General features: G+C 38.0%; 55 protein-coding genes (1 of these 55 running past the window's edge). 29 read left to right on the top strand and 26 right to left on the bottom strand.

The window, feature by feature from the left end:
- Nucleotides 1-186, bottom strand: partial view of an anhydro-N-acetylmuramic acid kinase gene (locus ACG916_RS16805; protein ID WP_035370790.1) — the start only. It extends 942 nt beyond the left edge of the window; only the first 186 of its 1,128 coding nucleotides appear in the window; the start codon lies at nucleotides 184-186; the stop codon falls past the left edge of the window.
- Nucleotides 187-268: 82 nt separating this feature from the next.
- Here ACG916_RS16805 and tyrS point away from each other — a divergent pair, with 82 nt between their 5' ends.
- A complete protein-coding gene (gene tyrS, locus ACG916_RS16800; protein WP_419330617.1) occupies nucleotides 269-1,483 on the top strand; it encodes a tyrosine--tRNA ligase in 1,215 nt (404 codons plus the stop codon).
- 64 nt (nucleotides 1,484-1,547) lie between these two features.
- Here tyrS and ACG916_RS16795 read toward each other — a convergent pair whose 3' ends face one another.
- Nucleotides 1,548-2,552: a putative solute-binding protein gene (locus tag ACG916_RS16795; RefSeq protein WP_419330652.1), complete on the bottom strand. Its 1,005-nt coding sequence runs from the start codon at nucleotides 2,550-2,552 to the stop codon at nucleotides 1,548-1,550.
- A gap of 451 nt (nucleotides 2,553-3,003) precedes the next feature.
- Between ACG916_RS16795 and ACG916_RS16790 the strand changes: the two genes are divergently transcribed.
- Both ACG916_RS16790 and ACG916_RS16785 read left to right on the top strand, forming a co-directional pair.
- Nucleotides 3,004-4,938 carry an ATP-binding cassette domain-containing protein gene (locus tag ACG916_RS16790; RefSeq protein WP_419330619.1) on the top strand — a complete coding sequence of 645 codons (1,935 nt, stop codon included), beginning with the start codon at nucleotides 3,004-3,006 and terminating at the stop codon, nucleotides 4,936-4,938.
- Nucleotides 4,939-5,958: 1,020 nt separating this feature from the next.
- Nucleotides 5,959-6,966 (top strand): putative solute-binding protein, encoded by a 1,008-nt coding sequence (locus tag ACG916_RS16785; protein WP_004718925.1) that lies wholly within the window; start codon nucleotides 5,959-5,961, stop codon nucleotides 6,964-6,966.
- Nucleotides 6,967-7,136: 170 nt separating this feature from the next.
- Here the strand turns inward: ACG916_RS16785 and gyrB are convergent, their stop codons facing one another.
- From gyrB to dnaA, 4 genes are all read right to left on the bottom strand, one after another.
- A complete protein-coding gene (gene gyrB, locus ACG916_RS16780) occupies nucleotides 7,137-9,605 on the bottom strand; it encodes a DNA topoisomerase (ATP-hydrolyzing) subunit B (RefSeq protein ID WP_034613335.1) in 2,469 nt (822 codons plus the stop codon).
- A 52-nt stretch (nucleotides 9,606-9,657) separates the two neighbouring features.
- Nucleotides 9,658-10,740, bottom strand: a complete 1,083-nt coding sequence (gene recF / locus ACG916_RS16775; protein WP_004718931.1) for a DNA replication/repair protein RecF — start codon at nucleotides 10,738-10,740, stop codon at nucleotides 9,658-9,660.
- 24 nt (nucleotides 10,741-10,764) lie between these two features.
- Complete coding sequence (gene dnaN / locus ACG916_RS16770) at nucleotides 10,765-11,913, bottom strand: DNA polymerase III subunit beta (RefSeq protein WP_004718933.1); 1,149 nt, start codon at nucleotides 11,911-11,913, stop codon at nucleotides 10,765-10,767.
- A gap of 110 nt (nucleotides 11,914-12,023) precedes the next feature.
- Entirely contained in the window at nucleotides 12,024-13,415 is a 1,392-nt protein-coding gene (gene dnaA / locus ACG916_RS16765) for a chromosomal replication initiator protein DnaA (protein WP_004818188.1), read from the bottom strand.
- A gap of 692 nt (nucleotides 13,416-14,107) precedes the next feature.
- Between dnaA and rpmH the strand changes: the two genes are divergently transcribed.
- The 6 genes from rpmH to ACG916_RS16735 all read left to right on the top strand — a co-directional run bounded on the left by rpmH (nucleotide 14,108) and on the right by ACG916_RS16735 (nucleotide 18,699).
- The gene (rpmH, locus tag ACG916_RS16760) at nucleotides 14,108-14,242 is read left to right on the top strand and encodes a 50S ribosomal protein L34 (protein WP_000831329.1); all 135 of its coding nucleotides are present in this window, start codon (nucleotides 14,108-14,110) and stop codon (nucleotides 14,240-14,242) included.
- Between the two features lie 33 nt (nucleotides 14,243-14,275).
- Nucleotides 14,276-14,668, top strand: coding sequence for a ribonuclease P protein component (rnpA, locus tag ACG916_RS16755; protein WP_004718937.1), 393 nt, complete (start codon nucleotides 14,276-14,278; stop codon nucleotides 14,666-14,668).
- A 9-nt stretch (nucleotides 14,669-14,677) separates the two neighbouring features.
- Nucleotides 14,678-14,998, top strand: a complete 321-nt coding sequence (gene yidD / locus ACG916_RS16750; RefSeq protein WP_004718939.1) for a membrane protein insertion efficiency factor YidD — start codon at nucleotides 14,678-14,680, stop codon at nucleotides 14,996-14,998.
- Between the two features lie 5 nt (nucleotides 14,999-15,003).
- Nucleotides 15,004-16,743, top strand: coding sequence for a membrane protein insertase YidC (yidC, locus tag ACG916_RS16745; RefSeq protein ID WP_004718941.1), 1,740 nt, complete (start codon nucleotides 15,004-15,006; stop codon nucleotides 16,741-16,743).
- 89 nt (nucleotides 16,744-16,832) lie between these two features.
- Nucleotides 16,833-18,197 (top strand): tRNA uridine-5-carboxymethylaminomethyl(34) synthesis GTPase MnmE, encoded by a 1,365-nt coding sequence (mnmE, locus tag ACG916_RS16740; protein WP_419330622.1) that lies wholly within the window; start codon nucleotides 16,833-16,835, stop codon nucleotides 18,195-18,197.
- Between the two features lie 139 nt (nucleotides 18,198-18,336).
- Nucleotides 18,337-18,699, top strand: coding sequence for a NirD/YgiW/YdeI family stress tolerance protein (locus ACG916_RS16735; RefSeq protein WP_419330624.1), 363 nt, complete (start codon nucleotides 18,337-18,339; stop codon nucleotides 18,697-18,699).
- A 32-nt stretch (nucleotides 18,700-18,731) separates the two neighbouring features.
- On the opposite strand, the gene ACG916_RS16730 is transcribed toward ACG916_RS16735, so the two are convergent.
- Nucleotides 18,732-19,913, bottom strand: a complete 1,182-nt coding sequence (locus ACG916_RS16730; RefSeq protein ID WP_056515528.1) for an MFS transporter — start codon at nucleotides 19,911-19,913, stop codon at nucleotides 18,732-18,734.
- Between the two features lie 161 nt (nucleotides 19,914-20,074).
- Nucleotides 20,075-20,341, bottom strand: a complete 267-nt coding sequence (locus ACG916_RS16725) for a metal/formaldehyde-sensitive transcriptional repressor (RefSeq protein WP_105714705.1) — start codon at nucleotides 20,339-20,341, stop codon at nucleotides 20,075-20,077.
- An 87-nt stretch (nucleotides 20,342-20,428) separates the two neighbouring features.
- Between ACG916_RS16725 and dmeF the strand changes: the two genes are divergently transcribed.
- Complete coding sequence (dmeF, locus tag ACG916_RS16720) at nucleotides 20,429-21,391, top strand: CDF family Co(II)/Ni(II) efflux transporter DmeF (RefSeq protein ID WP_419330626.1); 963 nt, start codon at nucleotides 20,429-20,431, stop codon at nucleotides 21,389-21,391.
- 156 nt (nucleotides 21,392-21,547) lie between these two features.
- Complete coding sequence (locus ACG916_RS16715) at nucleotides 21,548-22,249, top strand: DsbC family protein (protein WP_056515522.1); 702 nt, start codon at nucleotides 21,548-21,550, stop codon at nucleotides 22,247-22,249.
- 68 nt (nucleotides 22,250-22,317) lie between these two features.
- Here the strand turns inward: ACG916_RS16715 and ACG916_RS16710 are convergent, their stop codons facing one another.
- The 3 genes from ACG916_RS16710 to guaD form a co-directional block, all read right to left on the bottom strand.
- Complete coding sequence (locus ACG916_RS16710; RefSeq protein ID WP_004718955.1) at nucleotides 22,318-22,569, bottom strand: GlsB/YeaQ/YmgE family stress response membrane protein; 252 nt, start codon at nucleotides 22,567-22,569, stop codon at nucleotides 22,318-22,320.
- Nucleotides 22,570-22,767: 198 nt separating this feature from the next.
- Nucleotides 22,768-23,295 carry a hypoxanthine phosphoribosyltransferase gene (hpt, locus tag ACG916_RS16705; RefSeq protein WP_004718958.1) on the bottom strand — a complete coding sequence of 176 codons (528 nt, stop codon included), beginning with the start codon at nucleotides 23,293-23,295 and terminating at the stop codon, nucleotides 22,768-22,770.
- A 232-nt stretch (nucleotides 23,296-23,527) separates the two neighbouring features.
- Nucleotides 23,528-24,859 (bottom strand): guanine deaminase, encoded by a 1,332-nt coding sequence (gene guaD / locus ACG916_RS16700; RefSeq protein ID WP_419330628.1) that lies wholly within the window; start codon nucleotides 24,857-24,859, stop codon nucleotides 23,528-23,530.
- Between the two features lie 243 nt (nucleotides 24,860-25,102).
- Between guaD and ACG916_RS16695 the strand changes: the two genes are divergently transcribed.
- Nucleotides 25,103-25,669: a nucleotidyltransferase family protein gene (locus ACG916_RS16695; RefSeq protein WP_419330630.1), complete on the top strand. Its 567-nt coding sequence runs from the start codon at nucleotides 25,103-25,105 to the stop codon at nucleotides 25,667-25,669.
- A gap of 182 nt (nucleotides 25,670-25,851) precedes the next feature.
- Here ACG916_RS16695 and ACG916_RS16690 read toward each other — a convergent pair whose 3' ends face one another.
- The 4 genes from ACG916_RS16690 to ACG916_RS16675 all read right to left on the bottom strand — a co-directional run bounded on the left by ACG916_RS16690 (nucleotide 25,852) and on the right by ACG916_RS16675 (nucleotide 29,652).
- Nucleotides 25,852-26,817: a TerC family protein gene (locus ACG916_RS16690; RefSeq protein WP_004718969.1), complete on the bottom strand. Its 966-nt coding sequence runs from the start codon at nucleotides 26,815-26,817 to the stop codon at nucleotides 25,852-25,854.
- Between the two features lie 291 nt (nucleotides 26,818-27,108).
- Nucleotides 27,109-27,648, bottom strand: a complete 540-nt coding sequence (locus ACG916_RS16685) for a cysteine hydrolase family protein (protein ID WP_419330632.1) — start codon at nucleotides 27,646-27,648, stop codon at nucleotides 27,109-27,111.
- Between the two features lie 190 nt (nucleotides 27,649-27,838).
- Nucleotides 27,839-27,985 carry a hypothetical protein gene (locus ACG916_RS16680; protein ID WP_327857932.1) on the bottom strand — a complete coding sequence of 49 codons (147 nt, stop codon included), beginning with the start codon at nucleotides 27,983-27,985 and terminating at the stop codon, nucleotides 27,839-27,841.
- A gap of 449 nt (nucleotides 27,986-28,434) precedes the next feature.
- On the bottom strand, nucleotides 28,435-29,652 hold the full coding sequence (locus ACG916_RS16675) for a sugar transporter (protein WP_056515506.1): 1,218 nt from the start codon (nucleotides 29,650-29,652) through the stop codon (nucleotides 28,435-28,437).
- Nucleotides 29,653-29,824: 172 nt separating this feature from the next.
- Between ACG916_RS16675 and ACG916_RS16670 the strand changes: the two genes are divergently transcribed.
- The 3 genes from ACG916_RS16670 to ACG916_RS16660 are packed head-to-tail and all read left to right on the top strand — an operon-like array spanning nucleotide 29,825 to nucleotide 30,884.
- The gene (locus tag ACG916_RS16670; protein ID WP_004718974.1) at nucleotides 29,825-30,112 is read left to right on the top strand and encodes a GNAT family N-acetyltransferase; all 288 of its coding nucleotides are present in this window, start codon (nucleotides 29,825-29,827) and stop codon (nucleotides 30,110-30,112) included.
- Nucleotides 30,113-30,165: 53 nt separating this feature from the next.
- Nucleotides 30,166-30,450: a GNAT family N-acetyltransferase gene (locus tag ACG916_RS16665; protein WP_004718976.1), complete on the top strand. Its 285-nt coding sequence runs from the start codon at nucleotides 30,166-30,168 to the stop codon at nucleotides 30,448-30,450.
- Nucleotides 30,451-30,506: 56 nt separating this feature from the next.
- Nucleotides 30,507-30,884, top strand: coding sequence for a hypothetical protein (locus ACG916_RS16660; protein WP_056515505.1), 378 nt, complete (start codon nucleotides 30,507-30,509; stop codon nucleotides 30,882-30,884).
- Between the two features lie 43 nt (nucleotides 30,885-30,927).
- On the opposite strand, the gene mpl is transcribed toward ACG916_RS16660, so the two are convergent.
- On the bottom strand, nucleotides 30,928-32,295 hold the full coding sequence (gene mpl / locus ACG916_RS16655; protein WP_056515502.1) for a UDP-N-acetylmuramate:L-alanyl-gamma-D-glutamyl-meso-diaminopimelate ligase: 1,368 nt from the start codon (nucleotides 32,293-32,295) through the stop codon (nucleotides 30,928-30,930).
- 224 nt (nucleotides 32,296-32,519) lie between these two features.
- On the opposite strand from mpl, the gene ACG916_RS16650 reads away from it, so the two are divergent.
- From ACG916_RS16650 to ACG916_RS16625, 6 genes are all read left to right on the top strand, one after another.
- Nucleotides 32,520-32,906: a hypothetical protein gene (locus ACG916_RS16650; protein WP_419330634.1), complete on the top strand. Its 387-nt coding sequence runs from the start codon at nucleotides 32,520-32,522 to the stop codon at nucleotides 32,904-32,906.
- 54 nt (nucleotides 32,907-32,960) lie between these two features.
- Nucleotides 32,961-33,305: a DMT family protein gene (locus tag ACG916_RS16645; protein ID WP_034613299.1), complete on the top strand. Its 345-nt coding sequence runs from the start codon at nucleotides 32,961-32,963 to the stop codon at nucleotides 33,303-33,305.
- A gap of 282 nt (nucleotides 33,306-33,587) precedes the next feature.
- Nucleotides 33,588-34,100: a 5-(carboxyamino)imidazole ribonucleotide mutase gene (purE, locus tag ACG916_RS16640; protein ID WP_004718991.1), complete on the top strand. Its 513-nt coding sequence runs from the start codon at nucleotides 33,588-33,590 to the stop codon at nucleotides 34,098-34,100.
- Nucleotides 34,101-34,116: 16 nt separating this feature from the next.
- The gene (locus tag ACG916_RS16635) at nucleotides 34,117-35,238 is read left to right on the top strand and encodes a 5-(carboxyamino)imidazole ribonucleotide synthase (protein ID WP_105714714.1); all 1,122 of its coding nucleotides are present in this window, start codon (nucleotides 34,117-34,119) and stop codon (nucleotides 35,236-35,238) included.
- Nucleotides 35,239-35,933: 695 nt separating this feature from the next.
- Nucleotides 35,934-37,223, top strand: a complete 1,290-nt coding sequence (locus ACG916_RS16630; RefSeq protein ID WP_419330636.1) for a lytic murein transglycosylase — start codon at nucleotides 35,934-35,936, stop codon at nucleotides 37,221-37,223.
- A gap of 93 nt (nucleotides 37,224-37,316) precedes the next feature.
- Nucleotides 37,317-39,395 carry a TerD family protein gene (locus ACG916_RS16625; protein ID WP_419330638.1) on the top strand — a complete coding sequence of 693 codons (2,079 nt, stop codon included), beginning with the start codon at nucleotides 37,317-37,319 and terminating at the stop codon, nucleotides 39,393-39,395.
- A 108-nt stretch (nucleotides 39,396-39,503) separates the two neighbouring features.
- On the opposite strand, the gene ACG916_RS16620 is transcribed toward ACG916_RS16625, so the two are convergent.
- The 3 genes from ACG916_RS16620 to ACG916_RS16610 form a co-directional block, all read right to left on the bottom strand.
- On the bottom strand, nucleotides 39,504-39,887 hold the full coding sequence (locus ACG916_RS16620) for a hypothetical protein (RefSeq protein WP_419330640.1): 384 nt from the start codon (nucleotides 39,885-39,887) through the stop codon (nucleotides 39,504-39,506).
- Between the two features lie 111 nt (nucleotides 39,888-39,998).
- The gene (locus tag ACG916_RS16615) at nucleotides 39,999-40,256 is read right to left on the bottom strand and encodes a matrixin family metalloprotease (protein WP_419330641.1); all 258 of its coding nucleotides are present in this window, start codon (nucleotides 40,254-40,256) and stop codon (nucleotides 39,999-40,001) included.
- 80 nt (nucleotides 40,257-40,336) lie between these two features.
- The gene (locus ACG916_RS16610; protein ID WP_419330643.1) at nucleotides 40,337-40,918 is read right to left on the bottom strand and encodes a hypothetical protein; all 582 of its coding nucleotides are present in this window, start codon (nucleotides 40,916-40,918) and stop codon (nucleotides 40,337-40,339) included.
- A 137-nt stretch (nucleotides 40,919-41,055) separates the two neighbouring features.
- Between ACG916_RS16610 and ACG916_RS16605 the strand changes: the two genes are divergently transcribed.
- Entirely contained in the window at nucleotides 41,056-41,670 is a 615-nt protein-coding gene (locus ACG916_RS16605) for a hypothetical protein (protein ID WP_419330645.1), read from the top strand.
- Nucleotides 41,671-41,679: 9 nt separating this feature from the next.
- Here ACG916_RS16605 and ACG916_RS16600 read toward each other — a convergent pair whose 3' ends face one another.
- From ACG916_RS16600 to grpE, 6 genes are all read right to left on the bottom strand, one after another.
- A complete protein-coding gene (locus ACG916_RS16600; protein WP_419330646.1) occupies nucleotides 41,680-42,204 on the bottom strand; it encodes a hypothetical protein in 525 nt (174 codons plus the stop codon).
- 2 nt (nucleotides 42,205-42,206) lie between these two features.
- Nucleotides 42,207-42,623: a hypothetical protein gene (locus ACG916_RS16595; protein ID WP_004719005.1), complete on the bottom strand. Its 417-nt coding sequence runs from the start codon at nucleotides 42,621-42,623 to the stop codon at nucleotides 42,207-42,209.
- Between the two features lie 108 nt (nucleotides 42,624-42,731).
- Nucleotides 42,732-43,028: a putative quinol monooxygenase gene (locus ACG916_RS16590; protein WP_419330647.1), complete on the bottom strand. Its 297-nt coding sequence runs from the start codon at nucleotides 43,026-43,028 to the stop codon at nucleotides 42,732-42,734.
- A 49-nt stretch (nucleotides 43,029-43,077) separates the two neighbouring features.
- Complete coding sequence (locus tag ACG916_RS16585) at nucleotides 43,078-43,440, bottom strand: MerR family transcriptional regulator (protein WP_105714719.1); 363 nt, start codon at nucleotides 43,438-43,440, stop codon at nucleotides 43,078-43,080.
- Between the two features lie 89 nt (nucleotides 43,441-43,529).
- Entirely contained in the window at nucleotides 43,530-45,473 is a 1,944-nt protein-coding gene (gene dnaK / locus ACG916_RS16580) for a molecular chaperone DnaK (protein WP_004719012.1), read from the bottom strand.
- A 166-nt stretch (nucleotides 45,474-45,639) separates the two neighbouring features.
- Nucleotides 45,640-46,179 (bottom strand): nucleotide exchange factor GrpE, encoded by a 540-nt coding sequence (gene grpE, locus ACG916_RS16575; RefSeq protein ID WP_419330654.1) that lies wholly within the window; start codon nucleotides 46,177-46,179, stop codon nucleotides 45,640-45,642.
- A gap of 822 nt (nucleotides 46,180-47,001) precedes the next feature.
- Between grpE and ACG916_RS16570 the strand changes: the two genes are divergently transcribed.
- Nucleotides 47,002-47,271, top strand: a complete 270-nt coding sequence (locus tag ACG916_RS16570; protein ID WP_224964478.1) for a hypothetical protein — start codon at nucleotides 47,002-47,004, stop codon at nucleotides 47,269-47,271.
- Between the two features lie 76 nt (nucleotides 47,272-47,347).
- Here the strand turns inward: ACG916_RS16570 and ACG916_RS16565 are convergent, their stop codons facing one another.
- The gene (locus ACG916_RS16565) at nucleotides 47,348-48,355 is read right to left on the bottom strand and encodes a putative solute-binding protein (RefSeq protein WP_004719019.1); all 1,008 of its coding nucleotides are present in this window, start codon (nucleotides 48,353-48,355) and stop codon (nucleotides 47,348-47,350) included.
- A gap of 362 nt (nucleotides 48,356-48,717) precedes the next feature.
- Between ACG916_RS16565 and tauA the strand changes: the two genes are divergently transcribed.
- The 6 genes from tauA (at nucleotide 48,718) to ACG916_RS16535 (ending at nucleotide 57,216) form a co-directional block, all read left to right on the top strand.
- Nucleotides 48,718-49,707 carry a taurine ABC transporter substrate-binding protein gene (gene tauA, locus ACG916_RS16560; RefSeq protein ID WP_056515465.1) on the top strand — a complete coding sequence of 330 codons (990 nt, stop codon included), beginning with the start codon at nucleotides 48,718-48,720 and terminating at the stop codon, nucleotides 49,705-49,707.
- An 18-nt stretch (nucleotides 49,708-49,725) separates the two neighbouring features.
- Nucleotides 49,726-50,550: a taurine ABC transporter ATP-binding subunit gene (gene tauB, locus ACG916_RS16555; protein ID WP_056515461.1), complete on the top strand. Its 825-nt coding sequence runs from the start codon at nucleotides 49,726-49,728 to the stop codon at nucleotides 50,548-50,550.
- A complete protein-coding gene (gene tauC / locus ACG916_RS16550; RefSeq protein ID WP_056515459.1) occupies nucleotides 50,550-51,392 on the top strand; it encodes a taurine ABC transporter permease TauC in 843 nt (280 codons plus the stop codon). Before tauB ends, tauC begins: the two co-directional genes overlap by 1 nt.
- Before the next feature lie 101 nt (nucleotides 51,393-51,493).
- Nucleotides 51,494-52,357, top strand: coding sequence for a taurine dioxygenase (tauD, locus tag ACG916_RS16545; protein WP_056515455.1), 864 nt, complete (start codon nucleotides 51,494-51,496; stop codon nucleotides 52,355-52,357).
- 298 nt (nucleotides 52,358-52,655) lie between these two features.
- Complete coding sequence (locus tag ACG916_RS16540; protein ID WP_056515453.1) at nucleotides 52,656-54,557, top strand: 5'-nucleotidase C-terminal domain-containing protein; 1,902 nt, start codon at nucleotides 52,656-52,658, stop codon at nucleotides 54,555-54,557.
- Between the two features lie 535 nt (nucleotides 54,558-55,092).
- The gene (locus tag ACG916_RS16535) at nucleotides 55,093-57,216 is read left to right on the top strand and encodes an AAA family ATPase (RefSeq protein WP_419330650.1); all 2,124 of its coding nucleotides are present in this window, start codon (nucleotides 55,093-55,095) and stop codon (nucleotides 57,214-57,216) included.
- The last annotated feature ends 455 nt before the right edge of the window (nucleotides 57,217-57,671 follow it).

The following is a 57,671-nucleotide window of genomic DNA, read 5'->3' as shown; positions in this document are numbered from 1 at the left end:
CGCCTTACCCATTCGATCGATTTCATTATCATCAGGTAAGGTCAATGCCATCAATTCATCACGTAAATGAGGATCAAAAGCGACTGTAAGCGTGGCATGGATATGTAAAGGATCAAATGAAGCAGCAACAAAATCGACGCCATCCATGCTGGTTCCAGTCATTACGCCAATATAGATTGTTGTCATGAGATATTCTTCGCCTGCATTATGCTGAAAAAATGTTAGTATATCGCACAAATAGTCTAACTGAAGTATTTGGGTTTTTGTAATGTCAAATTTCCTGCCGGCTGAAGAACAACTTGCCCTCATTCGCCGAGGCACTCACGAAATTATTTCTGAAGAAGATCTTCTGAAGAAACTAAAAGAAAATCGTCCTTTAAAAATTAAAGCAGGATTTGATCCAACTGCCCCAGATTTACATTTGGGTCATACTGTTTTAATTAACAAATTAAAAGCGTTTCAAGATCTTGGTCATGATGTCACATTCTTGATTGGTGATTATACCGCCATGATTGGTGACCCAACAGGTAAGAGTGCGACTCGTCCACCGCTATCGCGTGAACAAGTTTTAGAAAATGCCAAAACATATCAAGAACAAGTGTTTAAAATTCTTGATCCAAATAAAACCAAAGTTCGTTTTAACTCTGAGTGGTTTGCAACAAAAACCGCTGCTGATTTGATTCAATTGGCTTCGCAGCAAACTGTTGCGCGTATGCTAGAACGTGATGACTTTACTAAACGCTATAATAGCCATCAACCGATTGCTATTCATGAGTTTTTATATCCTTTGGTTCAAGGTTACGACTCTATCGCGCTTGAAGCCGATGTTGAGCTTGGTGGTACAGACCAGACCTTTAACTTACTCATGGGGCGTACTCTTCAAGGTCGTTATGATCAAGAAGCTCAAGTATGTATTACCGTACCGATCCTAGAAGGATTGGATGGCGTTAATAAAATGTCGAAGTCTTTAGGCAACTATATTGGTGTATTTGATGTCCCTGGCGCAATGTACCAAAAAGTATTGTCTATGCCTGACAGCTTGATTGAACGCTATTTTGAATTACTCAGCTTTAAGTCTATGGACGAAATTGACGTTCTTCTCAAAGAAATGGCTGAAGGTCGTAATCCGCAAGACATTAAGAAAATTCTTGCACTTGAGTTGGTTGAACGCTTCCATGGCGCAGAAGCTGCTGAACATGCACATAAAGGTGCGGGTAACTTAATCATAGAAGGTGAGCTACCTGAAGGTACGCCTGAAGTGACTATTTCTCGTGGTGAATACAATGGAGAAATCTCGATTGTGTCTATTTTACGTGCCGCAGGCTTAACCAAGAATTCAGCACAATCTAAAGATGCTGTTTCACGTGGAGCCGTAAAAGTAGATTGGGAAGTTGTGGATGCAAACTTCACTGTGAAAGAAAATGTTACTTTGGTTATTCAGGCAAGTAAAAAAGCCATTGCAAAAGTGACCTTTACCGATTAATCCCGTCTAAGCCAATAAAACCAGAAAAGCCATCAACATTGATGGCTTTTTTTATTGAATAAATTTATTCACCTGCAAGTGAACATTCAAAGTTAGTGCGATCTACCGTACAGCGTGCTTTTTTCAGTACCGACATCATCACAGGATCGTACACCCCTCTTTTTGTTAACTCAATCCGCCCTTCTCGCAATAATTTCTGATAACGGAGTGCATCATCCTTAGATACATTTAATTTATATTTTGCTGGAATTTCAGCTTCCATTTTTTCTATTTTCTTAAATGAACTTGGTAACTGCTTCACAGCCCACTCACGTGACTTAATACCAAAACCTTCTGGAAACTGCTCAGGTTTAATAATTAAATCGGCAGTCACATTCACTACGGGATAAGTAAACATTGCACCATTGCTACCTAAACCTTTATAAATTTCCAATGGTTTATAGGCATAGGCTGGTGAAGCAATCGCATCCACCTCACCATCATTAAATTTTTTCACAAAATTAAAAATATCAGAAGGAACCCCGATTGCACCTACACGTTCAACAGCAACCTTTTGTGCAAGATCATAATGCAGATAGGCAAACTTTTTACCTTTGCCCTTTTCTAAAGTATTCATTGCGCGATCTTTAACAAAGATATAAGCAATACCAATCGGGGTAATCATTGCCAATTCATATTTGACCCCATTTTTTTCAGAAACCAATCTTTTTGCATTGCGTTTATCCAAGGCATAGTTGATCGCTCTTCTGGCAATTTCATTGTTGGGAATTCCTCCCAAAGCATCAATAGATCCACCAAATTTATTGTATTCACGTGAGCGCATCGTGGTCATTGCAGCGGCATCACATTTATTGGTTTTAAAATTTTTATCCACGGCTTCTTCTGACTGATACACGGTTAAATTAATATCAGCGCCCCATGCTTTGGCAGCTAAAGCCCATTCTTCCATGAGTTTATAAGATTCATCCGCTTTACCCAGTAAATCAAACACACACACATTTTGTTTTGCCTGTAGCAGAGGTGAAAAAAAAACTGAAAAAACAATCGGTAAATATCCTATTTTATTCATCATCTAACGTCCATATTTTTATAAATAGATTTATCCTTGTAGATGTAAAAGCAATCCGAGTCTTTTACTTTAACTACACATTTTTAGGTGATACTGTGATTAATTCTACATAAATTGGATATTTTGTGTTAGTTTTTTAACCAACTTTTAGATGAGATAAAAATTTAGGACAAAATTCTGATAAAAATAAGCGGAAGAGCTGATTTTATTGAGTGGTTTTAAAATTAAAATATTCTAATGATTGCTGCTGGTTTTGGAGATATACGCATTTTTTATTGAAGCACTCACAATAAAGCATTGTTTGTTTTTTTGAATTGATCCTATTTACCCAATTTATTGTGCTTTTCACTCAAGAAAAGACATTTTGTCACTTCTTTTATCAAATACATTTTTTGAACTCTACCATTTATCCTTTACTATACCGCATCCGATATTCAATAGTCAGTTTCCTATGATTCAGTTAGACCAACTTTCAATTCGCCGTGGTGGACGCATTTTATTCCAAAAAGCGTCTATGCAACTTCATCCTGGTTGGAAAATTGGTTTAACAGGTGTAAATGGTGCGGGTAAATCCACATTGTTCTCAGCACTTTTGGGTGGAATGGAGTCAGACAGCGGTAGCTTAACCCGTCCAAATATATGGACAGTTGCCCATATGGCTCAGGAAATCAAAGCTTTAGATATGAAAGCTATTGATTTTGTGTTATCTGGTGATGAAGAATATTGGCTCATCCAAGACAAACTAAATCATTCTGAAGATTTGAGTAATGATGAGTTAGCGCATTTATATAGCCGTTTTGAAGAAATTCATGGCTATACAGCTGCATCTAAAGCATCTCAACTGATGGCTGGTTTAGGTTTTTTTGAGCATCAATCAGAACTCTTGGTTTCAAGTTTCTCTGGTGGGTGGCGGATGCGTTTAAATCTTGCTCGCACCCTGATGAGTCGCTCAGACTTACTATTACTCGATGAACCGACCAACCATTTAGACTTAGATGCAATTTTATGGTTAGAAGATTGGCTCAAGGCATATGAAGGCACGCTCATTTTAATTTCACATGACCGCGATTTCTTAGATGCAATCACAGATCATATTTTACATATCGAAAATCAAGTACTGACTTTATATACCGGCAACTACTCTACTTTTGAAACCACACGTGCTGAGCGATTAGCACAACAACAACAAGCTTTTGAAAAGCAACAAGAAGCTAAAGCACACTTACAAAAATTTATTGACCGTTTTAAAGCCAAAGCGACTAAAGCACGACAAGCGCAAAGCCGTATTAAACAACTTGAACGTATGCAAGAACTTGCCCCTGCACATGTCGATAATCCATTTACCTTTAGTTTCCGTGAACCAAGCAAAATGAGTTCACCTCTGCTCACACTCGAACATGCAGATATTGGCTATGGCGATAAATTAATTGTCACCAATGTAAATTTACAGATTACACCAAGCAGTCGTATCGGTTTACTGGGAATGAATGGTGCAGGTAAATCGACCCTAATTAAATCTTTAGTCGGTGATTTACCGCTGATTCAAGGTTTACGTAAAGATTCTGAGTTACTCAATATTGGTTATTTTGCCCAGCACCAAATGGATGCTTTAGATGGCAATGCTAGCCCGATGTTACAACTTTCTCGCATTGCTGACCCAAAGATCAGTGAAGCAGCATTACGCTCCTTTTTAGGAAGTTTTGGCTTTAGTGGTGAACGTATGGACACCCCAAGCGAAAGCTTCTCTGGCGGTGAACGTGCGCGTTTGGCTTTGGCTTTAATCGTCTGGCTGCGTCCAAATGTTTTAATTCTCGACGAACCGACTAACCATTTAGATTTAGATATGCGCCATGCACTTACGATGGCTTTACAGGATTTTGAAGGTGCTGTGGTTTTAGTTTCCCATGAACGTCAGCTGATCGCTTCAGTCTGTGATGAACTTATTTTGGTTCATGCAGGTCAAAGCAAAGAATTTGACGGGGATTTACAAGATTATGCAACGTGGTTACGTCAAGCACGTATCGATATGATCAAGAATGGACAACAGCCTAGTGCACCTGTTCAATCTCAGGTGATTGAAAAGCCAACTATTTCAAAACTCGATAAAGAAGCACAACGTAAAGAAGCTGCTCGTCAACGTGAACTGAGCCGTCCTATTCGTAAAAATATCGAGAAAATTGAAAGTCAAATTGGAAAAATTCAACCTAGACTCGTAGATATTGAAGCATTACTTGCAGACACAGCCCTTTATGAAGCAAACCGTAAAGATGATTTACTCAAACTCATGAATGAACAGACAGAGTTAAAAGTAAAATTAGAACAAGCTGAAGAAAAAATGCTTGAACTGATGATGGAACTAGAAACATTAGAAAGCTCTTTCGATTAAAAAGTGCTTTTAATTAAAAAGTGCTTTTAAAGACAGTAAGCCCCTCAAATTAGCTAGAAATAGGCAAATGCCTTTTCTAGCTTTTTAATAAAATATAATTAAAAATCAATAAGTTAATCAATAAAAACTATTTATTTAAAGTTTTAACCGCAACTTCATCGCCTTAACAAAATTTAAAGCTCTATTCCTTTTCTCATAAATCATCAGTAATTCAATACATAGCCACGCTATGCAAACACGCTCAGGTGTTGTTTCTCATTACTCTAGATTCCCCCAGATCAAAAAGAAGGCTTTTTAGCACAATAATCCAATAAAAATCATAAGCTTATTTTATTCAACCTCCAAGCAGCATCCAACAGCCACGTCTCCCCCTAAAAGCGTCTTCAAATCGACAAAACACAATCATAACTTTTATTTATAATAGACAATTTCCACCGTGGAACATATTAGCACACCTAAATAATAGCGAAAAAGGCTTTAAAAAAGACAATTCATTTGAATTTAAAAAATTTTTTATCAATTGCTTGTGGATAAGTTAAAATTTTTAAACAGTTTTCTGACTCATTCTTTGAGAGCATTTTTTAACTATTTTGAAGTTTTTTATATTTGATTAAATCAGTCTGTATTGATCGAATTTAGGCTTAATTGCAAAGTTACCCACATACTTATCAACATTATTTTGGTTAATAATAGAACAAAATTCAAGTGCAAAATTTAACCGTTCATCGCTTTTTATAATGAACATTCATCTAATTTTTTTTGATTTCAGCAAAATTATTTAAAATTACATAGATCATGAATTTCGAACAATTTGTAATGAAAAAGCATAACTCGGACTTAAAAAACTGATTTACTTATAAAAAGATTGTCGATGAAATGAGAGTTAAGTCGCTAATTCACAATAATTGTCAAAAAAAAATAATAAATGGAGTAAATGCTCTATTTTTTTCAAACAAAGCTGATTAATATTGCGCTTATGGAAAAGTTCCTAAAGATGGATAAATAGATAAGGACGAAAATATGAAAAAAATTGCATTCGCTATTGCTGCAACTTCAATCGTTGGATTTAGTTCAGCATCTCAAGCTGCGACAGATGTCTGCGTATTTGACTTATTAGGTAAGTCAGGTGAATCATTTCAAATGGCACAAGAATGGGCATTATCAGCAAAAAGCTGGGGCGCTGATATCAATCTCATTCCAAAACAAGATGAGGCTGTTGCAGATAACGACTTTAAAGCAGGCAAATGCGATGGCGTATTTATGACTGCAATGCGTGCGCGTCAATACAATAAATTTGTGGGTTCAATCGACTCTATTGGTGGTGTGCCAAGTAATGCGATTGCACAAAAAGCCATTACTTTTGCCTTAGATGCGCGTAATGCTGCAAAAATGACCACAACATTGGGTGGTAAAAAATACGAAGTTGCTGGTATTGCACCACTTGGTTCAGCATTTATTTTTGTACGTGATAAAAATATCAACTCGATTGAAAAAGCCGCTGGTAAAAAGTTTGCTGTGTTAAGCTATGACAGCGCTCAAAAAATTCTGGTACAACGTGTTGGTGCACAAGCAGTTCCTTCAGATATCACCAACTTTGTTGCAAAATTCAACAATGGTCAAGTTGATATGGTCGGTGCACCAGCTTATGCTTACAAACCGCTTGAAATTCAAAAAGGTTTAGGTGCAAATGGGGCAATGTTTAACTTCCCTGTATTACAAGTAACTGCTGACTTTGTCATCCGTCCTGAAAAATTCCCTGCAGGTTTTGGTCAAAAATCTCGTGATTATTTTGTGAAAAACTTGCCAAAAAGCTTTGCTATGATTAATCGCTTAGAAGCGACTATTCCAGCAAAATACAAAATGAATTTAACCGCTGAAGATAAGCTGAAATATCAAAAATTAATGCGTGATGGTCGTTTAGAACTGACTAAACAAGGTATTTATGATGCAGGTATGATGTCTGTGTTGAAAAAAGCACGTTGTTCAGTAGATAAAGCCAACTTTGAATGTACGCTAGGTGGTGAATAATAATTTAGCTGAAATAAGCTAAAGTCTACAAAAAAACCAGCTTTGATAAGCTGGTTTTTTTGCTTTAAATTTTTAAATAGAAGCAGTAGTACCATCAAAATTAAAATAGTGGATATAAAAAAGGGAATAAACCGAGGTTTATTCCCTTTTATTGATTAAAATGAGTTTAATTAAGCATCAATATCTGCATTTAATGCATTTTCTTCAATGAACGCACGACGTGGTTCTACATCATCGCCCATTAAACATGCAAACATACGATCGGCTTCAATTGCATCATCAATGGTCACTTGCAGCATATTACGGTTTTCAGGATCCATTGTAGTTTCCCAAAGCTGTTCAGCATTCATCTCACCCAAACCTTTATAGCGTTGGATCATCATACCGCGACGTGAATCTGTCAAAATGTGTTGCCAGACCTGATGGAAAGTCGAAACGTTGATTTTACGTTCGCCTTTTTGCAGATAAGCGCCTTCTTCTAACAAGGTGAACCAGCTCTTCGAGTTTTGCAATAAACGCTTATATTCACCCGATGCCAATAAACCCGCATCTAATAAATAGCTATGCGGTAAATTGTGCACATAAATCGTTATACGCGGGAAATAGATCGTCGTTTTAAGCCCATCAGCAGTTTCTTTATCAAACGATTCCAAGCTCAACACTGGACGTAAACTTGGTTGCGTTGTTTCAATCGCAGCACGAAGTTTTTCACCCCATTGTTGTACATAATCTTGGTCATGATTTTGATCAAGTTTAAAATGCTCAAGACTCAATAAACCATCCAGCAAGGTCGCAGGATAACGTACAGTTAAACGCTGCAAACTCTTTTGGGAGGTTTGATAATCAGCAATCACTTTCTCTAATGCTACGCCACGAATTGCAGGCGCTTCAGCATTGACACGTAATTCAAGTTCATCAATCGCATTTGAAATCAAATAAGTTTCTAAAGCATCATTGTCTTTAATATACTGCTCTTGCTTACCTTTTTTCAGCTTATACAGTGGTGGTTGCGCAATATAAATATAACCACGTTCCACAAGTTCTGGCATTTGACGGAAGAAGAAAGTCAAAAGCAGGGTACGAATGTGTGAACCATCCACGTCAGCATCGGTCATGATAATGATTTTATGATAACGCAACTTGTCTGGGTTATATTCTTCACGGCCAATACCACATCCTAATGCAGTAATCAGCGTACCCACTTCCTGTGATGAAATCATCTTATCGAAACGTGCACGTTCCACGTTCAGGATTTTACCTTTGAGCGGAAGAATGGCTTGCATTTTACGGTTACGGCCTTGTTTTGCAGAACCGCCCGCAGAGTCACCCTCGACTAAGTATAATTCTGAAAGTGCTGGATCTTTTTCCTGACAGTCTGCCAACTTACCTGGAAGACCGGCAATATCAAGCGCACTCTTACGACGTGTCATTTCACGTGCTTTACGCGCAGCATCACGCGCACGTGCAGCATCAATGATCTTGCCTGCAATAGATTTTGCAGCCTGAGGATTTTCTAATAAATACTCAGAAAAGGCTTTGTTCATTGCCTGCTCGACAGCAGGTTTAACTTCACTCGACACCAATTTTTCTTTGGTTTGAGATGAGAATTTAGGATCAGGTACTTTAACTGAAACAATTGCTGTTAAGCCTTCACGCGCATCATCACCAGTAACTGCAACTTTCTCTTTTTTGAGTAAGTTTTCATTTTCCATGTAGCTGTTTAAGCCACGTGTCAACGCTGCACGGAAACCAGCTAAATGCGTTCCACCATCTTTTTGTGGAATATTGTTGGTAAAGCAACGAACATTCTCTTGATAGGTATCATTCCATTGCAAAGCAACTTCAACACCTATGCCATTTTCAGCTTGAGTGGTGAAATGGAAGATTTCATTGAGATGGGTTTTACCTTGGTTAATATATTTTACAAACTCAGATAAACCACCTTCGTAATCGAATACATGTTCTAAGGCAACACGTTCATCACGTAGGACAATACGAACACCCGCATTCAAGAATGAAAGTTCACGTAAGCGACGTGCCAAAATATCGACATTAAAAATCGTTTGGCTAAACGTTTCAGTACTTGGCCAGAAACGAACAATGGTCCCTGTGGTTTCGACATCACCCACAATTTTTAACGGATAAACCGGATCACCATGTTTATATTCTTGTTGATGAATATGACCAGCACGATGAATCGTAAGTTCAAGTTTGCTTGAAAGTGCATTAACTACAGATACACCTACGCCGTGCAAACCGCCTGAAACTTTATAGCTATTATCATCAAACTTACCACCTGCGTGCAGAATCGTAAGAATTACTTCTGCAGCAGAGACACCTTCTTCCGGGTGAATATCGGTTGGAATACCACGTCCATTATCTGCAACGCTGACTGACTCATCTTCATGAATAGTCACTAAAATTTCATCACAATGACCAGCTAAAGCTTCATCAATCGCGTTATCGACGACCTCAAATACCATATGGTGTAAGCCTGAACCATCATCAGTATCACCAATATACATACCTGGGCGTTTACGAACTGCATCTAGACCACGTAATACTTTGATACTAGAGGAATCATAAGCCTTTTCAATGGTTGGTTCTGTTTGAGAAGCTATTTGATCTTCTGAACTCATGGTTTCTCCCTAGTGAAAAATAGGTCTTTCCAAAATTGGCTAAAATCTAAAATCATGTTGCAACAACACTTACCTGACCTTGGTCAACATTGAATAACTGGTAGGAAATAGACAAATCATGTAAATGTTTTTTTACTGATTCATGGTCTAGTGTGGTAATAAAAACTTGACTACCAAGTTGGCTCAATCGCTCAATTAAACGTTGTTGTGCGCTTAAATCTAATTCTGCTGTCACATCATCTAATAATACCACAGTTTCTTTATTACAGGCATGTAACATGGCAATTTGTGATAGTTTTAAAGCCATTATTAATAACTTTTTCTGCCCTCTAGACAGTACCACATCCGCTTCACCTAATGGGGTTTTTAATCGGATATCTGCACGATGTGGTCCATACTCGGTATAACGTCGATCAACATCTTTTTGGTGATATTGAATCAAGTCATTGGCCAAACCATGTTCCACATGGAACCCTGCACTGTATTCCATTTCAATCTTTAAATCGGGTAACAACTGCGCCAAATCTTCTTGCAAATATAGCTTCCATTGCTCAACAATCTCGACCCGTTGAGAATGCAACATTTCACCATAATCACTGAGCATTTTGTTCCACGGCTCTAAATCGAGCAAAGTCAGATTACGTTTGGTTTTAAGTAAGCTATTTCTTTGCTTTAAAGCGCGTGAATAATATTGCCATGCATGATAGAAATCTGGTTCCACGTGAAACATGAGCCAATCCAACAATTGGCGACGTGGTTTTGCCCCATGATCAATAATATCGGTACTTAATGGGTCAATCAGTTGCAACGGTAAGATTTTGGCAAGCTGCCCTTGGGTTGCAACAGTATCACCATTGACTTTAATTAACTGCTCACCACTTTGCAGCTTTTGCATACCAATCTTTTCAGTTAAAGATTGGGCAAAAACAATGGCGTCTGATTGATTATTTTGAATGTAATTTTTAGGGATATGTGTTCGAAAAGATCGACCTGTTGCCAATAAATGAATGGCTTCTAAAATCGAGGTTTTGCCTGAACCATTTTGTCCATAAAAAACATTAAACGGTTGCAACTCATGCAGAGCAACCGTCTTGAGGTTTCGAACACGTTGTATATTTAAACGCGTAATATGCATGGCTATGATTTAAAAATAAATCAATTAAACACGCATCGGCATCACAACATAAGTTTGATTAGATTGGGTTGGATCTTGTACCAATACCGACTGATTCGCTTCAGACATGGTCATTGCGACATCATCACCATCTAAAACGCTTAATACATCTAAAATATATTGCGCATTAAACGACATTTCCATCGGCGCATTGGCATATTGAATAGCTAAATCTTCAATCGCTTCATCTTGCTCAGGGTTATTGGCACGTAATTGCAAAGAATCAGCATTAAAGTTTAAGAATACACCACGTAATTTTTCATTACTTAAAATCGCAACACGTTGTAAGGATTGCTTAAATACATCATGTGGAATATTTACAACTTTGTCACCGCCACGTGGAATCACACGACGATAATCAGGGAATTTCCCATCAATTAATTTTGTTGTGAAACGTACCGTAATATCGCCTTGTTCTTTGTCGCGGCTAGAGGTTTGAATGGTAACATTTAACAATTCACGACCAATTAACAAGGTCAATTGCTCATCTTCGATACTTAAAAGACGTTGTAACTCACCGACTGCTTTACGTGGAACAATGGCTTGAACCAATTGTGCAGCGGTTGAAGACGCTAATGTTTCACACAGCGCTAAACGGTGCCCATCGGTAGTGACTGCGCGCAATTGATTTTCATCAATTTCTAATAATGTACCTGTCAGGTAAAAACGTACATCTTGCACAGCCATGGCAAATGAAGTTTTTTCAAATAAACGTTTTAATTCACGCTCAGTGACTTGAACTTGAGTGCCTTGGCTATTTTCATTGGTTAACAATGGATAATCTTCAGCAGGCAAGGTTCCTAAAACAAAACGGCTGTTTCCAGATTTTAAAATACAGCGTTGATCTTCAGTGATCTGCAAATCAATCAAAGCTGCTGCTGGTAAAGATTTACAAATATCGACCAACTTACGTGCAGGAACTGTGGTTTCCCCTGCTTGTAAACATGCACCTTCAGCTAGAGTTGTACTTGCCACAAGCTCCACTTCCAAATCCGATCCTGTAATCGTAAGGGCTTGATTTGTAGCTTGAATTTTCACGTTTGAAAGAATGTTTAAAGTATGGCGACGTTCAACTGCTCCAACCACATGGGACAAAACATTAAGTAAGCTCTCTTTCGCGATTTTCAAACGCACGGTGGAATTCCTCTAACTAAATATGACAAAAATGTGGGTAATAAATTTTTTTTAATGACGTACTATGCGGCAGTTTATGCCGCATTGCAAGCGCATAATTTGTACAAATTTTAACTTTGTAACAGGCGCATGAGGTTTTTATAATCCTCATTAAAAATTGGATCTTCATCGCGTAAACTTTGCACTTTTTCACAGGCATGCATGACCGTACTGTGGTCACGACCACCGAATGCCATCCCAATTTCAGGGAAACTGTCTCCAGTAAGCTCACGCGCAAGCCCCATCGCCAACTGACGTGGTCGTGCGTAAATACGTGTGCGTTTTGGTCCCACCAATTCTTTCAATGGAATACGGAAGTATTCACTCACTACGCGTTGAATGTTTTCAGTACTGATGGTACGGGCACGAATTGCCAAGACATCTTTCAATGATTCACGCACCACTTCTAGATCAATTGCAGACCCCTTAAAACGTGAGATTGCCACAACTTTGTTTAAAGCGCCTTCAAGCTCTCGCACATTGGCAACAACCTGTTGTGCAATAAATAAAGCGCAATTTCGAGGCAGATCGATGCCACTGCTTTCGGCTTTTTTCAGCAAAATTTCGATACGTGTTTCAATATCTGGTGGTTCAACCCCAACCGATAGTCCCCATGAAAAACGCGAGACTAAACGCGGATCCAATTCAGTTAATTCTTTTGGATAACGGTCAGAGGTCAAAATAATTTGTTTAGATTCATCCAATAAAGCATTGAATGTATAGAAAAATTCAACAAGACTGGCTTCTTTACCTGCCAACAAATGAATATCATCAACCAACAATAAATCTAAAGAACGGCAATTCTTTTTAAATTCTTCAACCTTGCCTTTTTGCAAAGAGCTGACAAAGTCTTGGACAAAGCTTTCCGCAGTCATATACATCACACGCGCATTTGGCTTTGCCTGTAATAATGCATTCCCAACCGCTTGCATTAAATGCGTTTTACCTAAGCCTGTAGGGCCGTATAAAAAGAGTGGATTATGTTGAGATTCACCGAGTTGTGTTAAAACTTTGCGGCAAGTTTCAGCCGCCATTTGGTTTGAACGACCTTCAACAAATAAAGCAAAGTTAAATAATGGGTTAAGTTGTCGTTTCTTCACATTTTTTGCAGAAACAACTTCATATTCTTTGTCTTTTTTGGCTTTGACATGCTGTGTAGGCATCGGAGAACTTTCAAGCGCTGCCGTTGTGGTAGCAGGCTGTTCAGCAGCAGAAAGAATTGCACCAGGACGCGAGTCGACTAAAATTTCGACTTTGCGAATACGACCTTCAGATAATTGTTCTGCCAAAATAGAAATCAGTTCTAAATGATGTTCTTGAATGTAGCGAGTCCAATATGGATTGGGTGCATACAGTTTTAAAGTATCTTCGACTTCTTCTGCAACCAAAGGACGAATCCACATGGCAAAGACATTATCAGAGAGCTCTTGTCGCAAGCGAGTTAAGCAGTCCGTCCAAAGCATGTGAAACCCCTTCATTCAATTCTAAATTCAAAAAAGACTATTTACCCCTACCCTGTAGGTGAAGGGGTCGCCATTCTAACCAAGTTATCCACATCTGTCATGGTTAATTCAATCTAATTCGCTCAAAAAAGCAACCTTCTGTAAATAAATTCAAATTCAAAGCAGTTGTGGATAAGGTTTTCCACAAGCTGTGGATAAATTATCACAGAAAGTTATCCACAATCCATCAAATTAATAGAAACATGGATACTCACAGGGTAAGTTATTATTATTTATCTTAAAAAAGCGGTTTTCCACAGAAAAAATGCTCCCTAATAATAATAAATATAAATTTTAAATTTGAATTTATTTATAAGGATCAGGATTTCTGTGGATAAAGCTTCAGTTATGAATTTAAATTCAAAGCAATACGATTTTTAAATTTAAAATTAAGAAATTAAATTTAAATTGTGAATCGGCCTATGGATAACTTTGAGGATATATCTGTGTGTAACTCTTATTTGCATTATAAAAGAATAAGTTATGCTGTGAATATATATTTTTAATAATTTATTCAATTTAATCTATATAAAGTTGTTGTCTGGGTAAAAATAAAGCGTCTATATAAAAGAAATGTGTATATTTATTGACAGAATAAAGAATGCACAATACAATCGCGAACCTTTAGAAAAGATCAATTTTGGAGTTTCGATATGAAACGTACATTCCAACCATCTGAATTAAAGCGCAAGCGTGTTCATGGTTTCCGTGCTCGTATGGCTACTAAGGCTGGTCGTCAAGTATTAGCTCGCCGTCGTGCAAAAGGCCGTCATAGTTTAACTGTTTAATTTTTTAGACAGTTGATAGACGACTTGGGTGTTATGTCTCTTTATAGTTTCAGTCCAGAGGTGAGAATCCACTGCGCTGCTGATTACAAAGATGTATTTGATGGTGCGCTTTTTAAAGTGCATCAACCCCATTTTATATTCTTAGCAAAAGTCACCGAACAGCCTAAAAGCCGTTTGGGTATTGTTGTTGCAAAGAAGAAAGTGCGCCGTGCGCATGAAAGAAATCGAATAAAACGTTTAACGCGTGAAAGTTTTCGCTTAAACCAGCAAAATATAGATTTATTGGATATTGTGGTGATGCCTAAAGTTGGTATAGAAGCAGTTCCAAATGCTGAGCTTTTTCAGCAATTACAATTTGCTTGGTTGAAATTGCAGCGCATTGTTAAAAAGCACCATAAAATAGCTCAATCTTCCCCTCAAAAATAGAGGATACCAATGATTCGTTTATTGCATTGGTTGATTCGTTTCTATCAAATTGCGATTAGTCCTCTCATTGGACCTCGTTGTCGTTATATTCCGACTTGTTCTCAATATTCGTTAGAAGCGATCCATACGCACGGCGCATTAAAAGGTAGCTGGTTAGCGACCAAACGCGTGTGTCGTTGTCATCCTTGGGGTGGTTATGGTTATGATCCTGTGCCAAAAAAAACAATTCGTTTTATTTCATTTCAGCAAATAGATTCTCAAACGCTTCATGTTCCTGTACCCTTGCGTGAACGTTTATTGAACCAAAATCACTCTAACCACTTGGGGTAATAGATATGCAACAATGGGCCAGGTTTGCAATCCTTGGGGCCATGTTAGTCACCGCATATTTGCTCATTTTGGCTTGGCAAAAAGACTATGGTCATGACAATACATCGAAGGCTGCGACACCGCAGGCTGTTGTAGCGCATGATGTGTCTGCCGATCTGCCAAAAGGTCAAGCAACTGCGGCCACTAGCGATGTTCCACAAGCAAATATAGCTGCTGCACAACAGAATACAGCTGCACCAGCCACAGCAAATCAACAATTGATTTCAGTACAAACTGACCTTTATCATCTTTGGATTAGTCCTAAAGGTGGTGATATTGTTCGTATTGAATTACTGAATCATGACAAGAGCAAAGACAGTGATCAGCCTTTTGTTATGCTTGAAAGTGATGCAAAACGTACCTATGTTGCGCAATCTGGGTTAATTGGATTGAATGGTCCGGACAGTAAACCAGATCGTCCAAACTATGCGTTTGAAAAAACTGCTTATACTATTGCAGATGCCAAAGCAGCCAAAGACAAAGATGGCAAAACATCGCAAGTTTTAGCTGTGCCAATGGTATTTAAAACAGCAGATGGCGTTGAAATCATCAAAACATTTACCTTTAAACAAGGTCAATACCCAATCGATGTAAGCTATCAGGTTGTCAACCGTAGTGCGCAAAATTGGCAAGGACAAATGTTTGGTCAAATTAAGCGTGATAACTCCGATGATCCAGGAAAAACCTCTCAAGGGATTTTTACACTTGGAACATATTTGGGTGGCGCTTGGGGTACACCTGATGAGCATTATAACAAGCTAAAATTTGCAAATTTTACTGATGAAAAACTCAACACTGAAGCAAAAGGCGGATGGGTTGCGATTGTTCAGCATTATTTTGTAAGTGCTTGGATGCCTGGTCATTTTGGCGGTCAAGAATACACAGCAAAATTGGAATCTCGTAAATCTGCAGATGGTATGAATATCATCGGATTTACTTCTCCAACCATCAATGTTCCAGCTGGAAAAGCAATGAGCATTGATGCAACGTTCTACTCAGGTCCAAAAATTCAATCTGAATTAAAAGACTTGGCTGTTGGTTTAAACCAAACTGTAGACTATGGTTGGTTATGGCCAATTGCAAAATTATTATTTGCTGGCTTACAGTTCTTCCATAATCTTGTAGGTAACTGGGGCTGGTCAATTATCTTATTGACTGTATTGGTTAAGCTTATTCTTTGGCCATTGTCATCTAAGAGCTATCGTTCTATGGCGAAAATGCGTGTGATTGCACCTGAAATGCAACGCATGAAAGAAGAGTTTGGTGAAGACCGCATGCGTTTCTCACAAGAAATGATGGCGCTTTACAAACGTGAGCAAGTCAATCCACTTGCAGGTTGTTTACCATTGCTGTTGCAAATGCCAATCTTCTTAGCATTGTATTGGGTATTGATGGAATCTGTAGAGCTTCGTCATGCACCATGGATGCTTTGGATTCAAGATTTATCTGCGATGGATCCTTGGTTTATTTTGCCGTTGATCATGGGTGTAACGATGTTTGTTCAACAAATGTTGAACCCACAACCTACTGATCCAATGCAAGCTAAAGTCTTCAAAATCATGCCGATCATGTTTACAGTATTTATGCTGTTCTTCCCTTCTGGCTTGGTTTTATACTGGATTGTGAACAACTCGATCACGATTCTGCAACAATGGTTTATCAACAAAAATGTTGCTAAAGCCAAAGTCGCAAGCGAAGTGGTTTAATCTTCATAGATTAAGCAATAGCTGAAAAAATCCGCTTAAGATGGTAATCTTAGGCGGATTTTTTTATTGTCAAAGTTTGAGTAATTTAGATGAGCAACCCTTTAAGCCAAACCACAATTGCAGCAATTGCGACTCCTCCTGGACGTGGCGGTGTAGGTGTGATTCGTCTTTCTGGACCAAAAGCTTATAGCATTGCACAGGCGTTAACGCACAAAGAACTCCCTCAAGCTCGTTTTGCTGGTTTTCGTCAGTTTTTTGATGAAAAAGGTGAAGTGATGGATGAGGGGCTAGCAATTTGCTTTCCAAATCCAAACTCGTTTACTGGTGAAGATGTGGTGGAATTGCAGGGACATGGTGGTCCTGTAATTCAAAATGCACTTCTTGCACGATTGTTCGAGCTGGGTGCTATTGCCGCCAAAGCAGGCGAGTTTTCCATGCGAGCCTTTGAAAATGGCAAAATGGACTTGGTTCAAGCTGAAGCGATTGCAGATTTAATTGATGCTACCTCACAAGCCGCTGCGCGTTCAGCAGTACGTTCTTTGCAAGGTGCGTTTTCCAATAAAGTGAATACCGTGTTGGAAAAACTGATTCATTTACGTTTGCATGTTGAAGCGGCGATTGATTTCCCAGAAGAGGAAATCGACTTTTTGGCAGATGGAAAAATTCTTCATCTGCTTGAAGATGTGCAGGCTTCAGTCTCTGCTGTACAACACTCTGCGCGTCAGGGGCAATTATTACGTGAAGGTCTGCAAGTGGTGATCGCAGGTAAGCCAAATGCGGGTAAATCTTCGTTATTGAATGCCTTGGCGGGAAATGACCGTGCCATTGTTACGGATATTGCAGGAACGACGCGTGATGTACTGCATGAGAAAATTACTTTAAATGGCTTACCCATCACACTGACCGATACTGCGGGCTTACGTGAGACAGGTGATGTGGTCGAAAAAGAAGGCATCCGCCGAGCAATCAAAGAAATTGAGCAAGCGGATTTATTACTTTTGGTTTATGACCTGAGCCAAGGTGAAAATCCTTTAGCACTTGCTCAGCGCTATTTTGAAGATCATTTAGAAACTAAACGCTTGATGTTGATTGGTAACAAATGTGATTTAACTGCGCAATCACCTGAATTAAGTGATTTTCAAGGTTTTCGCCATATTAGCGTGTCGGCCAAACAGGAAATGGGAGTACAAGCGCTTATAGATGCGATTACAGCGCATGCTGGCTTCCATCCTGAAGAAGATACCTTTATTGCACGGACACGCCATTTAGACGCAATGAAGCGCACTCAGCACTATCTTGCAGAAGCACATGAGCAACTTGAGGTCTATCATGCGGGTGAACTGGTCGCTGAATCGTTACGTTTAGCACAGAATGCCTTAGCTGAGATCACAGGCGATTTTAGTGCAGATGATCTGTTAGGGGTAATTTTTGGCTCGTTCTGTATTGGAAAGTAATCCTTTACTCTAACAGCTTAAAAGCGGACATAAGTCCGCTTTTTTTGATGAAAAGTTGTGCTTTTGTAAGCTGAATTTACATCAATCTTAGAATTGTTTACTGTAAGATCAATTACATATTCAACAAAGGCTTCTTTTCATGAAAAAAACTCCTTTATTGCTTGCGATTGCTGTTTTAGTGATGACGTCAAATGTTTGGGCGGGTAAAGATGATCATGTGATTATTCAAGAAGCTGCCAAAAACAAGATCACCATTGGACAAGCAATACATGCCAATGATGAAACAGCTGTCACCTTGACGGGGACAATTGTTCGTCAAATAAAACATGAACATTATGAGCTAAAAGACAGCACAGGAACTATCGGGATCGAAGTGGATGACGATCTTATCGATTTAAAAAAGTTAAAACCGGGTACCAAAGTTAAAGTTGTGGGGGAAGTCGATACTCACCGCTATAAACCCACTGATATAGAAGTTGTTAAAATTGAGATTATTCAATAATTGCTTTTAACCAACATCTAGGCGCACAGCGCCTAGATGTTTGATCCAACTTTAATTTTTAAATGACTGATCAATAAATAAATACATAAGATACCAATTCCTGCACAAAAGCCTAAAACACCAACCATTAAACCGAAATGATCAGATAAAAAGCCTGCGCTAATGATCGGCACAATGGTACCAAAATAGGCAATAAACAAATAAGTGGAAACCACAGCTGCCCGATTTTCAACATTGGTCATGTGGTGAATCAATGCAAAAGCACTCAGTAACGTTAAACCATGCCCCATTCCAACCAAAACCACACTCAAAAAGAATAAGAAACTCCAATGCATGGTCATACAGATCGATAAAATAATATAGCTGGAAATCAATAAGACTAAGCCAGTATTCAATGCTTTATGCATATCAAAAGACTTTGCGATAAATTGGACGATCGCAGAAACCATTAAGATACTGGCAATGGTTGCACCACTGACCAATGGTCCATGCCAAGGAATCACATCTCGAATAAAAGAGGGTGCCAATGAGGCAAATAAACTAAATGAGCCAAAAGCACAGAATGCGGTAAAACTGGCGATATAAAACAGTTTTTTAAATTGAGCTTCTGGCAGTTGTAAGTGGGGTGCAATAGAAAATGGCTGCCTTTCAAACCTCATGGTTTTAATCGTAAATAAACTCAGCAAACTGATGATTGCTGCAACAATTACGGGTAAATAAGGTGTGACAAGTGGGCGATCAGAAAATTGTGCGATTGCACCACCAATAAACGGGCCCAGTCCAAAGCCAATCACGGTAATAATTGAACTTAACTGTGCTGCATTCTGTTTATGTGAGTCAGGAATGGTATAAATTAAACCTAACATTGCGGAGGTGCTGATTAATCCAGAGGCAATACCAATGATAAAGCGGCCAAATCCAAGCAAATAGGTGGTTGATGCAAACACCGACAGTGTTAGGCCAATTACAGCAAACAATAGCCCGATTTGTAAGGTACGAATAAAACCAAAACTATTACTGCTACGTCCTAAAAATAATAATGTGGTTAAGCAACCAAACATATAGGCCACGAAAATATAGGTGATCTGGCTTGGGAGTAATTGCCAAAGTTGTTGATAAATTGGATATAAGGGGCTAGCAAGCGCCGTACCAATCGTACCAATACATAAGGCTAGGCTGATCATTAAAAATGAACGCCATGATTGTTGATTCATAAATATAGGACTTAAAATGCAAATGTTTTGCAGATAAAAATGCCAAACCTGTTCAATACAAAGTTCGGCATGGAAGGAATTGAGTATGGAAAGATTAAAACTTAATCAGTAAAGGGTCAATGGAAACTTGAACATTCAAGCATAGATGACTGTGAATTGAGTTATGAATAGCGTTTTAGCAGCTTTAAAAATTCTTGTAATTCAGCTTCATCCACGGCTTGAGCGTCTTTAATCACATGCTCAGTTAAATGCTGCTCAATCAATTCATTCATTAAGCCATTCACGGCACCTTTAATTGCCGCAACTTGCTGTAAAACGCTGATACATGAGCTGCTCTGATCAGCCAAAGCTTCTTCAATCGCATGAATTTGTCCTTTTAGTCGTTTCACACGATTGAGGACTTTTTTATCTTGATGTAAATGACTCATAAATTAATCCGCTATTTAATATACTCCCTTATAGTATATTTTAAATTGAAATTATATACTCATGGGGAGTATATAGGATCACGCCTCATGCAATTCAAGACCATTCAGCGAAAGCATAGCCATCAATTTGATCAAGGTAATCCTTTAGCACAAAAAAAAATCTTATGGGCGACCATTTTGACTGGATTGATGATGATTTTTGAGATTGCGGGAGGCTGGATTTTTAATTCCATGGCCTTACTCGCAGATGGTTGGCATATGAGTTCGCATATGTTGGCATTAGGTTTGGCTTATGCTGCTTATCGAGCTGCTCGTTATTATGCGCAGGATTCTCGTTTTAGTTTTGGTACATGGAAAATTGAAATTCTTGCTGGCTATAGCAGTGCAATTCTATTGATGGTGGTGGCCTTATTTATGGCCTTCCAGTCGCTAGTGCGTTTATTCCATCCTGTGCAGATTCATTATAATGAAGCGATTTTGATTGCTATTTTAGGTTTACTGGTCAATTTGGTTTGTGCATGGCTATTACACGATCATGCTGACCATCACCATCACCATCACCATCATTCACATAGACATAATGACCATCATGGACATGATTTAAATCAAAAAGCTGCGTTTTTACATGTGGTTGCAGATGCACTGACCTCTGTCTTGGCGATTATTGCTCTTTTTGCTGCAAAGTATTTGGGTTGGGACTTTTTGGATGCTGTATTGGGTATTGTTGGGGCAATTTTAGTCGGACGTTGGTCATATGGTTTAATCAAAGAAACGGCGCAAACATTATTAGATGCGGAAATGGATCATCCTGTAGTCGATGAAGTACGTGAAGTGATTGAGCATCTAAATGTTGAAGCAAAAATAACCGATATTCATGTGTGGAAAGTCGCCAAAGCCAAATTTTCAGTGATTTTAGCGCTTGAATCCAATGATAAAAGTTTAAATGCTGATCAGGTACGCCACGCTTTATCTATTCATCAACAATTGGTGCATATTTCTGTTGAAATCAACAAAACCGCGATGTTTAGTTGGGTTTCACGTGAAACCTGAGCAAGAATAAAGTACAGCTTTTTTAACAGTTCAAGGTACTGTGATTGGTAGAGAACCATTGCAAACAGAGATAAGGATCAATCACAGTTTTTAAACAAGTCAGCTGATGAATTATGCTTTAATGCATCTCAATATTTATTTTGATTTTATCGATTTATGTTAAAGCAATTTATCGCATTGAGCTTAAGTCTGGCTTTTTGTACAGCTGGTTTTGCCAGTGTTGAGACTGTGAAAGCAAAATTAGCACAGCAGTATCCCAATGTAAAAATTAATAACCTGCAAACAACAGAAATGCAGGGTTTATATAGTGGGACCTTGGATAATCAAATTGTTTATGTCAATGAGGATGCTCAGCATTTATTTATTGGTTCAATGATTCGTTTGAAAGATCAGCATAATTTAACCAAAGATTTAGCAGTTAAAGAAAATACGATAGATTTTAAAGCATTACCTTTGAATGATGCTGTAAAAACAGTCAGGGGGAATGGTAAGCGTCAGCTTGCAATCTTTTCTGACCCAAATTGCCCATATTGCAAGACGCTTGAAGGGAATTTAGCCAAGCTCAATGATGTGACAATTTATACATTTATCTATTCCATCAAAGCACAATCGATTTTGCCATCTAAGCAAGTATGGTGTTCTGCAAATAAAGAATATGCATGGAAAAATTTGATTCAAAATGGGATTAAACCAACTGCACCAGCAAATTGTGCAACGCCAATCGAGCGTAATTTGGAATTAGGTAAAAAATTAGGTTTGCATGGAACACCTGCAATTATTTTCTCAAATGGTTATAAGGTGATGGGTGCCTACCCTGCCGAAGAAATTGAGAAAATATGGAAAAATTTTGGATTATAAACAGCGCTTAGAAACTGATAGCGTAAAAAAGCACCCATCGAGGGTGCTTTTTATATTGAGGAGAAAATTTAAGTACGTTTGGCAATCATGTTATAGATAAAGAGTACCACTATTGCACCAATGACTGAGGCAATAAATCCAGCTGATGCACCTTTTGGATATAGGCCGAGTAATTGACCTCCATAGGTTGCAACCAATGAACCTACAATACCGAGTGCTGTTGTTACAATGAAGCCAGCTTTATCATCACCTGGGTGAATTGCACGTGCAATCAAACCTGCAATAAAACCAATCACAATTGCACTAATCAGTGACATCATAATCTTTCTCCTTTTTCTTTATTTTGTCGTGAGTTACTGCATCGAATTAGTTTAATAATCAAATATTCTCTAGTGAAGTAAAAGCGCTTATTTGCTACAAGTTGTTGCATTTTTGTTCACTACAACAGCTAAAAAAATAAAAAAAGCGACCGAAGTCGCTTAACTCATTTTAGTTAAAATGATGTGATGAGGTCTCAATTAAAGACCAATTTCTCCAATAAATGGAATGTGACGATATTTTTGATCATAGTCTAAGCCATAGCCCACAATGAATTTATCTTCAACTTCAAAGCCAAGAAATTTCACATCTAAGTCGATTTCACGGCGAGACGGTTTGCTGACTAAAGTACACAGCTCGATCGAGTTGGGATGACGTGTACTTAAAATTTCCAATACTTTGCTTAAGGTATTGCCAGAGTCAATAATATCTTCCACGACTAAGATATCCTTACCGCGAATTTCGCCGTCTAAATCTTTGAGGATTCTGACATCACGAGAAGATGTTGTACTGCCACCATAGCTTGAAACGGTCATAAAATCGAGTTCATGAGTCTTACTGATTGCACGACATAAATCAGCCATAAAAATCACTGAACCACGCAATAAACCAATTAAGACAAGTTCTTTATCGCTATTGGCATAATGCGCATCAATTTTTTTACCAAGTTCCTGAACTTTTGCATGAATTTCTTCAGCAGAAATCATCACTTTCATTTCAATAGTCATGGGAAATACCTAAAAAACTAAACATCAAATTCTAAAATTAAAAAAGGTGTTGACTAGCAACACCCTAAAAGATGACATAATTTTAAAACATATCAGATCAAGATGCATCTTTTTTGACATTTGAAAATGTAAATGCCCTAATTTAAGCCGAAATGATCAATGTGCATCACGTTTTAAAACGAATGCACAGATCACAAAAACTGTACCAATCAAAATCAGTTTTTTCTTTGATTTACGCGGTTTTTGTTTGGTTTTGCTCATAGGCTTTTTGTCCATAAATATAGGTGGCTTGAATATTGCGATCATCCCCCATGGTAAATAAGGCAAATAATGCATCGTCTATGTTTTTAGCACGTTCCTGACGCAGTTGTTGTAGCGCCGTTGCTTTTAAATCTAGCACAACAAAATCGGCTTCTTTACCGATATTGAAATTGCCCAATTGCGCATCCAAATGTAACGCTTTCGCTCCACCAAGCGTTGCATGATAAAGTGATTCCATCGCCGAAAGTTTATCACCTTGGAGTTGTTGCACTTTGTAGGCTTCATTGAGGGTTTGTAATTGGCAAAAGGCTGTTCCTGCACCAATATCTGTTCCTAAGCCGACTTTGACCTGTTTTTCCCAGGATTTTTTTAATGGGAATAAACCACTTCCCAAAAATAAGTTTGATGTCGGGCAAAATGCAATCGCTGAATCAGTTGCATGCATGCAATCCCACTCATGCTCTTCTAAATGAACACAATGTGCGAAAACAGAACGTTCTCCTGTTAAACCATAGTGGTGATAGACATCCAGATAACCTTTCTGCTCTGGGAATAAGTCTTTGACCCATGCAATTTCATTTTTATTTTCACTGAGATGGGTATGTACATATACCGTTGGATACTCGGCTTTTAACTGCCCTGCTTTTGCTAATTGCTCAGGTGTAGAGGTTGGAGCAAAACGCGGAGTAATGGCATATAGGTTACGACCTTTACCATGCCATTTTTCAATCAGTGCTTTAGAGTCAAGATATGCGCTTTCAGCAGTGTCTGTCAGTGCTTCAGGTGCATGACGGTCCATCATGACTTTACCTGCGATTAAACGCATCTGATGCTGTTCTGCCGCTTCAAATAAGGCATCGACTGATTGGGGATGTACCGTACAAAAAACCAGTGCTGTCGTGGTGCCATTTTTAAGTAATTCTTGGACAAAAAACTGTGCGATTTTGTCGGCATAGGTTTTATCTGCAAACTGAATTTCTGTTGGAAAAGTATAGGTATTTAACCATTCTAAAAGTTGTTCACCATATGCACCCACCATTTCTGTTTGTGGAAAATGAATATGGCTGTCAATAAAACCAGGCACAATCAGTTGTTCTGGGTAGTGATCAATTTGAATATCATCTGTCAGGTGAGACTGTGCATCTTCCCAAGGGCCAAACCATGTGATTTTGCCTTGCTCTGTGACCAGTAAACCATCTTCGATATAACGAACTTGATCTAATATTTGAGCTGCTTGAGAAACGGTATTTTTAATATCAAGAAAACGCCCACGAACCGCTGTTTTCTGTACAACACAAGACATGTAGAACCTGCAATTTATCCTTTTTTCGATTGATTGTACCTGAAATTTGTATCAGGTGCTGTATGCAGTTTTGCGTGAAAGCATTCTAAAAAATTGAATAACGTTATTTTTTATTGTTTTAGCGCAGGGAAATTTTTATCGAAATATAACTAAAATTAGTGGCTGAAGGCATATTCTATATTGTGAGTTTATCTTGATAGCAACAATCGCTACAGTCTTGGAAAATGGTGATATAAGACAACAATGGACAATACTAAACAGTTAAAACAGATCATCTATTCATGCCCTGAATTGATGCTTCGGTTACAGTATTTGCGAGATATTCATGCACATGCATACTTGAGTGCAGGTGTAATTCGTAACTTGGTATGGTCTATTTTACATCATCAGGATTATGGATTTGATCAGATTGAAATCGATGTGATTTTCTATGATTTAAATGATCAACAAGGCTTTAAAGAGCATCGTTTGACTGAATTGTTAAAGCAAAAATTTCCCAATAATGAATGGGATGTGGTCAATCAAGCCTATGTGCATTTGTGGTATAAAACAGATGATGCAAGCTCTATCTCTCAATACCAATCCTTATTCGATGCTTTATCCGTATGGGTTGAAACAGCAACCGCAATTGCAGTACGTTTACTTGAAAATGATGATATCGAAATTATTGCGCCGTTTGGGCTAAATGATTTATTTGAATTAAAATTGAGATGGAATAAACGTTTGGTCAGTTATCCAGTTTTTTTAGCACGGATTCAGGCTAAACAGTTTTTAACCAGATGGGAAAAGCTGGTTGTTGTGGATGATTAGGGGATCAGATTTAAATTAATCAAACCATAGTGAAGATCATACTCCAAGACAACAGATGGCTATTACAACAGATGATTATGCTGATGGATAAAGATCTCATTTCAATACTGTCCATACAATTTAAATCGTTGAGTATTGTTGATCATAAAAAAGCCTTCCAATTGGAAGGCTTTATCTAGTGTTTATAAGGTTGTTTCATGGTGCTTTTTGCTATGGCGAATAGAGAGCCAAGCGGTAATTGCCAAGACAATCACAATAAAACCTAACGAAATCCAAATCGGCATATGGAAGACATCCAGCATTAACATTTTAAAGCCAATGAAGACTAAGATGATGCCTAGGCCATAAGGCAAATAATGCATCTTAGACGCGGCACCCGACAACAAGAAGAACATTGCACGTAGACCTAAGATCGCCATTAAATTTGCAGTTAAGACAATAAATGGGTCACTGGTCACCGCAAAAATCGCTGGAATAGAATCGACCGCGAAGATCACATCGGAAGCTTCAACTAAAATTAAGACTAGGAATAACGGGGTTGCCCACAACACGCCATTTTGACGAACAAAGAATTGAGCACCTTCTAATTTTGGGGTGATTCGCATGTGTTTACGCAACCACTTTAGAATAGCCATATCTTCGATATTGGTTTCTTCTTCATCCTGTCCTTTAAGGAATTTGTAGCCTGTATAAACCAAGAAAGCACCAAAGAGATAAAGCACCCAAGAGAATTCTTGAACGAACCAGGCGCCAATAAAAATAAAGATGGTACGTAAAATAATTGCACCTAATACACCATAGAGCAGAATTTTACGTTGTAAGCCTTGTGGAATCGCAAATGCAGCAAAGATCATCAACCAGACAAAGACATTGTCAATCGCTAATGATTTTTCAAGTAGATAACCTGCAAAGTATTCCATGACTTTGCTATTGGCAATTGAAACACCCGCGGTTTGTTGTAGATACAGCCATAAACCACCACCAAATAACGCTGCAACACTGACCCATGCAATGCTCCAGTAGGCAGCAGTTTTAATTTTGACTTCTTGCCCTTCTTTTTGTTTAAAGCCTAAAAAGTCGATCAGTAGCATGACAATAACAATAGCGAAGAACGCTAGATACAGCCATGGATTGCCAATAGTTTCCATAAAACTCTCCGAATCTGGCAATCAGGCATAAAAAAACCTTGACCTGTTGCCAGATGATTAAACATCTGTGTCAACATGATCAAGGTCTTGCCTACATTTGAGTTATGTACATCAATCTCAAATGCTCAGATACCGGCTTTTTTCAAAGCGTAATGACGATATTCTGATAAAGGAGGCTACTCCCCTTGTTCAATATACTGTGTAAGAAATCTTTCATTTCTTAATATCTAGTGAGAATCGCATATTTATTAAAAATGTGCAAATTTTGAATGTATTTTTATGTAGTTTATTTTATGTACAAAATTCAGCGCTGGTTTTTAGCGCAACAAAAGCTTGATTGAGCGTTGAATTATGATGCTGAATAATACGGTCCGCATTGAGAACCTTTGAATCTCTTGTGCTGTGCGCATCTGAAATTAATGTCACTTTATAATTTAAGTCTTTTGCTGCACGGCTTGTGCTATCGATACAAAATTCAGTTTTTAAACCACAGATGATCACTTCTTCAACATTTAAAGATTCTAATTGTTGTGCTAAATCTGTTTGGAAAAAGCAATTTGGCCGTGTTTTTTCTAAGATGTAATCTGTATTAGGATCAATATTTAATTCAGCAATGAGTTGAGTCATTGGACTATTTGGTTCGAGTCCTGTGCCAGCTAAACCAACATGACGTATCGCAAAAATCGGAATGTGTTTAACACGCGCATATTCAATGAGCTGATTGACGTTTTTCAACAATTGATCAGCTTGAAATGGAGGATGCTGTGCATGAAATAGGCCATTTTGTAGATCAATAACGAGTAAGGCTTGTTTATTGTGATACTCAGACATGAGTTTCTCCGTAAATATTGACCAAATCACGGAGCAAAAAATAACCCCGCTCATTGGCAGGGTTGGTTTCTACATTTTATTTTAATGTATACGTCCACACTGCCGATGCAGTGTGGTGGTTAATAATTTAAATAAAATGATTGGTTGCATTGCAGTTATTGCCTATATCGGACTTTACGTCCGCACTGGGTTAATTGTGTCGACGGCGCAGTTCAGCTTGTGCCCACGCAATTGACTGCTTTATGTCTTGTCGTAGTGCTGTGATCTCAGATTGGGTCAAGACTCGAGGCTTTTCTGAAGTATTCGGTTTTTCCTTGGGTGAGGTGGTCAATGCCATCGAATTGCTCCTTAATACTTACATACACCTTTACTGTTCGCACGATGTCTTTTTTGACCTTAAAGCCAAGTTAACTTTTATCAAATTAAAGTTTTTAACTCAGCATGTCACTTTAAAACTTGTAAAAAGATATTTAGGGTCTGTTGGCATTTCATAAATGGCTTGCGTTGTAGGTTAAAATTGAGCAGGCAAGGCATTAAACGAAGAGAATAGTGGGTCTATTTTCGAGTTTCATAACGAAGGCTGAGATAATTTTAACCACAACCCTGAGCAAGAACAAAGCACTGCTTTGTTTGCAGCGCAAGGCGCAGCGGGGGACTAGTGTGTTTTTTGCCGCTACGTTGTTACCTTGCGAAACGATGTTTCTCATTATTTAGAATGACTAAATTTCGTATTTCGCGCCTAGTATCGCCTAAAAAACACACGTAGTCGCAAACGTAGACGAATTGTCAACAGACCCTATTTTTTTGAATAAAATCTTTACGTTGTACAAGCACTAAAGCTAATAGTGTCCCAAGAACAGCGATTATACCGCCAACGATGCCAATATGGTTGAGCCCATAACTGGTGGTTACTAGCCCGCCAAGCAAAGCACCACCACCAATACCTACATTGTAAAGTCCTGAATAAATTGCCATCGCGACATCAGTGGCATCAGAAGCTAAAGCTAAGGTTTTGGCTTGTTGAGCTAAGCTAAAGCAAATAATCGCCATACCCCAAAATAAACTCAGTAGACTAAAGCTGGTAAAATCAGTGCTCAGTGAAGTCAGCAATAACATCGAAACAGCCAGTACAGCACTACTTAAGGGTATTGGGAGTTTGGGATATTTTTTGGCAAATTTACCAAATAAATAAGAGCCAAAGAAACCCGCTGCGCCATAGATTAATAATAAGGTTGTGGTCTGTGTCGAGCTAAAATGTGCAACATTCAGAGCAAAAGGTTCGATATAACTGTATGCGGTAAATTGCGCGGTAATCACAATAATGGTCAGAGCAAAAACAATCATTAGGCTTGGGCGTTTTAAAAATACCTTTAAACTACTCAGAGAACCTGAATTGACGCTTGGTAAGCGTGGCAATGTTTTGGCTAAGATGACGCAAACTATAGCCGCACCAATTGCAATCAAAGCGAAAGTATTACGCCAACCATAAGATTCACCAATCATTCGTCCAAATGGAATACCTAAAACCATCGCCAATGCTGTACCTGTGGCCAATAACCCCAAAGCTTGAAATTCCTTACCTTTGGGTGCGACTCGTACTGCCAGTGATGCAGTGATTGACCAAAATAAAGCATGAGAAAATGCGATACCAATTCGACTGATCAGGAGTACATCGAAACTCCATGCAAAATAAGATAATGCATGACTGGCCACAAAGACCATAAACAAGATGATCAGTAAAAACCGTCGTTCAATATTTTTGGTCAATAACATGATCGGCAATGAAATGGGTGCAACGACCCATGCATATAGAGTAATCATGATACCAACATCAGTTGCAGGCATCGCAAAGCTTTTTCCAATGTCACTCAGTAAAGCAACAGGAACGAATTCTGTGGTATTGAAAATAAATGCTGCAAAAGCAAGGCTAATCACACTGATCCATTGCTGGGATTCACTGGGGGCAGATTGTGGTGCTGGAGTTTGGGGAGATAAGGCAGACATGGTCAATATTAAAAGAGGTTAGCGCTAAATTTTAGGCTGAATTGTGGATAAAGTTAAGCTAAGTTTGTTGTATAAAAAATAGAACTGTCAGACAAAATTTAACAATAATTCAAATATAGTTATGGCATTTTGAATAGGCCTATAAATTTAAACGTATATAAGAGTAAATAAAATGTTAGAAATCAGACATAAAGATGATGGTAAAAAAGGTGAATTTTATATTGGTGAAGAAGGTCACCATTTGGCTGAAATGGCGTACACATGGGCGGGTGAAAATATGTTGATTATTGACCATACAGTTGTAGAAGATGAATTGCGTGGTCAAAGTGTAGGTCGAAAATTATTAGATCAAGTTGTAGAGATGGCTCGCTCAAAGAATGTGAAAATTATTCCACTCTGCCCTTTTTCAAAATCAGTGTTTGATAAAGATCAATCGATTCATGATGTTTTGAAATCTTAAGGTTGCTTTGCTACAGTGGAATTGTGTTATAGAACATCCATGAGAAAGAATATATGCAATTCCAACATGTAGATAATCAACAAAAAGGTGAATTTTACTTCGATAATGAGCAAGGTAAGCGAATTGCTGAGATCAGTTATTTATGGCATGGTGAGCATCAGATCATTGCGAACCATACTTGGGTAGATGACTCCTTACGTGGTCAAGGAATTGCGCGTCAGTTGTTAGATACTTTGGTTGAATTTGCGCGTGAAAAGCAGCTTAAAATTGTACCAACTTGTTCCTATGTCGAAGTCATGTTTAGACGGGATAAAAGTTTTGTTGATGTGAAAGCTTAGCTTTATTGTGTGCCCAATGCTCATTGGGTCATTCAGATTCGGTTAGAAGATTAAACATGTTTAAAAAAATGATAATCACTGTATTGTTATTGAGCAGTTCATCGTTCAGTTTAGCAATGAGTTGTTTTGAATTAAATATACACACCTATAAAAAAGAGCAAGAAATACAGCCACGTTGGGAGTTGTTAGGCAAATCTAAACATCGTATTTATTTTTATTCAGCACCCAAAAACATCTGTAAGATGAATGATACTTTTGTGCTTCAAAATGATAATGTCACGGCTTATTCAATCTATAAAGACAGAAAAAAACAAGACTGGGTTTATGTGATATTTAATGATCCAAATCAAAATATAGAAGATGATCTAGTCGAAGGCTGGGTCAAGCTTAAGGATTTTAAATTTATTGAAAAGACACCTACAGTAAATCAATAAAAAACCCACAAAAATTTGTGGGTTTTTTACACTTTATTTTGGCTTATTTTGCTTTTAATGCTGCAATCAATTTTTGATGTAATCCACCAAAACCACCATTGGACATAATCACCACAGCATCGCCCTCACCTGCTTGTGTAACAACGGTACTGATAATGTCATCCAGTGTACGAGCCACAACGGCTTTATTGCTTGCAGCGTCAATGACCGGCTGTAAATCCCAGTCCAGACCTTCAGGTTGATACCACATCACTTCATCTGCAAGACGTGCAGAATGTGCCAAGCCATCTTTATGACTGCCCATACGCATGGTGTTTGAACGAGGTTCAATAATCGCCCAAAGCTTACGCTCACCTAAACGTTTACGTGCACCTTCAAGCGTGGTATCAATCGCAGTTGGGTGGTGGGCAAAGTCATCATATATCTCAATACCATTTACGGTATCAAGTAATTCCATTCGGCGTTTCACCCCACCAAAATTCGATAAGGCTTCACATGCTGTTTCAATTGAAACACCGACATGTTCAGCTGCTGCAATGGTTGCTAAAGCATTGGCAACACTGTGTTGTCCTGTCATATTCCATTTCACTTCACCCTTTACTACGCCGTGTTGAAGCACTTTAAAATGTGAACCATCCGTAGAAAGCTGTTCAGCATAAACTTCAGCATTGTTATTGGCGTCAAGTGAAGTCCTTACGACAGGTGTCCAACAACCCATTTGCAACACTTCATCAATATTGGTTTCAGTGATTGGGGCAATGATACGACCTTCACTTGGAATAGTACGAACCAAATGATGGAACTGTTTTTGAATCGCTGCTAGATCATCAAAAATATCGGCATGGTCAAATTCAAGATTATTTAAAATCGCAGTTTTTGGATGGTAATGTACGAACTTAGAGCGTTTATCAAAAAAAGCAGAGTCATATTCATCTGCTTCTACACAGAAATATTTTCCACCACCTAAACGTGCGCTTTCACTAAAGCCTAAAGGTACACCACCAATTAAAAAGCCAGGATTTAAACCTGCTTGATCCAGTACCCAAGCCAGCATTGTTGTTGTGGTAGTTTTACCATGGGTACCGGCAACACCAAGTACATGTTTGCCTTGTAAAACATGGTCAGCAAGGAATTGTGGACCTGAAATATATGCTAAACCTTCATTGAGCATATATTCCACTGCATCTATACCACGCTTCATTGCATTGCCTACAATGACAAGATCTGGATGTGGCTGTAAATGGCTACGGTCATAGCCTTGCATTAAGGTAATGCCAGCATTTTCGAGTTGGGTCGACATCGGTGGATAAACATTCGCATCTGAACCGGTGACCTTATGTCCTAAATCACGCGCCAATAGCGCCAATGAACCCATAAAGGTGCCGCAAATACCCAAAATATGCAGATGCATTCGTGTTAACTCCAGTGCTTTTATAGACACATCACTTTGTTGTTGTGGTGTAGCCGTTTCATTTGATTTGAAAGCAACGATAGCAAGGGTTAAGGCGAAAAGATAGTTTTTCTTGTTACGATTTTAAAGGTGGGTTTTTATTGAAAATAATGAACTCTCACTTGGTATTTTTATTCTTCTATCAATGCTAATATCGATTGAACACTCTGAATTATCTATTAAAAATGGATATACATGATTTTATCTTTCTGCTGATTAAAAATATCGCTTATTTTATTTTTTTGATTATTGTTTCTGCTTTGATAGCAGGCATTGCAAAAATAATATCCATACCCTTAATGGTCGCAGCTGTAATTTTAATCTTCTTCCAATATTTTGCGTTCATTTGGATGGGATACCTCAATACAAAAGACTCAAAAGATCACAACTTAAAAAATGGATTAATTTTTCATCTCATTTGGGTTGCTTTAATTGGTCTATTAAGCTCATTTTATGATGATCAATCGCTATTGAAACAAGTATTCGATACTGTATTGTTGCTTGGTACTTTGGAAATAGGCTCGCTCATTTATTATTTCAAAAAACGTAAAAAAATTGCCTTAGCGCTTTAATGTTCAGACATTGAATGTTCAAAAATATATCTTGATAATTTAATTGGTATCAATATGGCTTTATCTCTCCCCCTTTTATTACTAATTATCTCCAACTGCTTTATGACCTTGGCTTGGTATGGGCATTTAAAATTCTTACATGATGCACCTCTGTGGCAAGCGATCTTGTTTGGTTGGATCATTGCCTTACTTGAATATAGCTTTATGATTCCCGCAACACGTCTATTGGCGCAACATGGTTGGTCGTTGGGGCAAATGAAAATCACCCAAGAAGTGGTCACACTGTTGGTGTTTGTTCCATTTATGATTTTCTTGTTTAAACAACCATTTAAATTAGATTATTTATGGGCGGGTTTATGTTTGATGGGCTGCGTGTTTTTTGTGTTTAGAAGCCAGTAGATGAGCTGTGATGATGTGAATTAAAACGGATTTCACTCAGACAGCATATTCATCTCATGTCCCAATCTTTAGCAATTTTCCTGCTGCTTATGAGTTCGAGATCATATTTATTCTCAAATCAAACGGCTTTTAGGTTGTTCCCTTAAAAAAAATTGACTTCCTACGTCTGTTAAATTTTCGTGAGATGAAAAATCAGTCTATAATAGCGAGCTTCTTGATATTCATTTAAACACTGATCACCAGTATTTAAACTTCCTTACATTCGTTTATGGAATATATGCAATGAATGCGGCCGCTGTACAAGACGCTCCTCTCGTTGGAATTATTATGGGTTCTCAATCAGACTGGGCAACTCTCGAAAACACTGCCAATATGCTGAAACAGCTTGGTGTTCCTTTTGAAGCCGAAGTAGTTTCTGCGCATCGTACGCCAGACCGCTTATTTGAATATGCTGAAACAGCACGTGAACGTGGTATTCAGGTGATTATTGCTGGTGCTGGTGGTGCAGCACATTTACCAGGAATGTGCGCAGCAAAAACAGATTTGCCTGTATTGGGTGTTCCTGTGAAATCTTCAATTTTAAATGGCGTTGATTCTTTGTTGTCTATTGTACAAATGCCTGCAGGTATTGCAGTTGGCACTTTGGCAATTGGCCCTGCGGGTGCAACCAATGCAGCAATCATGGCTGCTCAAATTTTAGGTTTAACTCGCCCTGAAATTGCAAAAAATGTTGCAGATTTCCGTGCCGCTCAAACCGATAAAGTGGCAAGTAAAAATATTCCGGGTCAAGCTTAAAAACGGGACACAGGTTATGAATAAAACCATCGGTATCTTTGGTGGTGGTCAACTCGGCCGTATGATGGCGCAAGCTGCGCTCCCATTAAATATCCAATGCACATTTTTTGAAGCTGATGCTGATTGTCCATCTGCAATATTGGGACAAGTTTTTAGCACCAAAGCTGAAAATGGGTTACAAGATTTTATTGCCAGTGCAGATGTTTTTAGTCTGGAATTTGAAAATACGCCATTGATTGATGTTGATGTATTAACCAAGCAAAAAGATCTGTATCCGCCACGCCAAGCTTTAGCTATCGCACAACATCGCCTTTCTGAAAAAGCTTTATTTGATGAGCTGGAAATTCCTGTTGCGCCGTATAAAGCAGTCGATTCATTGGAGATGCTTAAGCTTGCAGTGAGTGAATTAGGCTTACCAATCGTACTTAAAACTGCGACAGGTGGTTATGATGGTAAAGGTCAATTTGTACTGCGTTCAGTCGATCAAATTGATCAGGCATGGGCTGAGTTGGGGCCAGCAGGATCATTAATCGCTGAAAGTTTTGTGATTTTTTCTCGTGAAGTATCAATTATTGCGGTGCGTGGTATTGATGGTGATGTAAAAACTTGGCCTTTGGCTGAAAATCATCATCACAATGGTATTCTTTCGCATTCAATAGTTCCTGCTCCAAACAGTGCTGATTTACAGCCCGTTGCGCAGGAATACATCACCCGTTTGTTAAACCATTTGAACTATGTTGGTGTGTTAACACTTGAATTGTTTGTGACTGAAAAAGGCTTATATGCCAATGAGATGGCACCACGTGTGCATAACTCTGGGCATTGGTCAATTGAAGGCGCAGTATGTTCGCAATTTGAAAATCACATTCGCGCAGTGGCAGGTTTACCACTCGGTTCAACCGAAGTGGTTCGACCAACAGTGATGGTAAATATCATCGGGCAACACCCTAAATCCGAAGATGTTTTAGCGTTAAAAGGTGCACATTTACACCTTTACAATAAAACAGAACGTGAAGGTCGTAAAATTGGTCATATCACCCTGATGCCAAATGATGCTGCTGAATTAACGACTTTATGTCGTCAATTGGCGAAGATTTTACCGAATCCATTGTCATTAAGCGAAGATATGAACATTTAAGCTTGATTTTGTATGTAAAAAAAGCGGTCAAACTCTTGCCCGCTTTTTTCTACTCTGCTGTTCTGTATCATGACGCTCCCCCTATTTTATCGCTAAGCAATGACCCAAAAATGGATCATTTTCTGGGGCTATAAAAACAAGAATGATGATAAAAACAGCTTCAATAAACAGAAAAACAAGCATCTATTTTTAAATTCAAAGTTCAAATTTAAAGGGTTTAGAACATTTGAATTCAAAAGTATTAACAGCAAAACCCAAAAAGTTATCCACTTTGAATTTAAATTAACTTGAGGGTGTTTTTTGAATTTAAAACTTTAAATTTAAACTTTTGCTTGCTCGAAGTGAAAATAACGACTGTGGATAAGTTTTGACTCACCAATCCAAAATCCAAATTGTGGATAAAAATAAACACTTAAGCGAGTTTTGATGGGATTGAGTGGAATTTTAAATTTAAATCTAAGGTTGCTAAAATAATGATGTTTTTGAATTCAAATTTGTGTGAAAGTTTTGAATTTAAAAAATGATAAGTTTACTGGGGTGTGGATAACTATATTAAAATTCAAAACAGTGAACTGTGGGTTATGAATTTAAAATCGAAAAATGAATTCAAAATTTACGTTTTTACATCTGTCATTTTATTCACAGACTGCTATGGTATTCACATAATTTAAATTTAAAACCATTTTGTGGATATTATGCGTCATTTAACTTTGATTTGTGGATCTGTTTTGTTGGCAGCATCGCATGCCAATGCTGAATTAATCATTAACGGTCAGGCTGTATCTAGCTCACCAATCACAACAACACCGAATACAAGCTATACACCCAATTCTAATTTTCAAAGCTGTATTGCAAATTTACGTTCGCAAGCGATCAGTTCAGGTGTTAGTGGCACAACCTTTGATCGTTATACGCAAAATCTAACGCCTGATTATTCGGTCATCAGTAAACTGGATTATCAACCTGAGTTTTCAACACCGATTTGGGATTATCTTTCAGGTTTGGTCGATGAAGAGCGGGTAGAGAAAGGCCGTCAAATGCTGGCTCAGCATCGTGAAGTTTTAAACCGTGTCTCAGCAGCTTACGGCGTTCCAGCAGAAACGGTTGTTGCTGTTTGGGGCGTGGAAAGTAATTTTGGTGACATTTCAGGAAAATATCCTTTATTACAAGCGTTGGGAACTTTAAGTTGTGAAGGGCGTCGACAAGGTTATTTCCGAGGTGAATTCTTTGCCACAATGCGTATTTTACAACGAGGTGATTTACGCGAAGAACAGTTAAAAGGTTCATGGGCAGGGGCATTTGGTCATACTCAATTTATGCCTTCAACGTATGAAGAGTTGGCCGTAGATTTTGATGGTGATGGTCGACGTGACTTGGTTTCAAGTACTTCGGATGCTTTGGCATCAACAGCAAACTTTTTGAAAAAACGTGGCTGGCAAACGGGAATGCCGTGGGGCTTTGAAGTAAAAATCCCAACTGGTGCCTCTGTAGGTGGTGAAAGTCGTCGTAATAAAAAATCGTTGAGCACTTGGGTAAATCGTGGTTTTACTCGTGTTGACGGTACTCCAATCATTCAAGGCAATTTATCGGAAGGCGCTCAGGCTGGTTTAATGATGCCTGCGGGTGCAAATGGTCCAGTATTCTTGGTGTTTAAAAACTTTGATGCAATTTATTCGTACAATGCTGCGGAAAGTTATGCACTGGCAATTGCACATTTGTCTGATCGTTTACAAGGCAAGGGCGGTTTTCAAACCGCATGGCCAACTGACGATGCAGGAACATCTCGTACAGAACGCCGAGAAATTCAAAATTACTTATTGAAAAAAGGCTATGCGATTGGCGATGCAGATGGCTTGATTGGCGATAAAACGCGTCAGGCTATTCAGCAAGAGCAAGTGAAGTTAGGATTGAGTCCAACAGGTCGAGCAGGGCAACAGATTTTAAAAGCTTTTAGAAATGAAGCTGCAAAGAATATGATGCGTTAATCAAACAGTTTTGCATGATTTTTGCGAAAAACCTGATGAATAATCAGGTTTTTCTTTTATGATGTAATTTATAAATTTTAGAAAGTCATAACAATGAATAATGAACTTTTAATCAGAAGATTTAACAAAATCAAGCTTCCACAGGGACAGTCGAGTCAGTCTATTCATAAATTAATCAATTTATTGGCAAACTTTGAAAGAATTGGTTTTAGTTGCTCTGAACAGCTCTGCACTGAAATATTAAAATTGTCTGATACGCAATTTGATGAATTTTATAAAAATACTTTGGGTTGTATTAAAAAGATGTATGGGGCACATGTGAAATATAAACCCATGTATCCAAATTTTCCGCAACAAGTATATGAAATGTCGGAGTCAGAATTATATCAAAATGCATTTGCCCATTATCTTGGTGATTTTTTGGGAATACGCCTCTTACCTGAATATCAAATTGAGCCTAGAAAAGCATTAAACAAAAGGATTCTCAATGTATTGGATCTTGCGGATGGCACTGAATTAACCACATTATTTTTAAACCTGTTAAATACAAAAAAATCGTTAAATCAGCAGGATCATGCAGATCTTATCTACTTAATAAGAGATTTTGGATCTAAAGGGTTGCAATATTTGCCTGAAAAATTTCAACATAAAGAAGTACAGGCGATCGTCAGCGCTCAATATTTGAGTTTGCAATTATGGGCTGTGCAACAGTTACAGCTTCATGTACAGACTTCAACTGATGTCTTACGGATTTATGTTGCATTGTCAGATGGTGATGTCAGTTTAGCAGAACCTTGTAAATTGATTTCTTTGAAAAAGTCTCAACGACGAATATTACTAACTTTGTTGGAAAACTGCCTACATATTCAGGAAGATTTATTTCGTTATCCAGAACCGTGGAAACGTGTGATTGAGCGGATACATCCGTTTAGTTATCAAAAGCATTTTCCTAAAACCTGTATAGCATTTCAGCATATTCTTGAAAATAAAAAGCCTGAACGGTTCAGCCAAAAGATAGAAATTGCATTACAAAGCCATCAATTTGAAGATGTGGTGAAACTTTTAAAACAAAGACCAGGAGAGTTTGCGCGTAGGTTGCAGCACTGTTTAAAGCAATTTCCTGTACAACAGCAACAATTGCTTGATGCATTTAAAACAGTTATAGATGCAGTGCCGATCGCTTTGCTGTTTCAGATCAAGCACTATTTTCTGCAAAATCGAACTTTAAAATATCGAACCTTTTTCCCAAAAGGTCAGTCTGCCAAAGTATTTGCAATCAAAAATAATTTAGCGCCTTTGTCTGCAGTCATAACGACACAAATAACAACCCTATGTGAGCAAAGTATTATTCAGCGTTTCAGTAAACTCTCACCATTAGGTGCTTGCTATCTGGATGATCAGTTGAAAAATTATAGTGTACCTTTTGCGCAACGAGCAGCAAGTAAAGCATTGAAAACCATTGCAGCAGGGAGCCGTTTAGCTTTGGATATTGGCAATACTGTTCGGTTTTTTATTTATTGGAAAGATACTGACTCAGAAAGGGTGGATATAGACTTATCCGCATTGGTTTTTGATGCAGAACATACAGTAAAAGCAACTATTGCTTTTTATAATTTAAAAGAAAGTTTTGCAGTGCATAGCGGTGATATTACTTCAGCACCACAAGGTGCATCTGAATTTATTGATATTGATATTTCAAAGGCATTATCTCTGGGAATTCGCTATGTGATGATGAGTATCAATAGTTATACCCAGCAAAATTATTGTGATTTACCTATTTGTTTTGCTGGTTTTATGATGCGAGAGGATGCACAACAAGGTCAGATTTATGAACCAACCACGGTTCAGCATAAATTTGATGTGACTTCAAAAAGCAGTTTTACCATTCCACTGATCATTGACCTAGAAAAGCGTGAAGTGATTTGGACAGATTTGGCGATGACAGCTACGCCAAGTATCGATAACACCGTTTTTGGTCATTTATCCAGTATGTCGCTGATGCAGTATGCCATGACAGAAAAAACTTTCCCGAACCTCTATGATCTATTTGATTTACATATTCGAGCTAGAGGGCAACGTGTCACTGAACGAGTTCGTGCAGAACATATTTTTAGTGTAGATGAAGGAATTCGTCCTGTAGATATTGACAATATTTTAGCCAATTATTTATAGTGTTGCTGAGGGCTATTTCGTTGCTTCCTTCTACTCTGAAATTAGTGACAAAGCTTTCCCTCACCAAATGTTAAAAGGTCTGCATAAGCAGACCTTTTTTTATGTGGATTATTCAATTGTGAAAGGATCAATTTTGACTGCTTCTAGGACATCTAAAATGACGGCGGTAACATCCTGCGTATGATCACGATCATTAAAGATTTCATAGGCTGTAATGGTTACATCGGTATCGCTAGGTAACTGTTTTTGTTCTTCTTCAATTAAATGCTGAATCGGCAATAAGGTCTGTTTAATTTCAAGGTGTAAAACATCTTTAAACTCGACATTGTCGTCTTCTAGTTCAATGATTTGTTCGTTGAAATAAGGCAGCAGAATTGAATGGAGATAAGGTTGAAGTTCAGTAATATCAAAGATTTCAATATCACGAGTTTGCTCAATCGTGCTGATATGATCATTTACTTCTAAAATAATATGATAATAGCTCACAGTCATCTCCTCAATTTATTGCTTCAGGGATTCACAATAACATGATTTTGCATAAAACTGATTTAAATACATAAATAAATTATGGATTTAAAATTGATAATCATCGCTAAATTTTGCTTATTGTTGTCTTGAGTTTAGCATGGCTAAATCCGCTGTGGTTAATCTAAAATTTTTCAAATCTTGTTCTTTCATCATTGGGTACATGAGTGCTTTAGGATCATTATTGTGTGCTAAGCCCAAAGCATGCCCAAGTTCATGTGCAATCGTGACACGCAAGTCTGCATCCGAAGCAAATTCATAGATATTAATGGTTTTACCATCGAATACGCCTTTATCAAATTGGCGTGGTTGGAAACGGCTATTAAAGTGATCCACAGATTGATTGTATTGTTGATTGACAGCGTTGAGCTGTCCAACTTGACGGTTTAATTCATAGACTTTTTGATTATAAATATCTAACTGTTGTTTGAGTGGTTCTGCTCGATGATCAGTTGATTTTTCTGCTGATCTAACTGCAATCTCGCTGAGGCATCTAAATTTTGATGGGATTGATTAAGGGTGTTGATCAACTGATTATACTGGTCAACTTTACTTTGATAATTGGTTTTTTGCAGATCCAATTCATCATTGGTACGATCTAATTCAGCGTGAAGTTGCTGAATTTTTTGTTTTTCACTTTGTGTATATTGTTGAGTATTTTGCAAAATACGCAACTCTTGGTTTCTGGCGCTAGATTCCGCTTGGCGTTCATCATAAATTAAGTTAATCGTCAGTTTGGCATGATCATCATAAACAAAGAGACTTTTCATGGTTCCTAAATGCCAAATATCGGTAGCTTGTTGTGCCAAATTTTGTACTTGCTGTTTACTGACATGAAAACGCGGATCTATTTCGCCAATACGATAACGTAAACGGGTATCTAAAGGATGCGTGATACGATCAATGGCAGAATTATGATTCAATTGCGGATACATCATGCGTTGTATCGCAAAATAAGCAGTAAAGGCAATTACACAGAGTAGAATCCAAAAACGCATGATTGATTTAAAAATAATTGTTGTAGTGGATAATTTATCTGAAAATATAACAATCGCAAATGCTTAAGCAAGTAAAGCTTGCGTGATCAATACAAATATTGATTTCAATTGATGATGTTTTTAGCAGTCAGCTTTAGGTGGAAAACAACAATATGAATGGCACGCTGATTTTAGGCTGGATTTCTCTAATCCTTGGTATCGCTTTTTTGATAAGGGCTTTCTACAGTCTATTTCTTATATTTCGATCACGTTTAGTGCTGGACTTAGCTTTAAATCAAAAAATTAAAAATTTTAAAATCAGCAAAAAGGGTGGTTATGCAATTTGGCAAGAGGGTCCATTATTTAAACTTGCACCTATGCTATTGATTCATCCACAAATCACCAACACAGATCTTCAGCAGATTGTGAAGCTATCACCAAGTATTGCAAGAGCAAGTAAAAATGGTTTTTCTCGTGCTTCAATGCTGATGTTTTATTGTGAGTTGGATGTTGGACACTATTGTTTAGAGGTACTCGACGGTTCGTCATTAAATCCTATCGAAGATAAAATTTCTCAGGCGATCACCGATCATTTATCCATTCAAAAACAGCCTGACAGGCTATACAATTTACAGATACGTGAAAGCCTGAGCAAAAAGCAAAGAATCATCATGATCATTTGCATATTTGCAGGATTATTTTTGTTGATGAAAGGATTATTTACCATCATAACGCTGAGTTTGGGCATCGCGATCGAAGGTTCATTCACATAATCAGTTGATTTAAACGTTAAACAGGACTTGGATATCAATAAATAAGAGAATAAAAGCAAAAACACTGAGTAATCGATTCATCCAAACAGATCTTTTTAAATAGTCAGGGCTGATATATAAAGCTTTGAATTGTAAAGGATGCAACATGATATAGCTGATTTTCTGTTTAAATACCGGAGTGACAGATTGTTGTTGTTGTTGTTGTTGCTTTAAAACCACTTGGCGCAGAATAAAAGCATTTAGCCACCAGAGTATAAATAGAATGAGTAAAATAATGCTGATACTCAATGTCAAACGAATCCAAACATTCTGTTCAAAATAGGCAATTTCAGTATAGAAATGGCTCATCAATACAATGCTGACCAGTAACATGGTGCGATAAAAAGTTTGCCGTGTAAATTCAAGGTGCAGAGGATGATTGAGCTTTTGTTTATCCGCTTTACTCACGATTTTCCCTGCAAAAAATGCAAAACCATGACATAGAATCTCTAAAAAGAGATATAAGCCAATGCTGATGGCAAGCGTTTTATACATGATTAATCATGTTCAAAAATAGGTCGATATAGTGATGGAGTCACTAAAATCATCAATAGAATTCCAGAACAAACAAAGGCCAGATCGTTAAAAATAGCTGCATAACTGGTCATGTAAATCCAGTGCATAAAGGGCATAAAATAAATCAGAAATATTGGGAAAAATGTATAGAGATAAGCTTTTCTTGCCCATTCTTTTTTTAAACATAAACCAAAAGTGATGATGAGGATGATTAAACCTGCAATCGACATCACTCCCAATTCCCAAGCTTGCGGGTCTTGGTAAAGTGTTTTATCCAGAAGTTCTAACTCGGGTTCAGTACTGTATATATCGATGACTGCTGCAATGATAGGCAATATAAATTGCGCTATGATCAAGCTGTAATACACAGTATTGGATACAGCAGGAGAGTTTTTCATCATTTGACTCATTATTATTGTGATAATTAAGATAAAAGATTTAGTGAAGATTGGCAATTGATCAATAAGAAAAACCACTCGATGACTGGAGTGATTTTTCGAGCTTTTTTATAGCACAATATCACTGACGAAATGTTGCACCACTTCGGTTAAATCTTTGGAAAGGTAGTGTTGTGTATAGGGCTGTTTAAAATGCGCATGGTAAGCCTGTTCCGAGTCGAAGCGTTCCCAAAGTAGTAAACGAGTTGGCTCTTGTTTGCATTGATGCAGTTGAAATAAGCTACATCCCGGTTCTTGTTGAAGAGTGAGCTTACATAATGCTTGTAAGGCTTCACGGGTTTCTAAGATTTTGTCTTTATCTTTAATTTTTAATTCTGCAGTGATGTAAAAACCTGAACTTAACATTGTCTACTCCTAACTCAAATCGTGAGTCAAAAATATTAACTGCTCGAGTTCACTCTAGCTCAAGCATTTTTTGTGCATATACTTCAATTTTATAGTCGACAATGCTTTGTTCTTGCTTGAGTCTTTGAATTTCTTGTTTTAATTGAACAGAATGGGCAATAAGAAGATCTTGTCTTTGTTTTAAGGTTTGCTCTCCTTGTAGTCGAAATTGGGCAAAATCTTGCATTTTTTCTAGAGGCATGCCTGTTGATTTTAAGCGTTTTACCCATTCAAGCCATTCCAGATCAAGTTTGGTATATACACGTCGCCCAGATTGATTACGATGGATATTTTTCAGCAAGCCTATTTGTTCATAATAACGCAGGGTATGGATAGAGAGTCCAGTTTTTTTAGAGATATCAGAGATAAACAAAAGTGACTCCATAGCTTTACGGATAAAAATAGATCATATAAAAAAACCGCCCAATCTCTTGAGCGGTTTTTTAAGATTAAAGTGACAAATTATTTTTTGTCATCTTTAACTTCAGTGAATTCAGCATCTACAACGCCATCATCAGCTTTTTGCTGTTGTTGGCCTGCATCACCACCGAATTGGTTAGGATCGAAGCCTTCAGCGCCGCCTTGACCTTGAGCTGCTTCATAAGCACGCTGAGTGATCGGCATAATGATGTTTTGTAAAGCTTCAGTTTTTGCTTTAATTGCATCAACATCATTTTCTTTTGCAGTCACTTCTAACTCAGAAACTGCTGCTTCAATTGCAGTTTTTTCATCAGCAGTGACTTGTTCGCCAAGATCTTTCACAGCTTTGTTTGCAGAAGCAACTAAAGCATCAGCTTCGTTACGTGCTTTTGCAAGCTCTTCAAACTTACGATCTTCTTCAGCATTTGCTTCAGCATCTTTGATCATTGCTTCGATTTCAGCATCAGACAAACCAGAGTTTGCTTTGATCTGGATAGATTGTTCTTTACCAGTGCTCTTGTCTTTTGCTGATACTTTTAAAATACCATCAGCATTGATGTCGAACGATACTTCAATTTGTGGCACACCACGTGGCGCAGGTGGAATGTCGCCTAATTGGAAGTTACCCAACAATTTGTTTTGTTGAGCCATTTTACGTTCACCTTGGTAAACTGAAATATCTACCGCTGGTTGGTTATCTGCTGCTGTAGAAAACACTTGAGATTTCTTCGCAGGAATCGTGGTGTTTTTCTCAATAATTGCAGTTAATACGCCACCCATGGTTTCGATACCAAGTGTTAATGGTGTTACGTCAAGTAAAAGTACGTCAGTTTTGTCACCAGACAATACCGCACCTTGAATTGCCGCACCAATCGCAACAGCTTCATCCGGGTTCACATCTTTACGAGGTTCTTTACCGAAGAACTCTTGTACTTTCTGTTGAACCATTGGCATACGTGATTGACCACCAACCAAGATCACGTCAGAGATGTCAGAAGTCGAAAGACCTGCATCTTTAAGTGCGATACGGCAAGGCTCAATTGTACGCGCAACTAAATCAGCAACTAAACCTTCTAGTTTGGCACGTGTTACATTCATCACTAAGTGTTTAGGACCAGTTGCATCCGCAGTGATGTATGGCAAGTTAATTTCAGTCGAATTAGATGAAGAAAGCTCAATTTTAGCTTTTTCAGCTGCTTCTTTTAAACGTTGTAATGCAAGTGGATCTTGTTTCAAGTTGAAGTTTTGCTCTTTCTTGAACTCTTCAACCAAATAGTCGATCAATGCATTATCAAAGTCTTCACCACCAAGGAATGTATCACCATTGGTTGACAATACTTCGATTTGTTGGTCGCCATCTAAGTCAGCGATTTCAATGATTGATACGTCAAATGTACCACCACCTAAGTCATATACAGCAACTTTACGGTCGCCTTCTTTTTTGTCCATACCGAACGCAAGTGCAGCAGCAGTTGGTTCGTTAATGATACGTTTAACTTCTAGACCAGCAATACGACCAGCATCTTTTGTTGCTTGACGTTGTGCATCATTGAAGTAAGCAGGAACTGTAATAACAGCTTCTGTTACTGTTTCACCTAAATAATCTTCCGCAGTTTTTTTCATTTTTTTCAAAATTTCTGCAGAGATCTGTTGCGGCGCAAGTTTTTTGTCGTTTACTTCAACCCAAGCATCACCATTATCAGCTTTGATGATTTTGAATGGTGCAATACCGATATCTTTTTGTACTGCTTGGTCTTGATACTTACGACCAATTAAACGCTTGATTGCGAATAATGTATTCTTAGGGTTAGTCACTGCTTGACGTTTAGCAGATTGACCCACAAGAATTTCGCCATCTTTATATGCAACGATAGAAGGTGTTGTACGGGTACCTTCAGCATTTTCAATCACTTTAACTTTATCGCCTTCAAGTACAGCAACACATGAATTCGTTGTACCTAAGTCAATACCAATAATTTTAGCCATAAATCAAATTCCTCTAAATTCTTTTGAATCCCTGGTTTCCTCTTTTTGCAAAGGGGAGTTAAAAGGGATTTTCTTGTTATCCGATATGAGAGCCATTCAAAAATTTTCAAGTCATGATTTGTGAAAATTCATGAAAATATTTTTAAAAAGCTCCTATTTATTACGCTTATTGACCAACCATCACCATTGCAGGGCGAAGTAGTCGACCATTTAAGGTGTAGCCTTTTTGCAAAACTGTGCCAATTTGGTTGGCTTGTGCATTTGGGGCGATCCCGACAGCTTGATGTAAGTCAGCGTTAAAACCATTGGTTGTGTCTGCTTCAACAACACCGAATTTTTCTAAAGTGGTGAGAAGTGATTTCAAAGTCAGTTTTACGCCTTCGAGTACAGGTGTTTCTTCATCACCACCTGCAAGAATTGCACGTTCAAGGTTGTCGACAGAATTTAATAATTCTTTGGCAAACTTTTCTAACACAATGTCTTTATGCTTTTCAGCATCACGTTGAATACGTTCTACACTTTTTTGTGCTTCATAAACTGCATTTGCAGTACGTGCTTTTTCGAGTTTTAAGCTCTCTTCAAGATGACTGATTTGAGCCTGTAAAGCTTCAACGGTAACTTCAACCTGTTCATTTTCAGCCTGAGTTTGCTGTTCGGCTTGCTCGTTTTGAATATCTTGGGCTTCTTGATTCTGCTCAGTTGCCATTGATTTACTCCGTTTAAATGGGTTCTTAAACATGTACAGTCCTTATCGGCAGCAGTTTTGCACTGTGTTCATTTTTGAACTGCCATGATCGTTTAATTCATTAATGAATAAGAAATGTGGGCGAGCCGCTAAAATTCAAGCAGTTTTAGACATTATTTAATGAAATTCAGTGAAAAAAGCGGATCTAAGAGAGAAATCTTAAAATTTAAAGATATTTTTGTTGGAATAATCATCAAATCAATGATTATTTTTTTAGATTAAAAATTTAAATTTATGAGGAATTGATGCGGTTATTGGTTAAAAATGATGAGTAAATTCAAAAATTAAAATTGAATGAATAGATCAAAATACTTAACTCACATGTAAAACCGATTAAACTTATTGAAAATAAGGCTTTGCGAAAAAGCAATAATTTAATTATCATGCTTCATAGATTCTATGGCTGTAGTTTCTTTTTTTAGTTTGAACAATGTTTTCATCGCTTATCCAATCTTCTTGGGTAAGCTTTTTTTTGTCTTGTAAAAACCATTAACAATGTAAGTAATGCGAAACTTTTATGGTAAAAGTATATCTTTTATTAGATAGACTTTTGCCTAATCGCATTCAATCCCATAAAAAAATCCAGCGAAATGAAACAAGTATAATGAAAAATAAAATCGGTCAATCTAAATCATTGATTTAATAAACTTTGCATAACTTATACGGCAATACCTTAAAAGTCTAACCAAGCTTCAACGAAGTTTGCAGAAAAAATAGCAATCATAGTCAGCACGACAACGCAGTCCTGTGTTGCCGTTTTTTGATAGAGTGATAAAGGAATTTATGATGAAAAAATCAGGTCTTATTTTTATGCTATTGGCTGGTGTTGCGGTCATGAGTACGGCGTGTACATCAAGTGAAACAACACAAGCACCTGAAACGACCCAATCAGCACCAATGAGTTCTGCAGATCAACAACAATCGGCACAAACTTCGACGGTAGATCCGACTCAACAAGGTACTGCTGTTGAGGGTGATGCGACGATTCAGCAATCACAACCTGCTCAAGCAACCAATGACCCAAGTTTAGTTGAACAACCTTCAGCTCAGTAAATTTTAAAATAAAAAATCAGGCAATTTATGGATGCCTCCATTGCCTGATTTTTTATCAATAACTTTTGAAGAGATGTTATTCACCCGCCAAAGAACATTCAAAATTGGTTCGATCTACAGTACAACGTGCCCGTTTAAGCACTGACATCATGGTCGGATCGTAAATACCTTGTCGGGTTAAATCCATACGTCCATCTCGTAACAGCTTTTGATATTTTTCAGTATCTACTTTACTTAAATTCAAACGATATTTAGCAGGAATGCCTTCTTCTAAACGTTTGACCATACTGAATTGACGCGGAAGTTGCTTGATAAACCAGGTTCTAGAATCATTGCCAAAAGTAGCTGGGAATTTTTGAGATCTAAACACCAGATCAGCAGTAACATTAAGCACTGGAAAATTGATCAATGCACCTTTAGAGCCAAGCCCTTTTTCCATTTCTAAAGGTTTAAATGCATAGGCTGGTGCTCCCACCATTGGTACTTCACCTGTATTAAACTTCTTAATAAAATTGGAAATATCGGATGGAACAGGAATTGCTCCGACACGTTCAACCATTGCAATCTGTGCTTTGTCATACGCCAATACCGCAAATTTTTTACCTTTACCTTTTTCAATGGTATTGATGGCTCGATCATTCACAAAGATATAGGCAGGGCCAATTTGACCGATTCCACCAATTTCTATTTCTTCATTGTCTATCTTGGTTTTTAAGCGTTTTACATTACGTTTATCCAAGACAAAGGTAATCGCTTTGAGCGCAATGGCATTGGTTGGAACACCACCCAACGCATCAATAGATCCTGCGAATTTATTGTATTGGCGTGCACGCATTGTGGTGATATAGGCAGCATCACATTTGCCATTTTTAAAATCTTTATCAGCAAGCTCTTCATTTTGGTAAGCAATGAGCTGGACATCGGTATTCCATGTTTTTGCAGCGAGTGCCCACTCTTCCATCATTTTATAGGATTCACCAGCTTTCCCTAATAAATCAAAAACACAGATTTCTTGTTTTGCTTGAGAGGTACTTGATATTCCTAATAATACGATTGTAGTAAGGGCAAGAAATTCCTTTTTCATGTTATATCCTTATACTTAAAACGCGTTTTATTTATACTAAATATAGTAATTTTATTTGAATAAAAATAGAGTTTTTACTCTATTTCCGATGAATAAACCATTGAATAGCTTACTTAATGTGATTTATTTATCTTAATAAAATATTATTGTGATGTTGTTATGGTTGTTGGTGTGGGTTTAGTGGCTTAATTAAAATCTTGTTAATTTTGATCGATCTAGAAAAATAAAATAGATTTCAAGTTTTGTTAATCAATAAAACATATAAGTAAATCTAAAAAACGTATTTTTAATAATATACAAAAAAACCGTACCATGAGGCTGATTCCCATCTCTTTTTATTTATTCTAGTCCATACATTGATCATGAAATTTCAGCAACTGATTTTGCTTTGCTCAGCTATAAGTTTATATAGCTATAGTGGTTTGGCAAATGCTCGCCCTATCGTCATTGGTTATCAAACCAACATAGAACCTGCAAAAGTTGCACAGGCTGATGGTGTGTATGACAAAGTGATTGGGGAAAAACTGGATTGGCGCTTATTTAATAGTGGTGCAGAGGTTTTAACTGCATTGGCTTCTGGTTCTGTAGATATCGCACTGATTGGTTCAAGTCCGTTAGGGGCAGCTGTTGCCAATAATTTGCCCATAGAGGTGTTTTTAATTTCTACCGATCTGAAAAGTGCGGAAGCCTTAGTGGTGAGAAATGGCTCAGGAATTAATAGTCCTCAGGACTTGATTGGGAAAAAGGTGGCCACGCCATTTGCTTCGACTTCCCATTACAGTTTATTGGGGGCTTTGCAGCATTGGAATATTAAAACCAATCAAATACGGTTGTTGAACCTAAAACCAGCTGAAATTAATGCAGCATGGCGCAGAGGCGATATAGATGCAGCTTTTGTCTGGTCACCTGCACTTGCCAATATTAAGAAAACCGGCAAGGTCATCACAGATGCAGGGCAGGTTGGGCAATGGGGATCTCCTACATTTGAAGTTTGGGTAGCACGTAAAGATTTTGCACAGAAGCATCCTGAAGTCTTAGCAAAGTTTTCAACAGTGACACTGAACTATTACCAATCTTATAACCAGAATAAAAGTCGTTGGACTGCCAACTCGGCTGAAGTGCAAAAAATTGCCAAAATTACCGGCGTAGATGCTCAAGATGTGCCAGCGCTTCTTGCTGGCGCCGCCTATCCAGATCGTCAGGCGCAATTAAGCACTCAATACCTTGGTGGGCGGACCACACAAAATATTGTCAACTCAGTGAACTTTTTAAAAGCACAAGGTCTGGTGAGAAAGGTTTCTCCAAATTATCAACAGTTTATTAACACGCGTTTTATTCAAACATCGAAATAGAGATCGGAAGTATTCATCATGGCTGTATTGACTGTAGAACATGTACAAGCACAGTATCCGGGTGCTGAACAACCAGTTTTGAAAGATGTGTCATTTCAACTGGGTTCTGAGCAACTGATGGTTGCATTAGGTGCTTCAGGCAGTGGTAAAACATCCTTATTAAATCTGATTGCTGGATTTACTCAACCACAAGCAGGCACTTTAAAACTGGATGGTGAAGCAATCGTTGCACCTAGCCGAGACCGTGGTGTGGTGTTCCAAGATGATGTTTTATTGCCTTGGCAAAATGTAGAAGACAATATTGCTTTTGGTTTAGAGCTTGCAGGGGTTGATAAAAAAACACGTCAAAACCGTGCACAAGCATTACTCAAATTGGTGAATTTAGAAGGCTTTGGTCAACGCCATATCTGGGAACTTTCAGGCGGGCAACGTCAACGGGTTGGTTTAGCGCGTGCTTTGGCTTCTGACCCTAAAATATTATTGATGGATGAACCTTTTGGTGCTTTGGATGCGTTTATTCGTGAACAAATGCAGTGCTTATTATTAGATGTTTGGAAGAGCACGTCCAAACCTACTTTCTTAATTACCCATGACATTGAAGAAGCTGTTTTTCTGGCTACAGATCTGATTATTCTTGCACCAAATCCTGGGCGAATTGTGGAAAAGCTGGAGTTGGATTTTGCTAAACGCTATGCCAATGGCGAGCCAGCACGAAGTATTAAATCAGATCCCAAGTTTATTGAAATGCGAGAGCATGTGTTGAGTTGTGTATTCATTCAAAATAATCAGGATCAATACCATGTTGCTCAGAGCGACCAAGCTCAAGTGGAAAAGGTGGAGTAATGACAGCACAATTAGACCCTAAATTGATCCCTCGTACAGTTGAATCTCAGACTGTGGAGGTGAAGGTTCCACGTGAAGTCAATATTACTTTGATCAGTAGTATCACGATCATTACTTTGATTGCAATTTGGTGGCTGGTCACCACTTTAGGCTGGATTGATGCTTTATTCTTACCATCACCAACCGCCGTGTTGCAGCGTTTCAATGATTTGTTCAGCAATGGCTATATGAGTATTAGCTTGTGGAGTCATATTGGCGCAAGTTTGGGTCGTATCGGCACGGCGTTGATTGCTGCGGTTATCACTGCGATTCCAGTGGGGATTGCGATTGGTCGCAATAAAATTGTGCGGGGTATTTTAGATCCCATCATTGAGTTTTATCGTCCGATTCCACCACTGGCGTATTTACCTTTGATTGTAATTTGGTGTGGTATTGGTGAATTGTCCAAGGTACTACTGATTTATCTGGCAATTTTTGCACCGATTGTTATCGCAACAGCAACCGGTGTCCGTTCAGTCGACCAAGCCAAAATTCGTGCTGCACAGTCTTTGGGTGCAAGCCCAATGCAAATTATTAAACATGTGGTTTTACCAAGTTCTTTACCGAGCATTTTAACCGGTATCCGTATTGGTCTTGGGGTGGGATGGTCGACTTTGGTGGCAGCAGAGTTGGTTGGTGCTTCTGAAGGTTTAGGCTTTATGGTGCAATCATCTTCACAGCTTTTGGCTACGGATGTTGTGATTGTCGGGATTTTAATTATCGCTGTGATTGCCTTTATTCTGGAAATTGGTTTACGTCGTTTGCAAAAGAAATTAGTCCCTTGGGATAAGCAATCTCAGTAAGTTATTTTTCGCTACATTTTTCGATAGCATATCGCCATATTTAGTTTTAACGTTTTAATGATGCATTGCCTTTAATACATCGTGAGATGATCGAGGAAGAAATGAACGCTGTTGTTTCAAATATTTTTAAAGTTACCCCATTAAATCCAACGATTGGTGCGCTGATTGAAGGTGTGAATTTCAATCAGCCTTTAACACCTGAACAAAAGGCTTTGATTGAAGCAGCTTTATTGAAACATCAGGTGATCTTTTTCAGAAATCAGCCGATGACTGCACAGCAACATGCAGCTTTGGCGCGTCAATTTGGTCAGTTACACATCCACCCAATTTACCCCAATATTCCAGAACAACCAGAAATCATGGTTTTAGATACGGAATTAAATGATTTACGGGATAATGCACTGTGGCATACCGATGTGACTTTTCTTGAAACACCAGCAATGGGCGCAATTTTAAGTGCAAAAAAAGTCCCTGCATGGGGTGGAGATACGCTTTGGTCAAGTGGAACAGCGGCGTTTGAAGCATTATCCAAACCGATGCAAGCGATGTTGTCTGGTTTAACTGCAACACATGATATTGCGCGTTCATTTCCAGTAGATCGTTTTGGTGGTGATCCTGCTGAATTAGAAAAGCTAGAACAGGCTAAGAAAAAACATCCTCCGATTAGCCATCCTGTGATTCGTACTCATCCTGTCACAGGTCGTAAAGCTTTATTTGTGAGTGAGGGTTTTACCACACGAATTAATGAACTCGAAGCCAAAGAAAGCGATGCTGTCTTGAAAATGTTGTTTGAACATATTCAGAAACCAGAGTTTGTAGTGCGTTGGTCATGGCAGGCCAATGATGTGGCATTTTGGGATAATCGTTGTACCTTCCACTATGCTGTTGATGATTACCGTCCTCAGCACCGTGTTATGAATCGAGCCACTTTGATGGGTGATAAACCTTTTTATCAAGCAGATTAAGGTTTAACTTGTTATAAAAACCAATCAAATTTGATTGGTTTTTTATTTTTGAAACAACTGAATTTGAATACAACTTTTTGAAACTTCAATATTTAAAAAATACATTAAAGAAAAAATCATAAAATGAGCTGTTGGTAAAAGTATCGGTATGCTGTGTTTGTCGGTGTTCACAAAACAATTTGAATATTCAAGCTCTGATGAAACCTTGTTGCTGAGCAATAATGTTTAATTATTCATCAAAATTAAACAAATGATCAACATACTAGGCCATAAATATTTATTGCTTGTTGGAAATATCATGTTGATTAATAATAAAAAGCAAATCATTTTGCTGAGTGTACTGTCTACGCTGTTGGTTGCTTGTAATGATGATAATGATCATTCAAATACTGAAAAACCAGTAGAGGCAAAAGCTTTAGAACTGAATATCTTGCATATTAATGACCATCATTCACATTTAGATGAAGAAAGCATTAAATTTAAAAGCAATGTGGGGACAGGGGATGAAGAGTTTAGTGTTGCAAGTGGTGGATTTGCACGTGTTGCAAGCTTAATTAACCAACTTGCAGTAGAAAAGAAAAATGCTTTAAAAATACATGCTGGTGATGCGATCACTGGCGATTTGTACTATAACTTAACGGATGGTAAAGCAGACGCAGATGCAATGAACACCGTTTGTTTTGATACATTTACGCCTGGTAACCATGAGTTTGATTCTAAAGATGATGGATTAAAGAAATTTATTGGTTTCTTGGATCAAAGTTCTTGTAAAGACAAAACCCAAATTTTAACGGCCAATGTCAGTTTTGGTGCATCTTCACCGTTGTATAAAACCAATCGCATTTTGAAGTCACAAGTGTTTGAAAAAGAGGGGGTTAAATTTGCAATCATTGGTTTAACGGTTGCTAAGAAAACCAAAAACTCTTCTCAACCAAATGCTGATACATTGTTTGCAGATGAAATTGAAACAGCACAAAAAGAAATAAATCAATATAAAGCACAAGGTATTAAAAATATTATTCTTCAAACCCATGTGGGATATGACTTAGACCAACAGCTGGCAAAATCACTTACCGATGTTGATGTGATTATTGGGGGTGATTCACATACCTTGTTGGGCCCTGACAGTCTTAAAAAATATGGCATGACACCTGAAGGTGCTTATCCAACACAGCTGAGAAACAAAGATGGTCAATTGGTCTGCGTCGCGCAAGCTTGGCAGTACAGTTATATCGTGGGCGATTTAAATGTGAAGTTTGACAAAAACGGGAATGTCGAAAGCTGTAGTGGAACACCACATGTACTCATTGGCAATAACTTTACCCGTACCGCCAAAGACGCAAAAGCAGTCACCGAAACTGAAAAACAAGCAATTCTGACGCAATTTAAAACAGATCAGGCCCCATTTACTGTTGTAATGCCACTACAAAAGACTTTGGATGTTTTAAAACCGTATCAGGAACAAAAGAAAAAATTTGCTCAGGAAATCGTAGGTCAAGCGACAGATAATCTCTGTTCACGTCGAGTCCCTGGTACACAACGGGATGTAAATCGTTCAACACTCGGCGATATCTGTAATAAGAATACCCATGTCGATCAACATGGTGGAGATATTCAACAAATTATTGCTGAAGCGTTTTTACAACAAGGAAAGACTTTCTTTGGCGCTGATATCTCATTCCAAAATGGTGGTGGTGTCCGTGAAGATGTTGCTTTAGGGGATGTGACAGTTGGTAAAATTTATAATGTCTTACCGTTCAAGAATACATTGTTGCGTTTAGATCTGACGGGTGCTGAAGTTAAAGCCACCTTAGAGGATGCAATAGATGGTGTGATTGCCCAGAATAATACGGGTAGCTACCCATATACTGGTGGTATGCGTTGGAATGTTGACTTTACCAAAGACAAAGGCCAGCGTCTTAACCAAATACAAGTACGTAATGCATCTGGGCAATATGAAAATCTAGATCTCAATAAGACTTACAAAGCGATCACGATTGATTTTCTTGCCAATGGTGGTGACTACTATACTACCCTGAAAACCATTACTGGTGAGCGCCGTGTGAATGTTGGCTTAGACTATGCTGAGGCTTTCCTCAAATATGCCCAAGGTTTGGCTGGTCAGACAGGTCAAAAGAAAATTAATAAATTAGCAACGGCTGAATACAGTACCCAGATATTTATCGATAAAGCAAAATAAACTGAAACAAACAATCAAAATCCCGCTTCGGCGGGATTTTTTTCGTTGGGTCGTTAATGAAAACTGACAAAATCCTATGTTGGTGATGAATAAATAATTGCAAAAAACCATGCTTAACTTTAAAATGAGCCAAAATTTAGCCACGATGGCTTAAATAATCACAATGACAAACCTAATTTTCTTTTCACTTGCCTCAATTTGATCTTGTAACGTTGCCTTTTGACAAGATTGTTTACAACCACTGACTGGTTGCAGGATAACCATAATATCTTGATTGAACCCATCGTTTTAAGCAGGGTGCTTAAAATGTGATTTGAATCAGCTGTTAAATTCAATATTCGGGAGAAAAATCATGTTGTTTAACGTATTTCTCATTTTGGGCTTTAAATAGACCCTATACATTTTTAATCGTTTAAATTAAACGAAAATAAACCTTATTTTAAAGAATATACATGTTCTGAGGGATGACTTTGCTTGCAGAAAATGCAAATTGGAAAAAGTTTAGCCTTCGGCATGAAAAGAAAAAAGTGAATATATGAACGAATATATTAATCAACCTTTTGCACAAAATATGCATCAGGTTGACGTAGAGGATTTTGCTGAAATTTCTCCGATTGTAAAACTTTGGGCTTTTCGATTTTTGGTCGAGTTAGGTGGTGCAAAAGAATTTATTTCTGATCATTGCTTTAGTCATCAATGGATTGCAAAAAAGTTAGGTTTTTCTGAAGCATTACTTGCAGATAAGTTCGATGAGCAAGCTGCTTATCAGGAACTCAACCATTTGCATAAAAATAGCCAACAGCAAAATTTATTAGATAATTTTCAGTTCAATGCTGAGTTGCAATATAACCTAAAGTTAATACAGCAATTACTGGATTTAAATGCTGTTGAAAGCACGATTTTAGGCTTTATCGTGATGTTAAACAGTGAACAACTTTTAGATGATATTGCGGATACCATCGGTGAATTGACTGCGTCTAAAACCATACGTGCTTTGGCTGTAGTTTTAGATTTGCCTTATGAAGCAATTCGTCAGGCTTTGTCTGTACAAGGGCGTTTACATCGCAGTGGCTTAATCAGTGTTCAACAACACTATCGTAATTATTTACGTGGGAAATTGAATCTGGTGTCAAACCAATTAGCCGATAAGTTATTGGTGAAAACCAATGATGTTATGGATCTGTTTGTTGGAACCATTAATAAAAGTCAGCCTGCTGAATTAACCTTAGAGGATTATCCTCATTTACACACTGAATTGACTTTACTCCTAGCTTATTTAAAGCAAGTCAAAATGAGTAAGCAACAGGGTGTAAATATCTTCCTTTATGGCAGTTCAGGCACAGGAAAGACACAACTGTGTAAGAGCCTTGCAGATGAAATGGCGGTGCAACTTTTTGAAATCTCCTGTGAAGATGAAGATGGTGATGCAATTTCAGCCACAGGGCGTTTATGTGCGTATCGTGCAGCACAATGCATTTTCGACAGTCAATCTGCTTTATTGATGTTTGATGAAGTCGAGGATGTGTTTAATGACACCGAAAATGGTGTGGGGATGAAAAGCACTGCGCAAAGTCGTAAGGCTTGGGTCAATCGTATTTTAGAGCAAAATCGTACACCAACGATTTGGGTGTCTAATTCCGATCAGCTTGATCCTGCGTTTATACGCCGTTTTGATATGGTGCTTGAAATTAAAGTGCCACCTAAAAAGCAACGCAGAAGTTTTATCGAGCAACATTGTGGTCAAGAACTTAATCCTTTGTATCAGGAAGCCTTGGCCAATGTTGAACAATTATCTCCAGCAATTTTACGCCGTAGTTATCGTGTTGCCAAAGCGGCTCAAATGCACAATGAGCATTTAGTGATACAGGAAAGCATGACCAAATTGGTTTCCAATACCTTAAAAGCACAGGGTTACCAAGGTATTAAATTGCAAGATAGTAATGCTTTGCCCAAGTTCTATGATTTGAACTATATCAACTGTAAGGTGAATCTTGCGGAGATCGCATCAGGTATCCAGCAACATGGTTTTGGCCGGTTATGTCTATACGGAGCATCAGGAACAGGTAAAACTGCATTTGCACGATGGTTATCTGAAACCATCAATCGACCTTTACTGATTAAGCGTGGTTCAGACTTAATTTCTGCTTGGGTCGGTGAAACAGAACAGAACCTTGCTAAAGCGTTTCATGAAGCCGAAGACTTACAGGCAATTTTATTGCTGGATGAAGTAGATGGTTTATTACAAGATCGCCGCCAAGCAACCCGCTCTTGGGAAGTTTCTCAGGTAAAAGAGTTTTTGGTTCAAATGGAAAGCTTTAATGGCATCGTGGTGGCGACAACCAATCGCTTTGATGAACTTGATCAAGCTGCATTACGCCGTTTCGATTTTAAAATGCATTTTGATTTTCTAAATTATGCACAGCGTTTGGCTTTACTGGAAAATGTCTGCACACAACTCAAACTTGTTGTTCATGAAGCCGATATAAAAGTAAAGCTGCAATCTTTAGATCGTTTAAGTGCAGGAGACTTTGCTGTGATTGTACGACAGTCCTGTTTTCATCCTTTTGAAAATGTGAATTCTATTCTGCAGCATTTAACAGATGAAATTACTGCAAAATATAAAAGTGCACAAAGTATAGGATTTACCGCATCAAATTGATGCGGTTTTTCTTTTTGAATCCTGATTCAGTTGAATAATGCTCAGATTTTGTGATTCGAGAGTGGAAAACAAAGCATAAAAATAACTTTAATATGAAAAAAATAATGAAAAATGCTTAAAAAATAGATAAAAAGCATAAAAAATCACTGATTTTGAGGAAAAAATGCACATCCGATAAGAAAGTTTAAAAAAAGGGGTTGTGTTGGGTTGGGAATGCTGTAGAATGCACATCCATCGGCGGTGATGTTAAATAAAACTTCTGATAAATCAGGCACTTGATTAAGTTGTTAGGATTTCGAATTGAGATTTTAAGATGAGATTGAAGTTGGGTTTGTTAGAAAAAATAATTAACATTATTGATTGACTTTTTAGAGATAGAGAGTAGTATAGCCGACCTAGCTTGATGCTGACGAAGCATTGAGAAGATCATTAAGAGAATATGAAGAACAACTTGT

It is taken from the genome of Acinetobacter legionensis, assembly GCF_048552295.1.
Classification (GTDB): domain Bacteria; phylum Pseudomonadota; class Gammaproteobacteria; order Pseudomonadales; family Moraxellaceae; genus Acinetobacter.
This window is presented reverse-complemented; position numbering and strand designations above follow the sequence as displayed.

Coding starts and splice junctions, on each gene's coding strand:
- yidD (WP_004718939.1), top strand. CDS start 14,678: ATGATTCGTTTATTGCATTGGTTGATTCGTTTCTATCAAATTGCGATT.
- ACG916_RS16635 (WP_105714714.1), top strand. CDS start 34,117: ATGAATAAAACCATCGGTATCTTTGGTGGTGGTCAACTCGGCCGTATG.
- tyrS (WP_419330617.1), top strand. CDS start 269: ATGTCAAATTTCCTGCCGGCTGAAGAACAACTTGCCCTCATTCGCCGA.
- ACG916_RS16535 (WP_419330650.1), top strand. CDS start 55,093: ATGAACGAATATATTAATCAACCTTTTGCACAAAATATGCATCAGGTT.
- ACG916_RS16650 (WP_419330634.1), top strand. CDS start 32,520: ATGGATATACATGATTTTATCTTTCTGCTGATTAAAAATATCGCTTAT.
- ACG916_RS16595 (WP_004719005.1), bottom strand. CDS start 42,623: ATGAAAAACTCTCCTGCTGTATCCAATACTGTGTATTACAGCTTGATC.
- ACG916_RS16660 (WP_056515505.1), top strand. CDS start 30,507: ATGTTTAAAAAAATGATAATCACTGTATTGTTATTGAGCAGTTCATCG.
- ACG916_RS16565 (WP_004719019.1), bottom strand. CDS start 48,355: ATGAAAAAGGAATTTCTTGCCCTTACTACAATCGTATTATTAGGAATA.
- ACG916_RS16715 (WP_056515522.1), top strand. CDS start 21,548: ATGTTAAAGCAATTTATCGCATTGAGCTTAAGTCTGGCTTTTTGTACA.
- ACG916_RS16695 (WP_419330630.1), top strand. CDS start 25,103: ATGGACAATACTAAACAGTTAAAACAGATCATCTATTCATGCCCTGAA.
- ACG916_RS16665 (WP_004718976.1), top strand. CDS start 30,166: ATGCAATTCCAACATGTAGATAATCAACAAAAAGGTGAATTTTACTTC.
- ACG916_RS16610 (WP_419330643.1), bottom strand. CDS start 40,918: ATGCGTTTTTGGATTCTACTCTGTGTAATTGCCTTTACTGCTTATTTT.
- rnpA (WP_004718937.1), top strand. CDS start 14,276: ATGTCTCTTTATAGTTTCAGTCCAGAGGTGAGAATCCACTGCGCTGCT.
- ACG916_RS16645 (WP_034613299.1), top strand. CDS start 32,961: ATGGCTTTATCTCTCCCCCTTTTATTACTAATTATCTCCAACTGCTTT.
- tauC (WP_056515459.1), top strand. CDS start 50,550: ATGACAGCACAATTAGACCCTAAATTGATCCCTCGTACAGTTGAATCT.
- ACG916_RS16670 (WP_004718974.1), top strand. CDS start 29,825: ATGTTAGAAATCAGACATAAAGATGATGGTAAAAAAGGTGAATTTTAT.
- hpt (WP_004718958.1), bottom strand. CDS start 23,295: ATGACTATTGAAATGAAAGTGATGATTTCTGCTGAAGAAATTCATGCA.
- ACG916_RS16675 (WP_056515506.1), bottom strand. CDS start 29,652: ATGTCTGCCTTATCTCCCCAAACTCCAGCACCACAATCTGCCCCCAGT.
- ACG916_RS16540 (WP_056515453.1), top strand. CDS start 52,656: ATGTTGATTAATAATAAAAAGCAAATCATTTTGCTGAGTGTACTGTCT.
- ACG916_RS16785 (WP_004718925.1), top strand. CDS start 5,959: ATGAAAAAAATTGCATTCGCTATTGCTGCAACTTCAATCGTTGGATTT.
- ACG916_RS16730 (WP_056515528.1), bottom strand. CDS start 19,913: ATGAATCAACAATCATGGCGTTCATTTTTAATGATCAGCCTAGCCTTA.
- grpE (WP_419330654.1), bottom strand. CDS start 46,179: ATGGCAACTGAGCAGAATCAAGAAGCCCAAGATATTCAAAACGAGCAA.
- purE (WP_004718991.1), top strand. CDS start 33,588: ATGAATGCGGCCGCTGTACAAGACGCTCCTCTCGTTGGAATTATTATG.
- yidC (WP_004718941.1), top strand. CDS start 15,004: ATGCAACAATGGGCCAGGTTTGCAATCCTTGGGGCCATGTTAGTCACC.
- ACG916_RS16795 (WP_419330652.1), bottom strand. CDS start 2,552: ATGAATAAAATAGGATATTTACCGATTGTTTTTTCAGTTTTTTTTTCA.
- ACG916_RS16790 (WP_419330619.1), top strand. CDS start 3,004: ATGATTCAGTTAGACCAACTTTCAATTCGCCGTGGTGGACGCATTTTA.
- tauD (WP_056515455.1), top strand. CDS start 51,494: ATGAACGCTGTTGTTTCAAATATTTTTAAAGTTACCCCATTAAATCCA.
- ACG916_RS16685 (WP_419330632.1), bottom strand. CDS start 27,648: ATGTCTGAGTATCACAATAAACAAGCCTTACTCGTTATTGATCTACAA.
- mnmE (WP_419330622.1), top strand. CDS start 16,833: ATGAGCAACCCTTTAAGCCAAACCACAATTGCAGCAATTGCGACTCCT.
- ACG916_RS16620 (WP_419330640.1), bottom strand. CDS start 39,887: ATGACTGTGAGCTATTATCATATTATTTTAGAAGTAAATGATCATATC.
- dnaK (WP_004719012.1), bottom strand. CDS start 45,473: ATGGCTAAAATTATTGGTATTGACTTAGGTACAACGAATTCATGTGTT.
- tauB (WP_056515461.1), top strand. CDS start 49,726: ATGGCTGTATTGACTGTAGAACATGTACAAGCACAGTATCCGGGTGCT.
- tauA (WP_056515465.1), top strand. CDS start 48,718: ATGAAATTTCAGCAACTGATTTTGCTTTGCTCAGCTATAAGTTTATAT.
- ACG916_RS16570 (WP_224964478.1), top strand. CDS start 47,002: ATGATGAAAAAATCAGGTCTTATTTTTATGCTATTGGCTGGTGTTGCG.
- ACG916_RS16625 (WP_419330638.1), top strand. CDS start 37,317: ATGAATAATGAACTTTTAATCAGAAGATTTAACAAAATCAAGCTTCCA.
- recF (WP_004718931.1), bottom strand. CDS start 10,740: ATGCATATTACGCGTTTAAATATACAACGTGTTCGAAACCTCAAGACG.
- ACG916_RS16630 (WP_419330636.1), top strand. CDS start 35,934: ATGCGTCATTTAACTTTGATTTGTGGATCTGTTTTGTTGGCAGCATCG.
- ACG916_RS16725 (WP_105714705.1), bottom strand. CDS start 20,341: ATGAGTCATTTACATCAAGATAAAAAAGTCCTCAATCGTGTGAAACGA.
- dmeF (WP_419330626.1), top strand. CDS start 20,429: ATGCAATTCAAGACCATTCAGCGAAAGCATAGCCATCAATTTGATCAA.
- gyrB (WP_034613335.1), bottom strand. CDS start 9,605: ATGAGTTCAGAAGATCAAATAGCTTCTCAAACAGAACCAACCATTGAA.
- ACG916_RS16600 (WP_419330646.1), bottom strand. CDS start 42,204: ATGTATAAAACGCTTGCCATCAGCATTGGCTTATATCTCTTTTTAGAG.
- mpl (WP_056515502.1), bottom strand. CDS start 32,295: ATGCATCTGCATATTTTGGGTATTTGCGGCACCTTTATGGGTTCATTG.
- ACG916_RS16680 (WP_327857932.1), bottom strand. CDS start 27,985: ATGGCATTGACCACCTCACCCAAGGAAAAACCGAATACTTCAGAAAAG.
- ACG916_RS16690 (WP_004718969.1), bottom strand. CDS start 26,817: ATGGAAACTATTGGCAATCCATGGCTGTATCTAGCGTTCTTCGCTATT.
- ACG916_RS16710 (WP_004718955.1), bottom strand. CDS start 22,569: ATGATGTCACTGATTAGTGCAATTGTGATTGGTTTTATTGCAGGTTTG.
- ACG916_RS16590 (WP_419330647.1), bottom strand. CDS start 43,028: ATGTTAAGTTCAGGTTTTTACATCACTGCAGAATTAAAAATTAAAGAT.
- dnaA (WP_004818188.1), bottom strand. CDS start 13,415: ATGCTTTGGACGGACTGCTTAACTCGCTTGCGACAAGAGCTCTCTGAT.
- ACG916_RS16735 (WP_419330624.1), top strand. CDS start 18,337: ATGAAAAAAACTCCTTTATTGCTTGCGATTGCTGTTTTAGTGATGACG.
- rpmH (WP_000831329.1), top strand. CDS start 14,108: ATGAAACGTACATTCCAACCATCTGAATTAAAGCGCAAGCGTGTTCAT.
- guaD (WP_419330628.1), bottom strand. CDS start 24,859: ATGTCTTGTGTTGTACAGAAAACAGCGGTTCGTGGGCGTTTTCTTGAT.